We start from the raw sequence: 57671 nt of genomic DNA, 5'->3' as shown, positions 1-57671 counted from the left end.
GGATCCGGCTGCCCGGCTTCTTGCCCTTCACCACGTCGAGAACCTTCTCGGGCAGCTGCTGGCTCTGCTTGCCGACCTGCTCGACGGACTGCCGCCGGGCCGTCGAACCGGCCGCCGCGGCACTCCAGGTGCCCCCGAGCTCCTCGCTGCCGCCCCACTTCTCGACCGTCCAGTCCAGCCGGACGAAGTCGGAGGCCTTGATCGCACTCCCGCTGCCCTCCGAAACCGTCTTGATCACGGTCTTCCCGGCCGGCTCGGCATCCTTGGGCACAGAGATCTCGGGCTTCGCCCCGACCTTCCCCTTGACCTCGGCGACACCGCCCACCACCGCCTCGTCGTCCTTCTTCTTGTCGTCCGCTCCGCACGCGGCGGTGAACAACAGGGCGGGGACGGCCAGCAGCGCGACCATGCGTCGTTTCGTGTTGTAGTTCATCAGTCCAACTGGGATCGGGGGCGAGGACAATGGCCGCCACTCTACGACCTACGCGCTCCCGGGACTGAGCGGCACAGGACACGCCGGTGCCCGGAGGCACGAACACCTCCGGGCACCGGGATCCCGCACGGTTCACACGCCGACCGGCCGGCGGCCGGTCACATTCCGGCGATCAGCTTCTCCACCCGGTCGTCGACACTGCGGAACGGGTCCTTGCACAACACCGTGCGCTGCGCCTGGTCGTTGAGCTTCAGATGCACCCAGTCGACCGTGAAGTCACGGCGCTGCTCCTGCGCCCGCCGGATGAAGTCACCGCGCAACCGCGCACGAGTGGTCTGCGGCGGCACCGACTTGCCCTCGAAGATCTTCAGGTCGTTGCAGATCCGCGCGGCCTGGTTCTTCCTCTCCAGCAGGTAGTAAAGACCCCGCCTGCGGTGAATGTCGTGATAGGCGAGGTCTATCTGAGCGACGCGCGGATGCGACATCGTCATGTTGTGCTTCGCCCGGTAACGCTCGATCAGCTGGTACTTCATCACCCAGTCGATCTCGGTACCGATCCGGTCCAGGTCCTCGGCCTCGATCGAGTCGAGCACCCGGCCCCACAGCTCCAGCACCTGCGCGACCGTGCCCGTGCGGATACCGCGCCGCTCGACGAAGTCCACGGCCTTCTCGTAGTACTCGCGCTGCACATCCAGCGCCGAGGCCTCCCGGCCGCTGGCCAGCCGCACCTTGCGACGGCCCGTGATGTCGTGGCTGACCTCGCGGATCGCCCGGATCGGGTTCTCCAGGGTCAGGTCCCGCATCACCGTGCCCGCCTCGATCATGCGCAGCACGAGGTCGGTGGCACCGACCTTGAGGAGCATCGTCGTCTCGGACATGTTCGAGTCGCCGACGATGACATGCAGCCGGCGGTAACGCTCGGCGTCCGCATGCGGTTCGTCACGCGTGTTGATGATCGGCCGGGACCTGGTCGTCGCCGAGGAGACGCCCTCCCAGATGTGCTCCGCCCGCTGGCTCACGCAGTACACGGCACCGCGCGGCGTCTGCAGCACCTTGCCCGCACCGCACAGCAACTGGCGGGTGACGAGGAACGGAATGAGGATGTCCGCGAGCCGGGAGAACTCCCCGTGCCGGGCCACCAGATAGTTCTCGTGGCAACCGTAAGAGTTGCCCGCCGAGTCCGTGTTGTTCTTGAAGAGGTAGACGTCGCCCGCGATTCCTTCCTCGTGCAGGCGTCGTTCGGCGTCCACCAGGAGTCCTTCGAGGATGCGCTCGCCGGCCTTGTCGTGAGTGACGAGTTCCGTCACGTTGTCACATTCCGGCGTTGCGTATTCCGGATGTGATCCCACGTCAAGATAGAGGCGGGCGCCGTTTCGCAGAAAGACATTGCTGCTGCGGCCCCATGACACGACACGGCGGAAGAGGTACCGAGCCACCTCGTCGGGAGACAGACGCCGCTGTCCCCTGAACGTACACGTGACGCCGTACTCGTTCTCCAGCCCGAAAATGCGGCGGTCCATGACTGAACATTACGCCTGATGCCCCGAGCTGAAACGGGATCCGGCAGCACGGTTTGGATCATTTTCCGATGACACCGCAACCACCGCACCCTCCGCGGGTACCGCCAGCACCCGCCCGGTGACCAGCAGAACCAGCAACGACACCGCCCCCGCACCACCCGGCACGACGAACCCCCACAGCGTTCCGCCCCACTCCACGACCGGCCCCGCCAGGCCCGTCCCCAGCGACGCGCCCACCGTGAACGTCGTCACGAGCCAGGAGAAGGCCTCGGTGACCGTCCCCCGCGGAGCATGCCGGTCCACCAGCACGAACACACACGCGAGAGCCGGCGCCAGGAACACCCCCGCCAGCACCATCAGCAACGTCATCGCCACCGCACCCGGCATCAGCGTCAACGGCAGATAACACACCGCCAGCAGCCCCACCAGCACCGTCAGCCGCCGCTCGGGCGGCCCGCTCCACCGCCGCGCCCCGTACACCGTCCCGCCCAGCAGGGCGCCCAGCCCGACGGCCGCCATCAGCCAGCCGTACACCGTGTCCCCGCCATGATCGTCCGCGTACGACACCGAGGCGACCGTGATCGACCCCAGCGCGATCCCCACGAACAGGAACGCCCCCAGCATCACCAGCAGCCCCGGCGAGCGCAGCGCGCCCAGCCAGTGCGCCTCACGCGGCGCCGAGCGCCACGCGCGCGAGGGCGGCGACAGCACCACCGACAGCGCCCCCAGCACCCCGATCACGTTCAGCACCAGCAGCGCGGCCTGCGCGGACCACAGCGACGCGCACAGCGTCACCAGCAGCGGCCCCACCGTGAACATGACCTCCTGCGCCACCGCGTCCATCGCGTAGGCCGTGTGCACCTGGTCCTCCTTACGGAGGACAGAGGGCCACAGCGCCCGCAGACCGCCCTCCAATGGAGGCGTGAAAAGCCCGGCGACGGCCACCGAGGCATACGCGAGCGGCAGCGGATCGGTGCCCGCGAACGCGAACGCGCCCATCCCGAACGCCGACACGAGCGCGCCCGACAGCTGGATCCGCGGCTGCCCGTACAGGTCCACCAGCCGCCCCAGCAGCGGCTGCCCCACCGCGTTCGCCACCCCGTACGCCGCCGCCAGCCCGCCCGCGAGACTGTAGGTGCCGCCCTCGGCACGCACGAACAGCACGATCGCGATCGCCGCGGTGGCGTTCGGCAAGCGGCCCACCAGGGTGCCCACGAGCAGCCGCACCGCGTGCCGTGCCCGGAGGATCTCCAGGTATCCCGACGCCATGATCCAGCCCTTCCCAGTCAACCGCGACGCCGGAAGTGTTACGTATAACGTCGCCCGTCATACGTACCATGTGCCGAGTCCGCACGTCCATACGAAGGAGCAGCCCGCCGGTGGCCCGAGGCAGCACCAGACCCACCAGCCGCGACGTCGCCCAGGCCGCCGGCGTCTCCCAGGCCGCCGTCTCCCTCGTCCTCGGCGACAAATGGCGCGGCCGGGTCTCCGAGACCACCGCCGAACGCGTCCGCGAAGCCGCCCGCGACCTCGGCTACCGCCCCAACCTCGCCGCCCGCAACCTCCGCCTCGGCCACACCCGCACCGTCCTGCTCGTCGTCCCCGTCCTCACCACCGAGTTCTTCGCCGGCGTCTACACCGGAGCCGCCCGTATCGCCGCCCAGCACGGCTTCGGAGTCGTCCTCTACCCCTCCCCCGAAGGCATCGGCCCCGCCCGCGACCCCTTCCACTCCGCCCAGGCCGCCCTGGACGGCGTCCTCGCCTCCTCCATGGCCGCCGACGCGCTCACCGCCATCCGCGGCGACCAGCTCCCCCTCGTCATGCTCGACAGCGACCCCCAGGGCAGCCTCGGCGCCGCCACCGTCAACCTCGACATCGCCGACGGCGTACGCCAGATCACCGACCACCTCCTCGCCCTCGGCCACCGCCACTTCCTCCACCTCGCCGCCGACATCCCCTCCTGGACCTTCGCCGTACGCGCCCGAGAACTCGCCACACGCCTCGCCACCGTCCCCGGCACCCACGTACGCACCGTCCACGCCCCCATCACCATCGAGGGCGCCCAGCAGGCCACCACAGCCGCCCTCAGCGCCCCCGGCCTCCCCCACCCCACCGCCCTCGTCTGCGACGACGACAAACTCGCCACCGGCGCCTACAAGGCCATCCGCCGCCTCGGCCTGCGCATCCCCGACGACCTCTCCGTCACCGGCCTCGACGACCTCGCCCTCGCCACCGCCATCGACCCCGAGCTGACGACCGTACGACTCGACGCCGAACTCTTCGGCGAACGCGGCATGCAGGCCCTCCTCGCCGTCCTCGACGGCCGCACCCCCACCCAGGGCGACATCCCCGTCCAACTCGTCGTACGAGGCTCCACCGCCCCACCCCCGAACCGCCCCTGACCCACCCTCACCACCAACGCCCGCACCCCGGCCGCCAAAGGCAACCGGGGTGCGAATCAACAACAGCGGAACAGGCGGGCGACTACTCCTCCTCGGCGGACTCCGCCTCCGTGGACGCCCCGTCGGCCTCCAGCAACCGACCCAGCTGCCGACCCACGATCCGCTTGAACTTCCGCTTCTGCGGACGCGTACGATCCAGCACCGCGACCTCCAGCCGCTCCGCCGGAATCTCCCGCTCCGTACCGTTCGTATCCCGCGACAACGCCTGAACCGCCAGCTTCAGCGCCTCGGCCAACGACATGCCGTCCTGATGACGCTGATCCAGATACGTACTGATCTGCTCGGCGTTACCACCGACCGCCACCGAACCGTGCTCATCGACGATCGAACCGTCATGAGGAAGTCGGTAGATCTGATCACCGTCAGACGTCTCACCGACCTCCGCGACGACCAACTCCACCTCGTACGGCTTCTCCGCCGCCGAAGAGAAGATCGTGCCCAACGTCTGCGCGTACACGTTCGCCAGACCACGAGCCGTCACATCGGCACGGTCGTACGTGTACCCGCGCATATCGGCGTACCGCACACCACCGATCCGCAGATTCTCGTACTCGTTGTACTTACCGGCAGCCGCGAAGCCGATCCGGTCATAGATCTCGCTGAACTTGTGCAGCGCACGGGACGGGTTCTCGCCGACGAACACGATGCCGTCGGCATACTGCAGCACAACCAGGCTGCGACCACGCGCGATGCCCTTACGGGCATACTCCGCCCGGTCGGCCATCGCCTGCTGGGGTGAGACATAGAACGGAGTCGACACCGGTTATCCGTCCCTTTCTGTCGAATCTGCCGAAGTCACTGGACCACCTGAACAACGAAAGGCACTACAGCAGCGCGGCACGCGGGCCGTCGGGCTGCTCCAGACGCCGCTCCAGAATCAAACGGGCGATCTCGGCGGACTCCTCGTCATCGAGCCTGCGGAAACCGTCCTCGGTGATCACCGTGACAATCGGGTAGATCCGACGCGCGACATCAGGACCACCGGTCGCCGAATCGTCGTCCGCCGCGTCGTACAACGCCTGCACCACCAGCGTCGTCGCGTCCGACTCGCTCAGATCACGGCGGAACAGCTTCTTCATCGCACCACGCGCGAACAACGACCCCGAACCCGTCGCCGCGTAACCGTGCTCCTCGGAACGGCCACCCGTCACGTCGTACGAGAAAATGCGCCCCTTCCCCCGGTCCACGTCGAACCCGGCGAACAGCGGCACCACGGCGAGACCCTGCATGGCCATACCGAGGTTCGAACGAATCATGGTGGACAGCCGGTTCGCCTTGCCCTCCAGCGAGAGCTGCGCGCCCTCCACCTTCTCGAAGTGCTCCAGCTCAAGCTGGAACAGCTTCACCATCTCGACGGCGAGACCGGCGGTGCCGGCGATCCCGACGGCCGAGTACTCATCCGCCGGGAACACCTTCTCGATGTCCCGCTGCGCGATGACGTTCCCCATGGTCGCCCGCCGGTCACCGGCGAGCACCACACCACCCGGGAAGCTGACGGCGACGATGGTCGTGCCGTGCGGGGCCTCGACCGCACCGTGGGTGGGCGGCAACTGCCGCCTGCCCGGGAGCATCTCCGGCTGATGGTCGGACAGGAAGTCCATGAAGGACGACGACCCAGGCGTCAGGAAGGCAGCCGGTAGACGCCCGGTGCTACGAGTGTTGGCTTCCACGGGGATCCTTCCAAGTAGGCGGCAGCCCGACGAACAGCGTCGGGATCATCTCCCAACTTGCCGATGGCCGAATTGCAGTTGAAGCACAGTACGCCACGGACCCTACCCGTCTCGTGGCAGTGATCCACATGAATGGCAGGAGCTTTCAGGCAGATCACGCAGAGCCCCATTTGAGAGGCGACCATCTCGTCATGCTCGGCCACGGTCATGCCGTAGTGGCGCTTCAGATGACCGGCACGGCCCTTGTTCGCCCGGCAGGCTCTGCAACTCGTGGACAGACCGTCGGACGCTGTTGCATTGCGATGCCACTCGCTGTGCGGCTTGACCTCACCGCAGCTCCGACAGAACTTGTGACCCACAGGTGTCTCCACGCGGGGTCGTACGTTCTTTCCCTTAGCCAACTGCCGGGTCTGGTGATATTGCGCCCAGCACTCCCGGCAGTAAGCCTGCAACCCGTCACGGGCCGCCTTGTTGCCGGCGAAGGCTGCTCGCGGCCTTGATTCCTTGCACCGCGAGCAGCGCTTCAAGCCTTCTTCGCTTGCCAAGCCAAACGCCCCCGCAGCCTTGGAATCGAAGACTATTCGCCGCCCTTCTGGACGAAACTTCGAACGAAGTCCTCCGCATTCTCCTCGAGGACGTCATCAATCTCGTCCAGGACGGAGTCCACGTCGTCGCTCAGCTTCTCCTGGCGTTCCTTGAGGTCCTCCGACACCTGTGCCTCAGGTGCCTCCTCGACCTCCTCGGTGCTGCGCGTCGCCTTCTGCTGTCCGCCGCCGGTGTCCTTGGTCGCCATAACCCTCACCCCGCTCGGTTCGACGTTCTTGATCAGACCCTACAAGCAGGGTCCGACATTGGCCCCGCTGTTGCCACAACGTCCGGGAACCACCTCGATGATTCCCGGACGCGACACTTTCCACCCTGCCCGGACGCCCCGGGCAGAACACCCGCTCAGCCGCCCGACAGGACCCTGACCAGGTCTTCTGCCGTTCGGCAGCGGTCCAGGAGCTCTTTCACGTGATTACGCGTTCCGCGAAGCGGCTCCAGGGTTGGGACACGCTGGAGCGAATCCCGGCCCGGCAGATCGAAGATCACCGAGTCCCAGGAGGCCGCCGCGACGTCGTCCGCGTACTGCTCCAGACAGCGTCCGCGGAAGTACGCGCGGGTGTCCTCCGGGGGCTTCGTGCGGGCCCGCTCGACCTCGTCCTCGTCCAGCAGGCGCTTGATGCGGCCACGGGCCACCAGGCGGTTGTAGAGGCCCTTCTCGGCCCTTACGTCCGCGTACTGGAGGTCGACCAGGTGCAGCCGGGCGGCGTCCCAGTCGAGGTCGTCCCGGCGGCGATAGCCTTCCATCAGTTCCCGCTTGGCGACCCAGTCCAGCTCGCCGGCCAGGCTCATCGGGTCGTTCTCCAGGCGGTTCAGGGTGTCTTCCCAGCGGGCCAGGACATCCACCGTCTGCTCGTCCGCGTCCGCGCCGTAGCGCTCCTCCACGTACTTGCGCGACAGCTCGAAGTACTCCATCTGGAGCTGCACCGCGGTCAGTGTGCGTCCGCTGCGGAGCGTGACCAGGCGCTTGAGTGTCGGGTCGTGGGAGACCTGGTGGAGGGTGCGGACCGGCTGGTCCACGGCCAGGTCGACCGCGATGAAGCCGTCCTCGATCATGGAGAGGACCAACGCGGTCGTGCCCAGCTTCAGGTACGTCGAGATTTCCGACAGGTTCGCGTCGCCGATGATCACGTGGAGGCGGCGGTACTTCTCGGCGTCGGAGTGGGGTTCGTCGCGCGTGTTGATGATCGGGCGCTTCAGCGTCGTCTCCAGGCCTACCTCGACCTCGAAGTAGTCCGCCCGCTGGCTCAGCTGGAAGCCGTGTTCGTGGCCGTCCTGGCCGATGCCGACGCGGCCGGCGCCTGTGACGACCTGGCGGGAGACGAAGAAGGGTGTCAGGTGGCGCACGATGTCCGAGAAGGGGGTTTCCCGCTTCATCAGGTAGTTCTCGTGCGTGCCGTAGGAGGCGCCCTTGTTGTCGGTGTTGTTCTTGTAGAGGTGGATCGGCTGGGCGCCGGGGAGCTGGGCGGCCCGTTCGGCGGCCTCGGCCATGATGCGTTCGCCGGCCTTGTCCCAGAGGACGGCGTCGCGGGGGTTGGTGACTTCGGGTGAGCTGTATTCGGGGTGTGCGTGGTCGACGTAGAGCCGTGCCCCGTTGGTGAGGATGACGTTGGCGAGGCCGATGTCCTCGTCGGTGAGCTGACTGGAGTCGGCGGACTCGCGGGCGAGGTCGAAGCCCCGTGCGTCCCGCAGCGGGTTCTCCTCCTCGAAGTCCCAGCGGGCCCTGCGGGCCCGGTGCATCGCCGCCGCGTAGGCGTTGACGATCTGGGACGAGGTGAGCATGGCATTGGCGTTGGGGTGGCCGGGGACGGAGATCCCGTACTCCGTCTCGATGCCCATTACTCGCCGTACGGTCATGCGGCCCTCCTTGCCCGGCGGTGTCCTCGGTCGGGGACGCCGCTCAAGTACCGCTGGCGCTCCGGTGCGTGTGCGGTGCCCGTCCCCGCACTGCGCGCCTCGGCGGTACGAAAGAGCCTAGAACGCCTTTGCGCTGGTGGGGAGATCATTTGCGTCATTGCCTTGCTCCGGCTGTGGCCTGAAAAACAGTTGGCTGCGGGTACCCGGTGAGGGCACCCGCAGCCACCCCGTTTTTTACAGGTATTGACCGGTGTTGGCCACCGTGTCGATGGAGCGTCCGGTGTCGGCGCCCTGCTTTCCGGTGATGAGCGTACGGATGTAGACGATCCGTTCGCCCTTCTTTCCGGAGATCCGGGCCCAGTCGTCGGGGTTGGTGGTGTTGGGGAGGTCCTCGTTCTCCTTGAACTCGTCCACGCATGCCTGGAGGAGGTGGGAGACTCGGATGCCCTTCTGCTTGTGGTCGAGGAAGTCCTTGATGGCCATCTTCTTGGCGCGGCCGACGATGTTCTCGATCATGGCGCCGGAGTTGAAGTCCTTGAAGTAGAGGACTTCCTTGTCACCGTTGGCGTAGGTGACCTCCAGGAAGCGGTTCTCCTCGGATTCCGTGTACATGTGCTCCACGGCGGTCTGGATCATGCTCTGGACCGTGGCGCCCTTGTCGCCGCCGTGCTCCCCCACGTCCTCGGGGTGCAGCGGGAGGCGGTCGGTGAGGTACTTCTGGAAGATGTCCTTGGCGGATTCGGCGTCCGGACGTTCGATCTTGATCTTCACGTCGAGGCGGCCGGGGCGCAGGATGGCGGGGTCGATCATGTCCTCGCGGTTGGAGGCGCCGATGACGACCACGTTCTGCAGGCCTTCCACGCCGTCGATCTCGGCGAGGAGCTGGGGGACGATGGTGTTCTCCACGTCCGAGCTGACGCCGGATCCGCGGGTGCGGAAGAGGGATTCCATCTCGTCGAAGAAGACGATGACGGGTGTGCCCTCGCTGGCCTTCTCACGAGCGCGCTGGAAGACGAGGCGGATCTGCCGCTCGGTCTCGCCGACGTACTTGTTGAGGAGTTCGGGGCCCTTGATGTTGAGGAAGAAGCTCTTGCCCTGGGCCTGGCCGGTGACTTCGGCGACCTTTTTGGCCAGCGAGTTGGCGACGGCCTTGGCGATGAGTGTCTTGCCGCATCCGGGGGGCCCGTACAGCAGGACGCCCTTGGGCGGCCTGAGTTCGTGCTCCTTGAAGAGGTCGGGGTGGAGATAGGGGAGTTCGACGGCGTCGCGGATCATCTCGATCTGGTTGCCCAGGCCGCCGATCTGCTCGTAGCCGATGTCGGGTACTTCTTCGAGGACGAGTTCCTCGACCTCGCTCTTCGGTACGACTTCGTAGACGTAGCCGGAGCGGGGTTCGAGCAGGAGGGCGTCGCCGGGGCGGATGACGACGTCCAGGAGGGGCTCTGCGAGCCGTACCACCCGTTCCTCGTCGGTGTGCCCCTGTACCAGGGCGCGTTCGCCGTCCTCGAGGATCTCCTTGAGGGTGACGATGTCGCCGACGCTCTCGTATTCCATGGCCTCGACCACGTTGAGAGCTTCGTTGAGCATCACTTCCTGGCCGCGTCGTAGCTCTTCGAGCTCGACGCTGGGGCTGACGTTCACGCGGAGTTTGCGGCCTCCGGTGAAGATGTCGGCCGTGCCGTCCTCGTTGGCGACCAGGAAGACACCGAAGCCGGCCGGGGGCTGTGCGAGCCGGTCGACTTCCTCCTTGAGGGCCACGATCTGGTCGCGGGCCTCGCGGAGTGTGTTGGCGAGCCGCTCGTTCTGTGCGGACACGCCGGCCAGGTTTGTCTGCAGCTCGACGATCCGCTCTTCGAGAATCCTCGTGTGTCGCGGAGAGTCGGCGAGCTTGCGCCGCAGGACGGCGATCTCCTGCTCAAGGTAGGCAATCTGCCCGGACGGGTCGTCGGACCCTCGTCCCGGGCGGATGCCGCGGTTCATGTCGTCGTCGTGGGCTGCCACGGTCCTCACCTCCTCCAAGGGGAGCTGGACGCTTCCAGACCCTACCTGGGTGGGTGTCGATTGAAACCCCTAGATCACAAAGACTGTCGGGGTGTGTCCGATCTTCACCCTTGCGCTCTCCCTCACGCCAGGGGAATACCCACAGAACATGATTGGGAAGCGGCCGGAGGTAGGGTCGAAGTGTTCAACACCCGTCAGAGCTGGGCCGACTTGCCGTCGGATTGTCTTGCTCGGGACAGAAACGGCAGGAGATATGACCGTGCAGGAGGAGGCCGGGACCGGCGGTGAGGCGTTGGAGGTCTGGATCGATCAGGACCTGTGTACGGGTGACGGGATCTGTGTCCAGTACGCGCCTGAGGTGTTCGAGCTGGACATCGACGGGCTCGCGTACGTGAAGAGCCCGGCGGACGAGTTGTTGCAGGCCCCGGGGGCTACGACGCCGGTTCCGCTGCCGTTGCTGACCGATGTGGTGGACTCCGCGAAGGAGTGTCCGGGCGACTGTATTCATGTACGTCGAGTTTCGGACAGGGTCGAGGTTTTCGGACCGGACGCGGAGTGATCGTCCGACCACCGCACGCCACCGTCGGCCGATATGCGTAATGCCCTTGTCTGATTTCTCACACGGTGTTCACCGTACGTTTGTTCCCTTGCGGCCCGTTACGCGCTCTGTGCGCCGGCGGGTGTCGAGCGCAGGAACGCGCCGTTCTTCCACTGCCACTTGGCGCGCTCGGTGACGTCCGGGCAGCACCTGGGTACGTCGAGGGACGAGTAGCCGAGGAGGGTGGCCGTGACGGCGCCGTCGCTCACGGTGAGGTCGGTGACGGTACGGCGGTCCTTGGGGTCGACGAGCGTCGCGACGAGGCGGGGCTCATTGGCGTCGGCGGCCTGGGTGAGGACGTAGACGCCGTTGGGCGGGGTGCCGGAGCCGGCGTCGCAGCGGACGGAGACGACCGTTTCGGGTCTGCCGTCGCCGTCGAGGTCTCCGGTGGCCTTGTTCTGGACGAGGACCGGGAGGGGGCCGCACTGGAGCGGGAAGTCGACGCCGGTGGGGTCGGGGGGTGCGACGGCCGCGGCGGGTTTTCCGGCGGGTCCGGCGGCCTGGGCCGCGGTGGCGGAGTCCGGCTGGAGGGCCGAGGAGAGGGCGACGACTCCGGCGAGGGCGGTGGCCGTGGCGAGCCAGTGGATGGGGCGGGTGTGCGTGTGGGCCAGTTCCGGGACGGCGGAGTGCTGCACTCGGAGTGTCTCCCGTGGAGGGCTGTGCCGGTGGGGTGTCCCGCATAGTGCCACACGTCACAGTGCGGGGGAACGGCGGGGTGTGCGGTGGTCGCTGTCCGTGCCGATGCCCTGGTGACGTCAACCGGGAAGCAGTGTGGCCGAGTTCCCGGTGTGTTGCGGGAACTCGGCCACGGTGGTCGTGCGTTGTGCGGTCAGCGAGCCTGGCCGCCGTCGGCGTTGGGGCCGGTGTAGTCGTCGCCGTAGGAGCCCTTGGAGGGGCGGCGGCGGCGCATGGGGGGCTCGACGCCGTCGGCGAGGCGGCGGGCGGTGAGCAGGAAGCCGGTGTGGCCGATCATGCGGTGGTCGGGGCGGACGGCGAGGCCTTCGATGTGCCAGTTGCGGACCATCGACTCCCAGGCGCTCGGCTCGTTGAAGCAGCCGATCTCGCGGATGGACTCGACGGTCCTGGCGAGCTGGGTGGTGGTCGCGACGTAGCAGCAGACGATGCCACCGGGGACGAGTGCCTTGGAGACGGCCTCCAGGCACTCCCAGGGGGCGAGCATGTCGAGGACGACGCGGTCGACCTCGGTGTCGCTGAGGTTGTCCTGGAGGTCGCCGACGGTGAGCTGCCAGGCGGGGTGCGGGCCGCCGAAGTAGCGCTCCACGTTCTGCTGGGCGATCTCGGCGAAGTCCTCGCGGCGCTCGTAGGAGTGCAGCATGCCCTGGTCGCCGATGGCGCGCAGCAGGAAGCTGCTGAGGGAGCCGGAGCCCACCCCGGCTTCGACGACGCGGGCGCCGGGGAAGATGTCGGCGAAGGCGAGGATCTGCCCCGCGTCCTTGGGGTAGACCACGGCGGCGCCGCGGGGCATGGACAGGACGTAGTCGGGGAGCAGGGGGCGCAGCGCGAGGTAGGCGACGTTTCCGGTGGTGCGGACAACGCTGCCCTCGGGTGCGCCGATCAGCTCGTCGTGCGGGAAGGAACCCTTGTGGGTGTGGAAGTTCTTTCCGGCTTCGAGCGTGAACGTGTAGTGGCGGCCCTTGGGGTCGGTCAGCTGAACCTGGTCCCCGACCTTGAAGGGCCCGCGCCTGCGGGCGGCACCGGTCGGTTCGGACATGTGAACAGCCTACTGGTGTTGGCGGGGGCCGCCGACCACGGGGAGCCGGTTGTACGAGGAGCCCGTTGTCAGGAGGGGCGGGCCATCGCCTTGACGAAGGCGCGCTCCACGTCGGCGGCGGAGAGGACTCCGTAGATCTCGCCGGACTCCTCCACGACCAGGTATTCGGTGGCGGGGGTGGCGCGCAGGGCGTCGAGGAGTTCCTCGCCGGAGAGTTCGGCGGAGACGCGCATGCCGTCGGTGAGGTCCTGGGCGAGGCCGCTGACGGCGACCCAGGGGCGGCGGTGTTCCGGTACGCCGACGATGGCGGCCTCGCGGACCAGGGAGAGGGGTTCTCCGTCGGGGTCGACGACGACCAGGGCGCGGGCGCCTGCGTCGTTGGCGCGGCGCAGGGCCTCGGAGAGGGGGGTGTTGGTCTCGACGGGGACGGCGCGGCGGGTGAGGTTGCGGGCGCGGAGTTCCGGGAGGTGTTCGCGCAGGCGGGCCATGCGGAGGCTGTTGCCCGCGCCGGTCCAGATGATCGCGGCGAGGATGGCGGCGAGCAGGGCGTCGGTGACGGTGTCCATGCCGACGCTGTCCTCGGCGCCGGAGCCGAGGGCGCCGGACTGGGTGAGCAGCGGGAGTCCGATGAGGACGGAGACGGCGAGGGCGCGGCCGACCCAGGCGGCGGCGATCGTACCGCTCATGGGTTTGCCGGTGATCTTCCAGACGACGGCGCGGAGCATGCGTCCGCCGTCGAGGGGCAGGCCGGGCAGGAGGTTGAAGGCGGCGACGATGAGGTTGGAGATCATCAGGCCGGCCAGCAGGACGCCGGGGACGGTGCCGGCTTCGACGGTCTGGAGGGCGAGGTAGAAGACGCCCGCGAGGACCAGGGAGAGGAGCGGGCCGACGAAGGCGAGGACGAATTCGCGGCCGGGGGTCTCGGACTCCTTCTCGATCTCGGAGACGCCGCCGAAGAACTGGAGCTGGATGCGGCGTACCGGGAGTTTGTAGCGGAGGGCGGCGACGGTGTGGGCGAGTTCGTGGACGAGGACGGAGGCGTAGAAGGCGACGGCGAAGAAGAGGGCGACGAGGTAGCGCAGGGCGCCGAGTTCGGGCAGTACGCGGTCGAGCTGGCCGCCGAAGACCCAGGTGATGAGGGCGGCGACGAGGAACCAGCTGGGGGCGACGTAGACGGGTACGCCGAAGGGGCGTCCCATGAGGAGGCCGCCGCCGGGTTCCTTGTCGGGTTTGCGGGGGGCGCGGGACTTGCCCAGGCGGGGGGTGGAGCGGGTGGTTCCGCCGGTTGCGCCGTAGGCGTCCGCGGGCTCGGTGGGGTCCGCGGGCCGGTCGGCCGGTTTCGTGGGCTCGGCGGGCTCCGTCGGCTCGGTCGCCTTCGGCTCTTCGGGGGTGTTCTGTTTCGCGCGTTCCGCCGGTTTCGACGACTCGGGCTGCTTCGGGGGTTCCGGGGTGCGGGGGTTTGCGGTCTCCGCGAGTCGTGTGTCGGTGGTCGCGGGGTCGGTGGCCGGGGTCGTGCTCCCGGTGTGGCGGTCGGTCGACTGGTCGTTGCCGGAGCGCGGCTGCCCGCTCCCGCCGCTCTCGTCCACTGTGTCCCCTTGTCGGATGCGTCTCCCTTTTCCGCTCCGGGGCGGAAGGGCCTCGGGTCGATGGTATGCGGCCGTCGTGGGGTGTTACGCCCCGGCACCCCCTGTGTTCGCCGGGCTGTCGCGGTGGGGCCGTGGCGGCGGGTGGGTCACTGTCAGTGGCGGGCCGTAAGGTCGTCGTCATGGAAATCAGCACCGAGGGCGCCGTCGAGTCCGTCTCGCCGGTCGTGCTGCCCTCCGCGCCGTCGTCGCTGTCGCCGTCCCGGGCGAGCGACTTCATGCAGTGCCCGTTGCTGTACCGGTTCCGGGTGATCGACCGGCTGCCGGAGAAGCCGAGCGAGGCGGCGACGAGAGGCACTTTGGTGCACGCGGTGCTTGAGCGGCTGTTCGACGCCCCGGCTGCGGAGCGGACGGCGCCGCGGGCGAAGTCGCTGATCCCGGGTCAGTGGGACCGGCTGCGGGAGTCGCGGCCGGAGGTGGTGGAGCTGTTCGCGGACGATCCGGAGGGCGAGCGGCTGGCGCGCTGGCTGGGTGAGGCAGAGCAACTGGTGGAGCGCTGGTTCGGGCTGGAGGATCCGACGCGTCTCGAGCCGGCCGAGCGGGAGCTGTTCGTCGAGGCGGAGCTGGATTCGGGGCTGCGGCTGCGCGGGATCATCGACCGGGTCGATGTGGCGCCGTCGGGTGAGGTGCGGATCGTCGACTACAAGACGGGGAAGGCGCCGCGTCCGGAGTACTCGGAGGGGGCGCTGTTCCAGATGAAGTTCTACGCGCTGGTGGTCTGGCGGCTGAAGAACGTGGTGCCTCGGCGGTTGCAGCTGGTGTATCTCGGCAGTGGGGATGTGGTGACGTACGACCCTGTGGTGGCCGATCTTGAGCGGGTGGAGCGGAAGCTGCACGCGTTGTGGGAGGCGATTCGGGAGGCTACGGAGACGGGGGTTTGGCGGCCCCGGCCCACCAAGTTGTGCGGGTGGTGTGATCATCAGGCTGTTTGTCCGGAGTTCGGGGGGACTCCCCCGCCCTATCCGTTGCCGGTGCGGGTGGCTCCGCCGGGCTGAGCGCGCCCCGCGGCGGAGCCGCAAATGGACACAGCCCCGCGCCCCTTTCGGGGCGCGTTGGTGCACAGGGCAGAATAAGGATGGGCTAGCGAAGGAGATCTACGTGGCCGTCCGCGTTCTACTGGTCGACGACCAGCCGCTGCTGCGTACCGGGTTCCGGATGATTCTGGAGGCCGAGCAGGACATCGCGGTCGTCGGCGAGGCCGGAGACGGGCTTCAGGCGATCGATCAGGTGCGGGCACTGCAGCCCGATGTGGTGCTGATGGACATCCGGATGCCGCGGATGGACGGGGTGGAGGCGACCCGGCAGATCACCGGTCCTGGGCGGGACGGGCCGGCGAAGGTGCTGGTGCTGACGACCTTCGATCTCGACGAGTACGTGGTGGAGGCGTTGCGGGCCGGTGCCAGTGGCTTCCTGCTGAAGGACGCGCCGGCGAACGAGCTGGTGCAGGCGATCCGGGTGGTCGCCGCGGGTGAGGCGATGCTCGCGCCGAGCATCACGCGCCGGCTGCTGGACAAGTACGCGGGGCATCTGCCGTCGGGCGACGAGCCCGTGCCGGACACGCTGCACACGCTGACCGAGCGTGAGGTGGAGGTGCTGAAGCTGGTGGCGCGGGGGCTGTCGAACGCGGAGATCGCCGCCGATCTGTTCGTCAGCGAGACGACCGTGAAGACGCATGTCGGGCATGTGCTGACCAAGCTGGGGCTGCGCGACCGGGTGCAGGCGGCGGTGTACGCGTACGAGAGCGGGCTGGTGCGTCCCGGCGCGCAGTGACCGGCCCGACGGGTCCGTACGACGACGAGGGCGCCGCTTCCGATTCAGGAAGCGGCGCCCTCGTCGTCGTATGAAGGACCGATCGGTCAGCCCTTGTTGATCTCCCAGAAGCGGAAGACGGTCGAGGCGTCGAGGCAGTACTCCAGGCCGTAGACGTTGTCGCGGGTCACGGCGTACTGCTTGGCCTGCCAGACGGGGAGGAGGGGGACCTCCTGGGCGACGATGTCCTGGAGTTCGGCGAAGGTCGCGTCGGTGGCGGTGCGGTCGCTCTCGGCGGCGGTGCCGGGGATGAGCGTGCCGGTGATGGTGCTGTTGGTGTAGTTGTTGCCGAGGACGTTGCCCTCGCCGAAGAAGGGGGCGGTGAAGTTGTCGGCGTCGGGGTAGTCCGGCACCCAGCCCTTGACGTAGACGCCGTACTTGCCGGCCTCGATGTCCTTCTCGTACTGGGCGAAGGGGACGGACTTGACGGTCGCCTCGAAGAGGCCGCTGGCGTTGAGCTGCTTGGCGATGGCCGCGAACTCGTCGTCGGTGGCGGGGCCGTAGCGGGACGGGGTCGACCAGAGGGTCAGCTTGACCTTCTCGGTGATGCCGTCGGCCTGGAGGGCCTGCTGGGCCTTGGCCTTGGAGGGGCGGGCGCCGTAGGTGTCGAAGAAGGCGGTGTTGTGGCCGGCTATGCCCGCGGGGACGATCGAGTAGAGGGGGGTCGCGGTGTCGTCGTAGACCTCGTTGACCAGGGCCTCGCGGTCGAGGAGGTAGGCGATGGCCTTGCGGACGCCGAGCTTTCCGGCGATGGGGTCGTTCATGTTGAAGACGAGGTGCTGGACCTCGGCGCTGGTGCCCTCGACGATGTCGATGTCCTTGTCGCCGCTGTTCTCGATGTCGGCGATGTCGCCGGCCTTGAGGCCGCGGTAGGCGATGTCGATGTCGTCGTCGAGGAGGGCGTTCTTCAGTTTGGTCTGGTCGCCGTGGAAGAACTTGAGGGTGACGCCGGAGTTCTTGACGTCGGCGGTGCCCTTGTAGTTCGGGTTGACGGAGAAGACCGCGCTGTCGTCGCCGAACGAGTCGAGCTTGTAGGGGCCGGAGCCGACGGCCTCGCCGTCCTTGCGCAGGCCGTCCTCGTCGTAGCTGCGGTGGTCGACGATCGAGCCGGCGCCGGAGGCGATCTTGCTGGGGAAGGTGGCGTCGGGCACCTTGAGGTTGAAGACGACGGTCTTGTCGTCGGGGGTGTCCACCGATTCGAGCATCGGGAACATGATCGCGGGACCGGCGTCGTCGTTGATCTTCAGCATGCGGTCGAAGGAGAACTTGACGTCCTCCGAGGTGAGCGAGTCGCCGTTGCTGAACTTCAGGCCGTCGCGCAGGGTGCACTTGAACACCTTGGTCTGCGCGTCGCTGAAGGCGCACTCCTTGGCGGCCTCGGGCTGCGGCTCGGTACCTCCGTTGGGGAAGCTGAGCAGCGACTGGAAGACGTTGTTGAACAACAGCCAGGAGCCGGGGTCGTAGCCGGAGGCGGGGTCGGTGGCCAGGACGTCGTCGGACATCCCCATCACCACGGTGGAGCCGTCGGCCCCCGAGTCGCCGTTCTCCGAGCCGCAGCCGGTCAGGAGGCCGGAGGCCAGCCCCGCCACGATGGGCAGGACCGGCCACTGGTTGCGCAGGTTCACGTGGATGTGCCTTGTCGTCGGGTCTTGGGTACCCGGGACCGTCCCAGCCCCGGGTCGGGATTCATGCGTCGGACGGGTGTGCCGGTCAGTTGCTCACACCGCGGCCGAGCTCCCAGAGCTGAAGGGTCGAGGAGGAGTTGAGGGCCCACTCGGCGCCGGTGATGCCGTCGCGCGCGGCGATGTACTGATTGCCCTGCCACAGAGGCAGTACGGGTACGTCGTCGGCGACGATGTCCTGGATGTCCGTGAGGCTGCTGGAGGCGGTGAGGCGGTCTGCCTCGCGGCGGGACTCCGGGATCAGGGTGGTGCGGATCCTGCTGTTGGCGTACGGCAGGTTGAGGAAGTTGTCCTTGTCGAGGAACGGGGCGAGGTAGTTGTCGGCGTCGGGGAAGTCGGGGAACCAGCCCATGCCGTACACGTCGTAGTCGCCCTCCTTCTCGGCCGGGCGGAAGGTGGCCCAGGGGGCGCCCTTGATGCTGACGCTGAACAACCCGCTCGCGTTGAGCTGCCGTTGCAGTTCCTCGAACTCCTGCTTGGTGGCCGAGCCGTAGTGGTCGGTCGTGTAGTGCAGGGTCAGTTTCACCGGGGTGGTGATTCCGGCGTTCTCCATCAGGGTTTTGGCCTTGATGTCGCTGGGTTCGCCGTACTTGTTGAAGAAGGAGTTCGAGTGGCCGGTGATGGTGGCCGGGACCAGTGAGTAGAGCGGCTGGGCCTCGTCGCCGTAGACCTTCGCGACGAGTTCGGCGCGGTTGATGATCTGGGCCATCGCCTGGCGGACGGCTTTGGTCTCCACCGTCGGGGCGTCGGTGTTGAAGGCGAGGTAGCGGATTTCGAGGCCGGGCATCTGTACGAGGTCGATGTCGCCGGTGGAGTCCTCGTCGAGCTTTCTGATCTGCTCGGGGGACATCGAGCGGGTCATCAGGTCGATGTCGCCCTTGGAGAGCGCGCTGCCCATGGTGGCGGCGTCGGGGAAGGAGCGCAGATCGACCTTGTCGTTCTTCGGCTTCAACTGCCCCTGGTAGTGGGGGTTCTTGGTGAAGACGGCGTCGACGAGCTCGTCGTTCTTGACCTCGGCGTGCAGGGTGTACGGGCCGGAGCCGTCGACGTCGAAGCCGTCGCGCAGCTTGTCCTTCTCGTAGTCGTCCGGGTTGACGATGCCGGCGACCGGGGTGGACAGCTTGAACGGGAAGGTGGCGTCGGCGGTCTTGAGGTGGAAGATGACCTCGCGGTCGCCCTGGGTCTCGACGGTGTCGATGGTGGACAGCAGGGCGAACACCCCACTGTCGGCTTGGATCCGCAGGGCGCGGTCGATGGAGAACTTCACATCGGAGGCGGTGACGGTGTCACCGTTGGAGAACTTGAGGTCCTTGCGCAGGGTGCAGGCGTAGCGCTCGTTGCCGGTGTCGGTGAAGCCGCACTTCTCGGCGGCCTCGGGGACCGGGTCGCCGTCGCCGCGCGGCTGGACCATGAGGGTCTGCACGGTCTGGCGCAGGATGTTCCAGGTGCCGACGTCGTAGGCGTACGCCGGATCGATCGGCGCCGGGGCCTCCTTCGTGGCGGTGAACCGGTCCGTGGTGCCGACGACGATCGCGTCGCCGCCGCTGCCCCCGCTGCCGGTCCCGCCGCAGGCGGCGACCAGCGGGGCGAGCAGGCCGGTGAGCACCGGCAGCACCAAAGTCTTGCGGTTCATGCTGGGGTTTCTCCAGGCTGTCGATCCCAGGGGCCCGGCATGCGTGGGGTGGTGCGCGCGGGTTCGGGATTACGGCGATGTTCTCGCAACGAGGTTAGTCCGGACCGCAGAGGGGCCCACAGGCAGCCGGAGTTGGGGGCCCATCACGCTGCGGAACCGGGTGTGGACGCACCGAAAAACCGGCGATGGAAGGATTCCGCGCAGGGTCTCCCCAATCGGGACACATGGGCTTCGCCCAAGGCCCCGAAAGGGGTGCGTGTACACAGCATGTGTGCAGTGTCGAGGGCCTGCCGGGTGGCGAAACTCACACGCTTTCACCAAGAGTGCGCCGGTGAATTCCGCCGCACATTTCTCATGTGATGGCCCGGTTGTTCATCCGCGCGTTTCCCGCTTTTGATCAGGCACGCTCGGTAAACGGTTCAGCGCATTTCCGTCATCAGCCCGCGCAGAAAGGGCAGGTCGACTTCTTCGAGTGAGGTCACGATCGTGCGGCGGGCGCCGGGGGCGATGGGCGCGACCGACGGTACGGCGACGACATGGCAGCCGGCGGCCTCGGCGGCGGCGACGCCGGTCGCGGTGTCCTCGACGACGGCGCATCTGGCGGGGTCGGCGCCGAGTCGGGCGGCGGCGATCAGATAGGGGTCGGGGAACGGCTTCGTACGCTCGACCTCGTCGCCCGCGATGCTCAGGGCGAAGTGCTGCGGGCCGAGCGAGGCCAGGACGCGGTCGATGATGCGGCGGTGCGAGGCGGAGACGAGGGCGGTCGGGATCTCGTGCGCGGAGAGTTCGGCGAGGAGGCGGGCGGCGCCCGGCATCAGGGGCAGGGCGCGGCCGATGCGGTCCTCGAAGCCGTCGTTGAGCAGGACCGACAGTTCGGGGAGGGTGATGTCGGCGCCGGTGGCCTCGATGAGGAAGCCGGCGCTGCGGGTCATGGGGCCGCCGACGACGACGTGCCGCCAGGAGTCGTCGAGGGCGTGGCCGAGACCGGCGAAGATCTCGACCTCGACGTCCCACCAGAAGCCCTCGGTGTCCACCAGGGTGCCGTCCATGTCGAGGAGTACGGCCTGCAGTGCTGAGCCTTCGGCCGTACGGGTTCCGAGCGCGGGGACCGTGCTGGTCATCCTGGCGCACCTCCTTGAGGGACGATCAGGCCGGTTGCCCCTGAGTGCACAGAGGGCAACCGGCCTGCGATGGACCGACCAGTGTACGTCTTGTCCGATCAGCGCGCTGTGTGACCTAGCGCGCGTTGAAGTACTTCGCCTCGGGGTGGTGGATGACGATGGCGTCGGTGGACTGTTCGGGGTGGAGCTGGAACTCCTCGGAGAGGTGGACGCCGATGCGCTCGGGCTGGAGGAGGTCGGCGATCTTGGCGCGGTCCTCCAGGTCGGGGCAGGCGCCGTAGCCGAGGGAGAAGCGGGCGCCCCGGTACTTGAGGGCGAACATGTCCTCGACGTCGGCGGGGTCCTCACCGGCGAAGCCCAGTTCGGAGCGGACGCGGGCGTGCCAGTACTCGGCGAGGGCCTCCGCCAACTGGACGGAGAGGCCGTGCAGTTCGAGGTAGTCGCGGTAGGCGTTCGCCTCGAAGAGCTTGGCGGTCTCCTCGCCGATGCGGTTGCCGACGGTGACGATCTGCAGGCCGACGACGTCGATCTCGCCGGACTCCTCCGGGCGGAAGAAGTCGGCCAGGCAGAGCCTGCGGCCTCGGCGCTGGCGCGGGAAGGTGAAGCGGGTGCGTTCGTTGCCCTGGTCGTCGAGGAGGATCAGGTCGTCGTCCTTGGAGACGCACGGGAAGTAGCCGTAGACGACGGCCGCCTCCAGCAGGGACTCCGTCTGGAGCTTGTCGAGGAGGCCGCGCAGCCGGGGGCGGCCCTCGGTCTCGGCCAGTTCCTCGTAGGTCGGCCCGTCGCCCGCGCGGGCCTGCTTGAGGCCCCACTGGCCCTTGAAGAGGGCGCCCTCGTCGAGCCAGCTCGCGTACTCCTTGAGCTGGATGCCCTTGATGACGCGGGTGCCCTGGAAGGGCGGGGTGGGAATGGGGTTGTCGACGGCGACGTCGGAGCGGACGTGGCCCTCCTCGGGGCGCTCCTCGACCTGTACGGCGGTGGCGGCGGCGCGGACGCGGCGCTGCTTCAGCTCGGGGAGCTTGGCGCCGGGGACGCCCCGCTTGACGCCGATCAGGGCGTCCATCAGGCGCAGGCCCTCGAAGGCGTCGCGCGCGTAGCGGACCTCGCCCTCGTAGATCTCGTGGAGGTCCTGCTCGACGTACGCCCTGGTCAGGGCGGCGCCGCCGAGGATGACCGGGTAGTCGGCGGCCAGCTTGCGCTGGTTCAGCTCCTGGAGGTTCTCCTTCATGATCACGGTCGACTTCACGAGGAGGCCGGACATGCCGATGACGTCGGCCCGGTGCTCCTGCGCGGCTTCGAGGATCGCGGAGACCGGCTGCTTGATGCCGATGTTGACGACGTTGTAGCCGTTGTTGGTGAGGATGATGTCGACGAGGTTCTTGCCGATGTCGTGGACGTCGCCGCGGACGGTGGCGAGGACGATCGTGCCCTTGCCCTCGTCGTCGGTCTTCTCCATGTGCGGTTCGAGGAAGGCGACGGCCGTCTTCATGACCTCGGCGGACTGGAGGACGAACGGCAGCTGCATCTGGCCGGAGCCGAAGAGTTCGCCGACGACCTTCATGCCCTCCAGGAGGGTGTCGTTGACGATGTCGAGGGCGGGGCGGGTCTCGAGGGCCTCGTCGAGGTCGGCCTCCAGGCCGTTCTTCTCACCGTCGATGATGCGGCGCTGGAGCCGCTCGTCCAGGGGCAGCGCGGCCAGTTCCTCGGCCTTGCCCGCCTTGAGGGACTTGGTGGTGGCGCCCTCGAACAGGGCCATCAGCTTCTGCAGCGGGTCGTAGCCCTCGGCTCGCCGGTCGTAGACCAGGTCGAGGGCGGTGGTGACCTCCTCCTCGCTGAAGCGGGCGATGGGCAGGATCTTCGAGGCGTGCACGATCGCCGAGTCGAGGCCGGCCTTGACGCACTCGTCGAGGAAGACCGAGTTGAGCAGCATGCGGGCGGCCGGGTTGAGGCCGAAGGAGATGTTGGAGAGGCCGAGGGTGGTCTGGACGTCCGGGTGGCGGCGCTTCAGCTCGCGGATCGCCTCGATCGTCGCGATGCCGTCCTTGCGGGACTCCTCCTGACCGGTGCAGATGGTGAAGGTCAGGGTGTCGATGAGGATGTCCGACTCGTGGATGCCCCAGTTGCCGGTGAGGTCGTCGATCAGCCGTTCGGCGATGGCGACCTTGTGCTCCGGGGTACGGGCCTGGCCCTCCTCGTCGATGGTCAGCGCGATCAGCGCGGCGCCGTGCTCCTGCGCCAGCTTGGTGACCTTGGCGAAGCGGGACTCGGGGCCGTCGCCGTCCTCGTAGTTGACCGAGTTGATGACCGCGCGCCCGCCGAGCTTCTCCAGGCCCGCCTGGAGGACCTCGACCTCGGTGGAGTCCAGGACGAGGGGCAGCGTGGACGCGGTGGCGAAGCGGCCGGCCAGCTCCTGCATGTCGGCGACGCCGTCGCGGCCGACGTAGTCCACGCAGAGGTCTAGCATGTGCGCGCCCTCGCGGATCTGGTCGCGGGCCATCTCGACACAGTCGTCCCAGCGGGCCTCCAGCATGGCCTCGCGGAACTTCTTCGACCCGTTGGCGTTGGTGCGCTCGCCGATCGCCATGTAGGCGGTGTCCTGGCGGAACGGGACGGTCTGGTAGAGGGAGGCGGCGCCGGGTTCGGGCTGCGGGTCACGCTCGACGGGGGTCGCGCCCCGCACCTGCTCCACGAGCTTCCGCAGGTGCTCCGGGGTCGTCCCGCAGCAGCCGCCGACCAGGTTCAGGCCGTAGTCCCGTACGAAGGTGTCCTGGGCGTCGGCCAGGCCCTCGGGGTCGAGCGGGAAGTGGGCGCCGTCCTTGGTGAGGATGGGCAGACCGGCGTTGGGCATGCAGAGCAGCGGGGTGCGGGAGTGCCGGGAGAGGTAGCGCAGGTGTTCGCTCATCTCGGCGGGGCCGGTCGAGCAGTTCAGGCCGATCATGTCGATGCCGAGCGGTTCGAGCGCGGTCAGCGCGGCGCCGATCTCCGAGCCGAGGAGCATCGTGCCGGTGGTCTCGAAGGCCATCGAGACCAGCAGAGGCACGTCGTGGCCGGTGGCCTCCATGGCGCGGCGGGCGCCCAGGATCGACGACTTCGTCTGGAGGAGGTCCTGCGTGGTCTCCACGATCAGGGCGTCGGCGCCGCCCGCGAGCAGGCCCTCGGCGTTCGCCTGGAAGCCGTCGCGGAGGGTGCCGTAGTCGATGTGGCCGAGGGACGGCAGCTTGGTGCCGGGGCCGATCGAGCCGAGGACCCAGCGCTGGCGGCCGTCGCGGGCACCGAACTCGTCGGCGGTCTCGCGGGCGATCCGGGCACCGGACTCGGAGAGTTCGTAGACGCGGTCGGCGATGTCGTACTCGGACGCCGCCGTGTGGTTGGCACCGAAGGTGTTCGTCTCGACGCAGTCGACGCCCACGGCGAAGTACGCCTCGTGGACGGAGCGGACGATGTCGGGGCGGGTGACGTTCAGAATCTCGTTGCAGCCCTCGAGATTCTCGAAGTCCTCCAGCGTCGGGTCCTGCGCCTGCAGCATGGTGCCCATGGCACCGTCGGCCACCACCACGCGGGTGGCGAGTGCGTCCCTGAGGGCGGACACACGGGTCCTGATGTCGGCGGAAGGGTCGGGCGACGAGGCCATGAAAGGGCTCCCTGGAGTGCGACGGCTGTCGGCTTTGCGTCTTCCCTGGGAAGGCGCACGCCGCAAGGGTAGCCCGGTGCGGGGCCGTATGGTCAGGGCGTCCACGGGACGGACGTACGTGGCGGGCGTGTCGTTGACGCGGGCGGCGGATCGTATACGCGGCAACCACCCGGATGTACGCGGGATGTAACAGGTGATGACCGGGCATTGGCGGACGGTCGACATCGACCGGTAGTGTTCGACATTGCCGAACGGCGGCAGCGAACGCCGGTTGCTGGCGGTCGAAGGGGACGGAGGCAGGACGGCGATGGCACGGAACATCCAGTCGCTCGAACGGGCGGCGGCGATGCTGCGGCTCCTCGGGGGCGGCGAGCGTCGGCTCGGCCTCTCGGACATCGCCTCGTCCCTCGGCCTCGCCAAGGGCACCGCCCACGGCATCCTGCGCACCCTCCAGCAGGAGGGCTTCGTCGAGCAGGAGCCCGCCTCCGGGCGCTATCAGCTGGGCGCCGAACTGCTGCGCCTGGGGACCACCTATCTGGACGTCCACGAGCTGCGCGCGCGTGCCCTGGTGTGGACCGACGACCTGGCCCGCTCCAGCGGCGAGAGCGTCCATCTGGGCGTGCTGCACCAGCGCGGCGTGCTGATCGTGCACCACGTGTTCCGCCCCGACGACAGCAGGCAGGTGCTGGAGGTCGGGGCCATGCAGCCGCTGCACTCCACGGCCCTGGGCAAGGTCCTGTCGGCCTTCGACCCGGTCGCGCACAGCGAGGTCCTGGAGGCCGAGCGCAAGTCGTTCACCGACCGGACGATCAGCGACCTGGAGGGCTTCGAGGGCGTCCTGGACCTGACCCGCGCGCGCGGGTACGCGGCCGACGTCGAGGAGACCTGGGAAGGCGTCGCGTCGATCGCCGCCCCCATCCACGACCGGCGGCGGATGCCGGTCGGCGCGGTCGGTGTCACCGGTGCCGTGGAACGGCTGTGCCGGGACGGTGAGCTGCGCCCGGAGCTGATCGCGGCGGTGCGGGACTGCGCCCGCGCCGTGTCCCGGGATCTGGGAGCCGCGCGCTTCTGATTTTTCGGTGAGGAAGTCGGTGCGGCGGAGGGGCCGGGACGCGTGCAGCGTCCCGGCCCCTCCGCCGTTTCCGCTGCTCCCGCCCAAGATCGATAGCTCACAGCAATCAATAACGATCGTGTTTTCGATAACAGAGCCCTTGACGTGCACGTAACCCCGGAGCAAGACTCCCGTCCATCGGTCGACATTGTCGAACACCGACCGGCAATAGGCGTTAGAGTGTGACAACGCCAAGGGCCGGCAGCTCTTCCCCTGGAACGAAGGACAAAGGAGTCGCGGGTGTCCAGCTCCGACATCTTCATCGGCGAGACCATCGGTACCGCCATACTCATCCTGCTCGGCGGCGGCGTCTGTGCCGCCGTCACGCTGAAGGCCTCCAAGGCACGCAACGCCGGCTGGCTCGCCATCACCTTCGGGTGGGGTTTCGCCGTACTGACGGCCGTCTACACCTCGGCGCCCCTCTCCGGCGCCCACCTCAACCCGGCCGTGACCCTCGCGCTCGCGCTCAAGAAGGACGGCATCCCCTGGAGCGACGTCCCGATCTACTGGGGCGGGCAGCTGCTCGGCGCCATGATCGGTGCGGCGCTGGTCTGGGTGGCCTACTACGGCCAGTTCCTCGCCCACCTGACCGACAAGGAAATCGTCGGCACTCCGGCCAAGAAGGCCGTCGAGGCACAGGAGAAGGGCGCCGGGCCGGTCCTGGGCATCTTCTCCACCGGCCCCGAGATCCGCGTCCCCTGGCAGAACATCGCCACGGAGGTCATCGGCACGGTCGTACTGGTGCTCGCCGTCCTCACCCAGGGCCTCAACGGCGACGGCAAGGGTCTCGGCACCCTCGGCGCCCTGATCACCGCCCTCGTCGTCGTCTCCATCGGTCTGTCCCTCGGTGGTCCGACCGGCTACGCGATCAACCCGGCCCGTGACCTCGGTCCGCGTATCGTGCACGCCCTCCTGCCCCTGCCCAACAAGGGCGGCTCCGACTGGGGCTACGCCTGGATCCCGGTGGCCGGTCCGCTGATCGGCGGCGCCATCGCTGCGGGCATCTACAACGTCGCCTTTGCTTAGAGCAGTCTTGGATCGGTCCCGGACCAGTCCCGGACCGACCAGAACAGCCTTGAGCGACAACGCCGTAAGCCAGCCCCTTACCCACGGACCTCTCAGGAGCACACAGTGACCGACGACGCGCACACCGCCGGACCGTTCATCGCCGCGATCGACCAGGGCACCACCTCCAGCCGCTGTATCGTCTTCGACCGCGACGGACGCATCGTCTCCGTCGACCAGAAGGAGCACGAGCAGATCTTCCCGAAGCCGGGCTGGGTCGAGCACGACGCCAACGAGATCTGGACCAACGTCCAGGAAGTCGTCGCCGGAGCCATCCAGAAGGCCGGCATCACCCGGGACGACATCAAGGCCATCGGCATCACCAACCAGCGTGAGACCACGCTGCTGTGGGACAAGAACACCGGTGAGCCCGTCCACAACGCCATCGTCTGGCAGGACACCCGTACCGACACGCTCTGCAAGGAGCTGGGCCGCAATGTCGGGCAGGATCGTTTCCGCCGCGAGACCGGCCTGCCGCTGGCCTCGTACTTCGCCGGCCCCAAGGCCCGCTGGCTGCTCGACAACGTCGAGGGGCTGCGCGAGCGCGCCGAGGCCGGGGACATCCTCTTCGGCACCATGGACACCTGGGTCATCTGGAACCTGACGGGCGGTGTCGACGGCGGCAAGCACTACACCGACGTCACCAACGCCTCCCGCACCATGCTGATGAACCTGCACACGCTGGAGTGGGACCCGAAGATCGCCGAGTCGATCGGCGTCCCGCTGTCGATGCTCCCGGAGATCCGCTCCTCCGCCGAGGTCTACGGCGAGGTCACGGGTGGCCCGCTGGGCGAGCTGCTCGGCGGCATCCCGGTCGCCTCCGCGCTCGGCGACCAGCAGGCGGCCCTGTTCGGCCAGACCTGTTTCGCCGAGGGCGAGGCCAAGTCGACGTACGGCACCGGCACGTTCATGCTGATGAACACCGGCGACAAAATCATCAACTCGTACTCCGGCCTGCTCACCACGGTCGGCTACCGCATCGGGAACGACGCCCCGGTCTACGCCCTGGAGGGCTCGATCGCGGTCACCGGTTCGCTGGTGCAGTGGATGCGCGACCAGATGGGCCTCATCTCCACCGCCGCCGAGATCGAGACGCTCGCCTCCTCGGTCGAGGACAACGGCGGCGCCTACTTCGTACCGGCCTTCTCCGGCCTCTTCGCCCCGTACTGGCGCTCCGACGCCCGCGGTGTGATCGCCGGCCTCACCCGGTACGTCACCAAGGCGCACCTCGCGCGCGCCGTCCTGGAGGCGACCGCCTGGCAGACCCGTGAGATCACGGACGCCATGACCAAGGACTCCGGCGTCGAGCTGGCGGCCCTCAAGGTCGACGGCGGCATGACCTCCAACAACCTGCTGATGCAGACCCTCTCGGACTTCCTGGACGCCCCCGTGGTCCGTCCCATGGTCGCCGAGACGACCTGCCTCGGTGCCGCCTACGCCGCCGGTCTCGCCGTCGGCTTCTGGACCAACACCGACGACCTGCGCGCCAACTGGCGCCGGGCCGCCGAATGGACCCCCAACATGGACGCGGAGAAGCGCGACCGTGAGTACAAGAGCTGGCTCAAGGCCGTCGAGCGGTCCATGGGCTGGCTCGAAGACAGCTCTGTCGAGGAGTAAGAACCCCACATGACCAGTCAGTCCACCCTGCAGTCCGTGCCTGCCCTCGGTACGCACCCGGCCTCCGGCACGAACCCGAGCCGCGCCGAGACCCGGGAGCAGCTCTCCAAGGCGACGTACGACCTTCTCGTGATCGGCGGTGGCATCCTCGGCATCTCGACGGCCTGGCATGCCGCGCAGTCCGGGCTGCGGGTGGCCCTGGTCGACGCCGGCGACTTCGCCGGCGCCACCTCCTCCGCCTCCTCCAAGCTGCTCCACGGCGGTCTGCGCTATCTGCAGACCGGCGCGGTGAAGCTGGTGGCGGAGAACCACTTCGAGCGCCGCGCGGTGTCCAAGCAGGTGGCCCCCCACCTGGCGAACCCGCTCACCTTCTACCTCCCCGTGTACAAGGGCGGGCCGCACGGCGCGGCGAAGCTCGGGGCGGGCGTCTTCGCCTACTCCATGCTGTCGGCGTTCGGTGACGGCGTCGGCCACCTCCTGTCCCCGGCGAAGGCCGCGCAGGACGTGCCCGAGCTGCGCACCGAGAACCTCAAGGCCGTGGCCGTGTACGGCGACGGCCAGATGAACGACGCGCGGATGGCGCTGATGACGGTCCGGGCGGCCGTCGAGGCGGGCGCGGTCGTCCTCAACCACGCCGAGGTGTCCGGCCTGCGCTTCACCAAGGGCCGGGTCACCGGCGCCGACCTGCGCGACCGGCTCTCCGGCGACGACTTCGGCGTCAACGCGCGGCTCGTGCTCAACGCGACCGGCCCCTGGGTCGACCACCTCCGCCGCATGGAGGACGCCGGCGCGGCGCCCTCGATCCGGCTGTCGAAGGGCGCGCACCTGGTCCTGAAGCGGACCTCTCCGTGGAAGGCCGCGCTGGCCACCCCGATCGACAAGTACCGCATCACGTTCGCCCTGCCGTGGGAGGACATGCTCCTGCTCGGTACGACCGACGAGGAGTTCGAGGGCGACCCGGCGGATGTCGCGGTCACCGAGAAGGACACGGCGCAGATCCTCGACGAGGCCGCGTTCTCCGTACGCGACCAGCAGCTGTCCCGTGACAACATCACGTACTCCTTCGCGGGCCTGCGGGTGCTGCCGGGTGGCCCCGGTGACACGGCGAAGGCCAAGCGGGAGACGGTCGTGACCGAGGGCAGGGGCGGGATGCTGTCCGTCTCGGGCGGCAAGTGGACGACGTTCCGGCACATCGGCCGTACGGTGATGCAGAAGCTGGAGACGTTGCCGGGCCGTCCGCTGGGCGACGACTTCGAGCCCATCTCCGAGCTGCCGAAGCGGATGCCGTTGCCGGGGGTCGCCAACCCCCGTGCGGTCGCTCACCGGTTGCTGGTGGACGGGCCCGCGCCCGGGCCGCGGATGGCCGCGGACACGGCTCGGCATCTTGCCACGCACTACGGGTCGTTGGCGTTCGACATCGCTCGGCTCGCCAATGAGAACCCGGAGTTGGGTGAGCGGGTGCATGCGGATGCGCCGGAGATCTGGGCGCAGGTTGTTTATGCGCGGGACAATGAGTGGGCTGAGACTGTGGACGACGTGCTGCGTCGTCGGACCACGCTGACCATTCGGGGCTTGGCCACGGACGAGGTCCGGGGCAAGGTGCAGGACTTGCTTGACAAGAAGTAGGTGTACGGCGTTTTAGGGGCGGCTCCTTGTTTTGGGGAGCCGCCCCTTTGCGTTTGTGTTTGGCTGCGGGTGGGTGGGGCTTCTCGCGCAGTTCCCCGCGCCCCTAAAAGCTCTCCCCTACCGTCCCTACCTCGCTCGGGTTCTTCAACTCCTCGCGGTGGAGGATCAGTTGCCGTCCGATCAGCAGTGCTCGGCGGGATGCCGGGGCCGGGTTCGGCAAGGTGGTCAGGTCTGTCAGGTGGGCGAAGCCGATGATTCTGCGGATGATCTCTGTGCCCGCGTAGCCCACCGACTCCGTCCAGATCCTGCGGAGGAAGCGGTCGAGGTAGGCGTCGTCGAAGAAGGTGTCGGTCCTTGTCGGCCACAGGCGGCGGAATTCTGTCTCGAATGCCTGCCAGGAGAGGGACAGTTGGTCGGCGTGGTCGGTCAAGGTGCCCAATTCGCGGGCTCGTTGCTCCGAGACCAGGGCGTTGGCCCAGTAGAGGCCCAGGTCGTAGCCGATCGGGCCCACGAAGGAGAACTCGGGGTCGAAGACCCTTACCACCGGGGCGCCTTCGCGGTCGCCGACCATGACGCTGCCCGTGTGGAGGTCGCCGTGGAGGAGGGCCTGGGCGCTGGTCATGAAAGTGTGGCGCAGGTCGGCGACCTCTGTGCGGAGTGCGGTGTCCGCGCGGAACTCCGCCGCCAGGTCGGTCAAATCCGCGTGCCAGTGGTTGTGTTCGTGCTCGATGTACGGCTCGGCGAGGACCACGTCCTCGGTGATCTTGCACAGCTCCGGGCTGACCGAGGTGGCGATGAGCGCCTTGCGGTCTGCCGACGCCATGCCGAAGTCGCTGGTCGCGAAGGTCAGTTGGGCCACGAACTCGCCGATACGGGCCGAGGTGTGCGGGCCGTACGAGGCGCCCTCGTTGAGGAGGGTGCGCAGGACCTCCAGGTCCGACATGTCCTCCATGACGAGGGCGTAGTTCTCGGGGTCGTAGCCGTGGATCGCCGGGATCTTGTCCGGCGCCACCTTCGCGACCTGTTCGTACGCTCGCGCTTCGGCGTCCGCTCGTTCCGGGCTCATCGGCCAGGACGGGCCCGCCACCCGGACCCAGGGCAGTGCCTGCTTCACGGCCAGGCTGCGGGTGCCGTCGGCGGACCTGGCGAGGAACACGCGGTTCATGTTGCCGTCGGAGACCTCGCGGACCTGGATGTCCGCCAGGTCGGGCCAGTGGCCGCGCCCGTGCAGGTACGCGGGGATGTCGGCCGGCTCCAGGATGCGGTAGCCCATCGTGAACTTCCTTATGCGGTGCGGCGCTTGGACAGGGTGAAGCTGAAGATCAGGGCGAGGATCAGGACGGCGCCCTCGACCACGTCCTGCGTGTAGTACGGCAGACCCTTGATCGTCAGGCCCGTGGTGATGATGCCGATCAGGACCGCGCCCAGGGCGGTGCCCCAGACGTTCGGGCGGCCCCGGCCGAGGACGGACGTGCCGACCAGGGCGACGGCGACCGCTTCGAGGAGTTGGGAGGTGCCTGCGGATACGTCTCCCTGGCCGATGCGTGCGGCCAGGATGAGGCCGCCGATGGAGGCGAGGACGCCGGAGAGGACGTATGCCAGGGCCCGGTACGCGCCCACGCGGATGCCCGCCAGGCGGGAGGCCTCGGGGTTGGCGCCGATCGCGTACAGCACGCGGCCCCAGCGGGTGCGGGCCAGGAAGACCCAGGCGACGACCGTGAGCGCGCCGAAGATCACCACGGAGACGGGGATGCCGAGGATCGTGCCCCGGTCTATGCGCAGGAACCCCTCGGTGAACCTGCCGGGGGCCGTCGTGCCGTCGGACTGGGTCATGCCCGGGGTGATCGACTGGCCGTCGACCAGGATGAGTTTGGTGCCCTGGATGACGAACATGGTGCCCAGCGTGGCCAGCATGTCGGGGATCTTCAGCACCACGATGAGCAGGGCGTTGAGTAGGCCCGCGAGCGCGCCCGCCACGATCACCGCGATGATCGCGACGACTCCGACCTGGTTGTACGTGACCATCGTCTTCGCGGCGACGGTCACCCCGAGCCCGGCCACCGCGCCGACCGACATGTCCATCCCGCCCACGGCCATGGTGAGCGTGACCCCGAGGCCGAGGATCGCGGCGACGGAGACATAGCGCAGGGTGTCCAGGAGGGTCGCCGAGTCACGGAACGACGGCTCGCTCAGCGCGAAGTACGTGAACAGCGTGACGGTGACGAAGATGAACCCGTACTTGATGACCGCGTTCTGGATACGGGGACCTGCGGCGGCGAGCGTGGACGGGGTCGCTGTCTTCGCCGGGGCGGCGCTCTGGGTGGTGGTCATGAGGTGCTTCCTGGTGTGGCGGGGGCGGTGGGGCCGGCGTGGGGGTGAGCAGCGGGTTGGGCGGTTGTTCGGCTGCGGGCCGGTGGTGGCTGGTTGCGCAGTTCCCCGCGCCCACCAGCTACGCCGGGCAACGTCACCCCGCTACCCGCCACCCGCGGAGCGCCCCTCATCAAACCGACGCCGAGATCGTCTGGATGACCCGGTCGCGCTCCGCGTCCTCGCCGTACGCGTCGAGGTGGATCTCGCCGGCCGCCAGGACGACGACCCGGTCGGCGACCTCCAGGACCTCGTCGACGTCGGCGGACAGGACCAGGACCGCCGCCCCCTCCGCCGCCAGCGCACGCGCACGACGTCCGATGTCCCGCCGCGCACCGATGTCCACCCCTCGGAACGGCTCGTCCAGGATCAGGACACGCGGGCGCTCGGCGAGCCAGCGGCCGACGACGACCTTCTGCTGGTTGCCGCCGGACAGCTCCTCGACGGTGGAGTGCTCGTCGCGGGCCACGACACCCAGCGCCTCGATCGTCTCGCGGCCGAGGGCGTCCTCCTTCGAGCGGTTCACCAGCCCGGCCGTCGAGAGGGACTTGAGGAACGGGAGCGAGATGTTCTGGGCCAGCGACCAGCCGGGGACCAGGGCGTCCGCGTGCCGGTCCTCGGGGACCAGGTGGACGCCGGCCCGGATCGCGTCGGCGGGGCGGCGGGGCTCGTACGCCTTGCCGCCGAGTTCCACGGCTCCGGTGGTGAAGGGCTCCGCGCCGAAGAGGCCTCGGGCCAGCTCGGTCTTGCCCGCGCCCAACAGGCCTACGACGCCGGTGACTTCGCCCGCTCGCAGGTCCAGATCCTGAGGGGTACGGCCCTCCAGGAGCCGTACGCCACGAAGCGAGAGCAGGATCTCGCCCTGCGAGCCCTGCGCCCCCTGCTCTCCCGCGCGCTGCGGACGTGCCGTGGTCGCCTCCTGGGCCTGGGCGAGCATCGCGCGCAGGGCGCTGTCCCAGTCGAAGGGCTTGATCTGGTCCTCGGTGAGACGGCCGTCTCGCAGGACGACCAGGCGGTCGGCCAGCGCGTCGATCTCGCCGAGGCGGTGGGAGACGTAGAGGACCGCGATGCCGTCGTCGCGCATCTTCTCCACCAGCGCGAAGAGGCGTTCCGCCTCGGCGGCGGAGAGGGCCGAGGTCGGCTCGTCGAGGATGAGGAGCCGGGGGCGGGTGGCCAGGGCGCGGGCCAGGATCAGCAACTGGCGGTCGGAGATGCCGAGTTCGGTGACGTCCCGCTTGAGCAGGGCGTCGCTCCAGCCGAGGTCGAGGGCCGACTGGATCTCGCGGGCGCGCGCGAGCACGCGGCGCCCGTTGAGGAACGGGTTGCCGCGTGCCTGGGCCAGCTCCTCGAAGACCAGGTTCTCGGCGACCGTGAGGCCGGGCACGATGCCCTCGCCGATCCGCTGGTGCACTGTCTGGATGCCCAACTGCCGGGCGGCAAGGGGGGATTGGAGGGCGGCCGGGGAGCCGTTCACCGTCACCTCGCCGCCGTGGTCCGTGTGGACGCCTGACAGGATCTTGATGAGCGTGGACTTGCCGGCCCCGTTCGCACCGAGCAGCGCGACGACGCTGCCCGGTGCGATGTCCAGCGAGACGGACTCCAGGACCGTCTTGCCGCCGAAGGCCATGCTGACGTCCCGCAGACTCACCGCGGGTTCAACAGGCGCCTCAGTGGGCGACATTGGCGATCCAGTCCGCCGTGCTGACCTGGGAGAGGTTCAGCGCGGGCAGCGCGGCGCGCAGCTGGTCCATGTTCTGGATGTTCTTGCTCTTCAGGAAGTCCTGGGTGATGGCGACGGCCGGGAACTCGACCGAGGTCTTGTTCAGCTGACCGGCCAGCTCCAGGGCCGTCGTACGGACGACGGCCGCGCCGACGGCGGACGGGTCGGTGCCCGCGGTGGCGACCCAGGGGCTGTCGGCGGCCGTCATGTTCTGGATGTCGGCGTTGGAGACGTCCGCGCCGAACACCTTCACCTTGTCCTGGAGCTTCTTGTTCTGCACGGCGAGGACGGTGCCCTTGGCCAGCTCGTCGTAGGGGGCGAAGATGCCCGTCACGTCCGAGTGCTGGGTGAGCGCGGCGGAGACCAGGGGAACGTTGTCAGTGGCCGTGGAGTCGGTGACCTTGCCGACCTTGAAGGCCTGCTTCCAGCCGTTGGCGTCGACCGTCGACTTCCAGACACTGTCGCGCTTGTCGAGGGCCGCGTAGCCGGCGACGTTGACGTAGCCGACCTTGGCGTCCTTGCCGAGTTCCTTGCCCATCACGTCGAGGACGGCCTGGGCCATGCTCGCGTCGTCCTGCTTGGTGCTGATGACGCCCTTGGTCGTGGTCTCGACGTCGTAGACGACGACCTTGATGCCCTTCTTCACCGCCTTGTCGATCTCCGGCTGGATCGTCGAGGGGAAGCCGTGGTCGACGATGATCGCCTGCGCGCCGGAGTTGATCGCTGAGGACAGGTCGGTGGCCTGCTTGGCGTTGTCGGCCTGGGCGTCGTACACCGTCAGGTCGATGCCGAGGGCCTTGGCCTGCGCCTTCGCGCCGTTGCCCCACTGCTCGAAGTAGTCGCCGGCGCCGCTCTGGCGGACCAGCGCGACCTTGACCGCGCCCTTGCCGAAGGGGGCGGGCTTCGTGCCGGTGGCGGCGGACGCGGAGGCGGCGGTGTCACCCGCGGTGTCCGTGGAGGCGTTCGTCGACTGCGAGCAGCCCGCGAGGAACAGCGCCGAGACGGAGGCCAGCGAGAGCGCGGCGAGGGGCAGACGGGTGCGGGACATGCGGGACTCCAGGGGCAGGGGCAGTACGGGGTGTGGGTGTGCGGGGGGGAATGAGGATGAAGGGGGTGATGGCCGACGGGCGCCAAGGGGAGGCGACGTGGGGCGGAACGCGCGCCACGGCCGAGGGCGTCTCGGGTACTCCGGGTCAGGTCAGCGACAGCGGGCTGTGGTCGACCGGAGCAAGTCCACGTACAGCCGCCGCACGAGCAGCAGCGTCTTCATAGGGAGATCATGAGAACGTTTCCAGCCATTCGTCAAAGCCCTGGACAATTGATCTCACTATCTGGAACGCCGGATTCGTCACACTCTGCCGACCCGCCGGCGGGAGTTACCATCACGGAACCGGCACCCGACCCGGGACAGTGAGGCTCCGATGATGACGACACCCTGCGCGACAGCGGTACGACGCTGTACCGGCGCGCTGTGTCGCGGCTGTCGCGACTGACGACCGGCCCCGGCCCGCCTCCTTTCCCGTCCTGCGCCGCTCACCCCGGTTCTCGTTTCGCCGCCCTCCCCCCCCTCCGAGCCATCTGGAGTTGCTCCCATGACCCTGCTGACGACCTGGCCCGAGTCCGGCCCGGAGACCGTCGTTCGCCGTACGTCCGACCCGGCGGAGATCGCCGCCGCGCTGGCCCCGATCGGGGTGCGCTACGAGCAGTGGCCGATTCGCGAGGACGTCCCCGCGGACGCCGACAGCGACACCGTGTTCGCCGCGTACGGCCCGGAGATCGACAAGCTGAACGCCGAGGAGGGCTTCACCACGGTCGACGTCCTCGGGCTGCACCCGAGCGACGACCCGGGGTTCCCTGCAAAGGCGAAGGCGGCCCGCGAGAAGTTCCTCCAGGAGCACACTCACGACGACGATGACGAGGTCCGCTTCTTCGTCTCCGGGTCCGGCATCTTCTATCTGCACGTGAACGGCGAGGTCCACGCCGTGTACTGCGAGAAGGGCGACCTGCTGGGCGTGCCGCGCGGCACCACGCACTGGTTCGACATGGGCACCAGCCCGGCCTTCACCGCGATCCGCTTCTTCCACGAGGAGGACGGCTGGATCGGCAGCTTCACCGGCTCGACGATCGCCTCGCAGTTCCCGGACTACGACACGATCGACGCCGGGTACCAGCAGGACAGGGCCGCCGCGTGACCCTGCGGGACACGGAGAACAGCACGTACGACGTGGACGCCGTGGTGCTCGACATCGAGGGCACCACGAGCGCCACGGGCTTCGTCGTCGACGTGCTGTACCCGTACTCGCGCTCTCGTTTCGGAGCACTGCTCTCGGAGCGGAGCGGTGATCCGGAGGTGGCGCGTGCGGTGGCGCAGGTGCGCGAGCTGATCGGCGACCCGGACGCAGACGCCGTACTCGTCGAGAAGACCCTCAACACCTGGCTCGACGAGGACCGCAAGGCCACGCCCCTCAAGACCCTCCAGGGCGTCATCTGGTCCGAGGGCTTCGCCCGCGGCGACCTCGTCTCGCACTTCTACGACGACGTCCTGCCGCGGTTGCGCAGCTGGCACGCGGCGGGCCTCGCGTTGTACGTCTACTCCTCGGGGTCGGTGGCCGCGCAGCGCGCGTGGTTCGCCAGCACCCCGGAGGGCGACCTCACCTCGCTGGTCTCCGGTTTCTACGACACCGAGAACGCCGGCGCCAAGCAGGAGCCGGAGTCGTACGGCCGTATCGCCGCCGCGACCGGTCGTGAACCGTCCCGTCTCCTCTTCCTCTCCGACCGCCCCGGCGAACTGGACGCGGCCCTCGCGGCAGGCTGGCACGCCGTCGGGATCCGGCGACCCGGGGAGCCGTACTTCGAGCAGGGCGTCGGCGACCACGCGCAGGCGGGGACGTTCGACGGGATCAGCATCACCAGCACTACCGGTACCAGCAGTTCGAGGAGCACCACGTGACCGCCGACATCAGCACGCTCGACCTCGATGAGGCCGGGGCGGTACTCGCCGCCGAGTCCGCCCGGTTCGCCTCCTTCGGCTGGATGCGGGGCACCTCCGGGAACCTGTCCGTGGTCCTGACCCGCGATCCGCTGCTCCTCGCGGTCACCGCGAGCGGTCACGACAAGGGTGAACTGACGCCCGCCGATGTCGTGTTGGTCGACGCGCGGGGCGCGGCCGTGAACGGCGGCAAGCCGTCCGCCGAGGCCGAGCTGCACGCCCGGGTCGCCGCGCTGACCGGCGCCGGTGCGGTGGTGCACGTACACACCGTGGCGTCCGTGGCGATGGGCCGGCGTGAGCCGGGCGGGATCGTGTTCAAGGACATCGAGATGCTCAAGGGTGTCGGCCAGCCCGCGCACGACGTCGAGGTGACCCTGCCGGTCATCGCCAACAGCCAGGACATGAAGGTGCTCGGGGACCGCCTGGAGGCGGCTCGTGACCCCCGGATGCCGGCCGTGGTGGTCGCGGGGCACGGGCTGTATGTGTGGGGGGAGAATCCCCGCCAGGCCCGGCACCACACCGAAGTCGTCGAGTGGCTCCTGGAGTTGGAACTCTCGCCGCGCTGACGGCGCTCGCGGAGCAGCAGTGAGGGGTCCCCGGGAAACCGGGGACCCCTCACTGCTGCTCATTCGTCTACTTCAAGCGGTCGCCCGGGAGTTCGCCCGCCGAGACCTCCAACACGCCCCGCTCGGTGACCAGTCCGGTCACCAGCCGACCCGGTGTCACGTCGAACGCGGGATTGTGGCCACGCGACTCGGCGGGAGCCGTCCGTACGCCCGCCCACTCCAACACCTCGGCCTCGCCCCGGAGTTCGATGTGGATGTCGTCTCCGGTGGCCGTCGCCAGGTCGACCGTGGTCGTCGGTGCCGCCACCAGGAACGGGATTCCGGCGTCCGCGCAGGCCAGTGCGACCCCGACCGTGCCGACCTTGTTGGCGGTGTCGCCGTTGGCGGCGATCCGGTCGGCGCCGACGATCGCCGCGTCGACCTCGCCGCGCAGGATGGTGCCGGCGGCGGCCCCGTCCGCCTGGACGTAGTGCGGGATGCCCTCCTGGACCAACTCCCAGGCGGTCAGGCGTGATCCCTGGAGCAGCGGGCGCGTCTCGTCGGCGTACACGACCTCCAGCCGCCCGCGCGCGTGCAGTTCACGGATGACGCCGAGTGCCGTACCCCATCCGGCCGTTGCGAGTGCGCCGGTGTTGCAGTGGGTGAGGATGCGCAGCGGGCGATCACCGGCGCTGGCGGCAAGCTTCTTGAGCAGCCAGTCGGCGCCGTGCGCGCCCATCGCCCGGTTGGCCTCGACGTCTTCTCGCTGGACGGCGGCGGCCTCGTCGAGCACCGCCGCCAGGCCCTCCTCGAAGCGGGTCATGACCCGGTCCACGCACACCATCAGGTTGACGGCCGTCGGCCGGGCCTCGCGGATGCGGGCCACTGCCGCGCGCACCTGCTCCTCGGTCCAGCCCTCGCGCTCCCCTTCGATCAGCGCCAGCGCGACCCCGTACGCGCCCGCCGCGCCGATCGCGGGGGCGCCGCGTACGACGAGCCGCTGGATCGCGTCCACCAGGGTGTCCACATCGCGGACATCCACGGTCTCGTTGCGGTGCGGGAGCAGGGTCTGGTCGATGAGCGCGAGGCTGTTTCCGGTCCAGCCGACGGCGCACAGTTCCTGGGACATGGCGGGACGCTCCTGAAGTTCCGACGGTGCGCGACACCGTACATGACCTCGGAGAACCTCGAAGAACCACAGTTCGAGACAGCTGGACGGGTGGCCGAATTCCGGTGTTAGAGTCCAGGACCCGCATGCGTAAGGCCCAGGTGAAGGAGGACACGTGCTGCTCACGACGCGCCGTTTCCTCGACCACGGCCGGTGTGCGAGCGACGGCTGTCGACGCTGACCCGTCCCCCTCGGCGTCCCCGGTTCCGTCCCGCTTCCCCCCTCTCCCTCCTCTCCCCCACGCCCTCCCCACGCCTCCCCCGCTTTCCCTCCCGTGCTCAGCGCCGAGCGCGGGCTGTGCCTTACGTTCCTCCGGAAGGTCCCCGATGTCTCGCAGATCCCGTCGTACGCTCCCGCTCGCCGCCATGTCCGTGCTGCTCGTCGCCGGTGCGACCGCCTGCAACGCCGCCGCGAAGGACGACGCGTCCGCCGACAGCAGTGCTTCGGCCGGGGGCAAGTCGTTCACGCTGGTCACGCCGGACGCCGTCGGGCAGAACGAGTTCCTCAAGCTGGCTGTCACCGGTGTCGAGGCCGCCGCGAAGGCGCACGACGGGACCTCGAAGGTGTTCCAGTCCACGGACACCGCGTCTCAGCAGCAGAACGTGCAGGCGGCCGTGGACGCGGCGCCGGACGTCGTCGTACTGGTCGGCTTCGAGTTCGCGGACCTGGTCGCGCAGCAGGCCGCCGCGCACCCCAAGCAGCAGTTCCTGATGATCGACGCGTGCACCACGAAGGCGTTCGACAACGTCAGCTGCGAGGTCTTCCGTGAGCACGAGGGTGTCTTCCTCGCGGGCGCCGAGGCCGGGCTGCTGACCAAGAGCGGCAAGGTCGGCGCGGTGGACGTGCTGGACACGCCCGTGTTCCGGCGCTTCAGCGACCCGTTCGCGGCCGGTGCCCAGCATGTGGCCCCGAAGACCAAGACCGGTACGCGCTTCGTCGGCGGCCAGTCCCCGTTCGACGACTCGGCGCGCGCCAAGGAACAGGCGAACGACCTGCTGTCCGACGGCTACGACCAGCTGATGGCGGCTGCGGCGGCCGGCAACTACGGCGTGTTCGAGGCGGCCAAGGCCAAGGGCGCGTTCGCGTACGGCGTGGACGTCAACCAGTGCCCCTCGGCGCCCGGCACGGTCGTCGACAATGTGATCAAGCGCACGGACGTCGCCGTGGAGAAGGGCATCGAGCAGGTCCTCGGCGGCCAGACGGGCACGACCACCTCGTACGGACTGAAGGAGAGCGGCATCAGCCTCACCGGGCTGGAGAAGGGCGTCGACTCGTCCCAGTGCGTGATCGCGAAGCACCCCGACGTCCTGAAGAAGGTCACGGCGCTGCGCGACCAGATCGTGTCCGGAGAGCTGACGGTCGATGACCCCGCCGCCGCCAGCTGACATGCGGGAGGCTGCGGTCGAGCTGCGGGGAATCACCAAGCGGTTCCCCGGCACGCTCGCCAACGACGCCGTCGACCTCACCGTCTCACGGGGTGAGATCCACGCGCTGATGGGCGAGAACGGCGCCGGCAAGTCGACGCTGATGTCCGTCCTGTACGGAATGGAGCGTCCGGATGCCGGGACGGTCCACGTCGACGGCCGCGAGGTCACCTTCTCCGACCCCGGCGACGCGATGGCCGCCGGGCTCGGCATGGTCCACCAGAGCTTCAAGCTGTTCGACTCGCTGACGGTCGCCGAAAATGTGGTGTACGCCGCCGAGCCGCGCCGTTTCGGTCTGGTGGACCGGGGCGCGGCCCGCCGCCGGGTCCGAGAGCTGGCCGAGGAGCACGGGCTGGCGGTCGATCCGGACGCCCTGGTCGGCGACCTGCCCGTGGGGCTGCGCCAACGCGTCGAGATCCTCAAGCTGCTGCACCGGGGCGCCCGGACGCTGATCCTCGACGAACCGACCGCCGTCCTCACCCCGGCCGAGGCGGACGCCCTGTTCGCGGTCCTCAAGTCCCTTGCCGCACAAGGCCGTACGGTCATCCTGGTCACGCACAAGCTCCGCGAGGTCCTCGAAGGCAGCGACAACGTCACGGTGTTGCGGGACGGCCGGGTCGTCGCCCGGCTGGTCACCGCAGAGACGTCCGCCGCCGACATCGCCGCCGCGATGACCGGCCGCGCGGTGGAGCTGGACCGCGTCCACGCCTCCGGCACCCCGGGCGCCACCGTCCTCGACGTCACCGACCTTGCCACGGACGGCGTACGGGGAGTCCAACTCGCCGTCCGCGCAGGGGAGATCGTCGGTATCGCGGGCGTCGCGGGCAACGGCCAGAGCGAGCTGGTGGAGGCCCTGGCCGGGCTCCGTCCGGTGACCGCCGGCCGGGTCGCGCTGCTCGGCGACGACATCACCCACGCCTCGGCGACCGAACGCCGCGCCCGGGGCCTCGCGTACGTCCCCGAGGACCGGCACGCCGTCGGTACGGCGCCTGCCGCGTCGGTCGCGGACAACCTCGCGATGGGCCACCACCGTACGTCGCTGTCCTCGCGCGGGTTGCTGCCGCCGACGGCCGTACGGGGTCACGCGCAACGCCTGATCGAACGCTTCGGCATCAAGGCGTCCTCCCCGGAGGTGCCCGCGTCCTCGCTGTCCGGCGGCAATCTCCAGAAGCTGCTCATCGGGCGCGAACTCGCCCACGACGCACCCCTGTTGCTCGTCGAGCAGCCGACGCGCGGCGTCGACATCGGCGCCGTCCAGAACATCCACGACCAGCTGATCGCCTACCGCGACGCGGGCCACGCCGTGCTGCTCGTCTCGGCCGAGCTGAGCGAGATCCGGGGGCTCGCGGACCGGGTCCTGGTGATGTACGAGGGCCGCGTGACGGCGTCGTACGACAAGGCCGAGGCGGACGAGCGGACGCTGGGGCTCGCGATGGCGGGCGGGCCCGCGCCGACGGAGGTCAGGGACTGACATGCATCGAATAAAGGCAGTTGTCGCCTCCCCCGTCGCCTTCTCCGTGCTCGCCGGGGTCGTCATCGGCGCCCTGTTCCTCGTCGGGACCGGCGCCGATCCGGTCGCCGCGTACGAGGCGGTCATCACCGGTTCGCTGGGGGCCGACGGGATCGGGTCGACGCTGACCACCCTGACGAGCGTGCTGGGACTGGCCCTCGCGCTGGCCGTTCCGCTGCGCGCCGGGCTCATCAACCTGGGCGGGGACGGGCAGTTGGTGCTCGGCGGGATGGCGGCGGCCGTGACGGGGCTGTACTCGCCGCTGCCCGCGCCGCTCACCGTCGTCCTCTCGCTGCTCGCGGGCATGGCCGCCGGTGCCGGGTACGCGGCCCTGGCCGCCGTGTGCGAGAACCGGTTCGGCGTACCGCTGCTGGTGAGCAGCCTGCTGCTGAGCTATCCGGCGGCGTCCTTCGCCTCCTACCTGGCCCGCTATCCGCTGAAGGAGCCCGGCTCCAGCCTCCCCCAGACCCGGCAACTCCCGGACGGGGTAGCGCTGGCCACCTTCGGTTCGTCGACCGTGACGGTCGGACTGCTGCTGGTGGTCGTGGCCGCTGCCGCCTACTGGTTCACCGACCGACGCACCGCGTTCGGCTACGAGATGCGGATGACCGGCCTCAACGCCCGCTTCTCCGCGTACGCGGGTGTCGAGCGCAAGGGCCTGACGCTGCGGCTGATGGCGGTGTCGGGCGCGCTGGCCGGACTCGTGGGCGCCATAGGGGTGTTGAGCTTCCCGTACCGCTTCCTGGACGGTTCGCTCACCGCCTCCGGCTACACCTGGACGGGACTGACGGCGGCCCTGCTCGCGGCTGCCTCCCCCGTCGGGACGGTCCTGGCCTCCTTCTTCTTCGCCGTGCTGCAAGTGGGCGGCCTGTCGATGGAGCGGACGACCGAGGTGCCGCGCGAGCTGACGCAGGTGCTCCAGGCGATCGTGATCGTGTTCCTGGCGGCGCGACTGCGCTTCCCCCAGTGGTGGTTCAACCGTCGCAAGGAGGCGGTGTGATGTTCTTCGACTCCGATCTCCTCATGTCGGCGCTGCGCGCGCTGACGCCCATCCTGCTGGCCGCGCTCGGCGGGGCCGTCTGCGAGCGTGCGGGCGTCTTCAACATCGGCCTCGAAGGCATGATGCTGATGGGCTGCTTCACCGCCGTGGCCACGAGCTGGTTCACCGGCAGCCCCTGGCTCGGCGTCCTGGCGGCGGCCCTCGCCTCCGCCGCGTACTCGCTCATCCTGGCCGTGGGCGCGGTCACCCTGCGCGGGGACGCGGTGGTGCTCGGAATCGCCCTGAATCTGCTGGCGGTTGGCCTCACCAGCTTCCTCCTCCGTACCGTCTTCGGTGTGCAGGGCACTTTTGACGATCCGTCACTGGCCGGGCTGCCGTTGGTCGGTGGCTTCTCGCCGCTCGCCTATCTGGCGTGGGCGTCGGTCGGCGTGGCCGCGCTGATGCTGTCCCGGCATGTGTGGGGGCTCCGGCTGCGCGGGGTCGGCGAGGCACCGGACGCGGCGGCCACGCTCGGGGTGAGCCCGGTCAAGTACCAGTACGCGGCCGTGCTCGTCTCGGGTGTGCTGTGCGGGCTCGCGGGGGCCCAACTCGCCCTCGGCAACGTCACCTTGTTCTCGGAGAACATGACGGCGGGGCGCGGCTGGATCGCCGTCGTCGCGGTGATGCTGGGCCGTGCGCTGCCGTTCGGGGTGCTGCTGGCGGCGCTGCTGTTCGGTGTCGCGGAGGCGGCCGGCTTCCGGCTCCAGGGCCTCGGTCTGCCGCAGCAGGCGACCGACGCGGCGCCGTACGTCGTCACGCTCGGCGCCCTCTTCCTGACGACGGCCCGCCGCCGTCGCCGTACCCCTGCCACGTCCACCACCGCCGACCCAACTCCCACCGGAGCCGTTTCATGACGCAGGACCTGTTGCCCGTCACCCGGATACCCCGCACGGGGCTGCCGCCGCGCGCGCTGGTCGTCGGCGACCCGCAGCGTGCCGCTCTCGTCGGCGCGAAGCTGGAGGGCGCGCGGGAGGTGTCGTACCACCGCGAATACCGGGTGTTCAGCGGGAGTTGGAAGGGCGTGCCGGTGCTGGTCGCCTCGCACGGGGTGGGCGGCCCGGGGGCGATCCTGCTGTTCCAGGAGCTGGCGGACGCCGGTGTGCGGACCTTCCTGCGGTTCGGTACGGCCGGTGCGATGCGGCCGGGGATCGGCGACGGCGACCTCGTGATCGCGGAGGCGGCCGTCCGGGACGACGGTGTCACCCAGCAGTTGCTGCCCCCGGAGTACCCGGCGGTGTCCTCCCCGGAGGCGGTGCTCGCGCTCCAGCGGGCGGCGCGCGAGGCGGGCGCCCCGCACCACCGGGGCATCGTGTGGACGCGGGCCGCCTTCCAGCCCGGTCTGCTCCCCCTCTTCTCCTACGAGGGCGCCGGACTCGCCGCCATCGAGATGGAGTTGAGCGCGCTGCTGGTGACCGCATCGCTGCGCGGACTGGTCGCGGGCGGAGTGGTCGTCGTCGACGGGGCGAACGCCGATGAACTGGTCGACGAGACCGTCACCGGCGGCTACAACCCGCACCGGGAGGTCGTCGCGGAGGGTGTGGAGCGCGGCGCGGTGGTGTCGCTGGAGGCGCTGCGGCTGCTGGCGGAGGCCGAGGCCGAGAACGAGTCCGGGGAGCCCCTCGTATGAGTGAGTCTCAGCGTGAACCGATCGACCTGCTCGTCCACGGCGGCGACGTGCTCACAGTCGACGAGGCCGGAACCGTTGTTCACACCGGGGCCGTCGCCGTGCGCGACGGCGAGATCGTCGCCGTAGGACCGGCTTCCGAGCTGACAACTCGGTTCACAGCCACCGAGTCCCTTGACGCCTCGAACTGCCTGATCCTGCCCGGCCTCGTCAACACGCACACCCACCTCGCGATGACGCTCCTGCGCGGCCGGGCCGACGACGTCACCCTTCAGGGCTTCCTGGAGCGCGTGCTCAAGTGGGAGGCGCAGCTGCTCTCGCCGGAGAACGTGGCGGCGGCCGTCCGGCTCGCGGTCGCCGAGAGCGTGCGCGCCGGGGTGACCTCGGCCCTCGACATGTACTGGTTCCACGAGGCGGCCGAACAGGCGGCCCGTGAGGCGGGCTGGCGGCTGCACACCGGCCCCACCTTCATGGACGTACCGCAGCCGCCCGACGGCATCGCCTACGAGGACCGGCTGGCCTGGGCTCGCCAGGACCTGGAGTCGCGCGGCAGCCCGCGCCCCGGGTTCCGCCCGATCCTCTTCGCGCACTCCACCTACACCCTCTCCCCCGACCAGTTGGTCGAGATCGCCGCCCTGGCACGGGAGTTCGGCGCGCTGCTGCACATCCACGCCGCCGAGAACGCGACCGAGGTCGCCACCGTCGAGGTCAAGTACGGCAAGCGCCCTGTCGAGTTGCTCGACTCGATCGGGCTGCTCGGCCCCGACCTGCTGCTGGCCCACGCCGTGGACCTGACCGGGCCGGAGATCGCGGCGCTGGCCCGCACCGGCACGGCCGTCGCCCACTGTCCGGTCTCCAATCTGAAGCTCGGCTGCGGTATCGCGCCCGTGCCCCGGCTGCTCAGCGCGGGCGTCACGGTCGGCCTCGGCACGGACGGGGCCGTCAGCTCCAACACCCTGGACGTGCTGGGGGCGGTCCGCCAGGCGGCCCTGGTGCACAAGGCGGGCGGCGACCCCACGGCCGTCGGCGCCGAGCAGGCCGTACGCATGGCGACCGTCGAGGGCGCTAAGGCGCTGGGCCTGGGCGACCGGCTGGGCTCGCTGGAGGTGGGCAAGCGGGCCGACCTGATCGTGCTCGACCTGAACGCCCCGCATCTGCGGCCCCGGCACGACCCCTGGTCGACGCTCGCGTACGCGGCGCACTCGGCGGACGTCCGGGACACCGTCGTGGACGGCAGGGTGCTGATGCGGAACCGGACCCTCACCACGATCGACGAGGCCGCCGCCCTCGCCGACCTGGAAGCACTCGCCTGAAAACCGAACCGGCAGCGCGCGGGTACCGTTTCCGCCACCCTTGGGGGACCCTCGTACGGGCTGACATCGCACTTTGCGTCCCGTTCAGCCCACTGAACCCCCATAATGGCCTGAGACATCGGATGTCTGAACGACAGGTCTGCACGACAGGTCAGAACGGCAGGGAGGCCCGCCATGGCAGTCACCGACGAGGCGATCGAGAAGATCAAGGGAATGATCGTCTCCGGGTCGCTGCGCCCCGGCGACCGGCTGCCCAAGGAGAGCGAGCTGGCGGCCGAACTCGGCCTGTCCCGCAACTCCTTGCGGGAGGCGGTGCGCGCCCTGTCGCTCATCCGGATCCTCGACGTGCGGCAGGGCGACGGCACCTATGTCACCAGTCTCGATCCCCAACTCCTCCTCGAAGCACTGAGTTTCGTCGTCGACTTCCACCGCGACGACACGGTCCTGGAGTTCCTGGCCGTGCGCCGCATCCTGGAACCGGCCGCGACCGCGATGGCGGCGGCGCGCATCAGCGAGCAGCAACTGGACGCGCTCTCCGCCCAGTTGGACCGGCTCGGCGGAGCGCCGTCGGTGGAGGAACTGGTCGCCGCCGACCTGGAGTTCCACCGGGGCATCGTGCAGAGCTCCGGCAACTCGGTGCTCTGTTCGCTGCTCGACGGTCTGTCCGGGCCCACCACCCGGGCCCGGATCTGGCGCGGGCTGACCCAGGAGGACGCGGTCAGCCGTACGCTGCACGAGCACCGGGCGATCCTGGGCGCCCTGCGCGACCGGGACGCGGAGGCGGCGCGGTCGTGGGCGACGGTGCACATCGCGAGCGTGGAGCAGTGGCTCAGGTCGACCCTCTGACCCCCTCACTTGTGAGGGGGGTGGTGCGGGGTGGCTCAAGGGTGGTGTTTACGGGCGTCCATCGGGGCAGTGATCCGTTCACTCCCCCGTGCAAGGGGGCTGCGGGCGCCCCCGCCACACGCCGTAAGGTTGGGTGGTCAAACGAGGGCACGTCGGAAGGAGGCGCTGGGTGATCGAGCTGGAGGGGGTTCCCGAGCTGATCGACCCAGTCATGGTGGCCGCGTTCGAGGGTTGGAACGACGCAGGCGACGCCGCTTCCAGCGCGGTCGCGCATCTGGACCGGGAGTGGAAGGGCGAGGTGTTCGCGGCGCTCGACGCCGAGGACTACTACGACTTCCAGGTCAACCGCCCCACCGTGTGGCTGGATGCCGGTGTGCGCAAGATCACCTGGCCGACGACAAGGTTGTCGGTGGTCCGGGTGGGCGGCGACAAGCCCCGTGACCTGGTCCTGGTCCGGGGCATCGAGCCGTCGATGCGCTGGCGCTCGTTCTGCAACGAGCTGCTTGGCTTCGCGCACGAACTGGGTGTGGAGCTGGTGGTGATCCTGGGCGCCCTGCTCGGTGACACCCCGCACACCCGTCCGGTTCCGGTCAGCGGGGTCACCTCCGACCCGGATCTGGCCCAGCGGATGGACCTGGAGGAGACCAAGTACGAGGGCCCCACGGGCATCGTCGGCATCCTCCAGGAGGCGTGCACGCACGCGGGCGTACCGGCGGTGTCGCTGTGGGCGGCGGTCCCGCACTACGTCTCGCAGCCGCCCAACCCGAAGGCCACGCTGTCCCTCCTGAACCGTCTGGAGGACCTGATCGACGTCCGCATCCCGCTGGGCGAGCTGCCCGAGGACGCGCGCGCCTGGCAGGTGGGCGTGGACCAGCTGGCCGCCGAGGACAGCGAGGTCGCGGAGTACGTGCAGACGCTGGAGGAGGCCAGGGACACCGCCGAGCTGCCCGAGGCGACGGGCGAGGCGATCGCACGCGAGTTCGAACGCTATCTGCGCCGCCGTGACGGCGGCGGCCCCGGGGGCCCCGGTCCGGTCCCCGGCGGCCACGCCACGGCGGACGGCACGGACAGCGCGTCGTACCTCCGCGACAACCCGGCCGCACCCCGCCCGAAGCCGCAGCCGCCGAAACCGCCCCAGCTCCCGAGCACGGACGACGAGGACCCGCCGGCGGAGGACTGACCCGGTCGGACCGGACGGCGGGAAGGGCCGGTGCGCACCACGCGCACCGGCCCTTCCCCCGTGTACGGAATCCGTCAGCGGTCGACGGCGACCACGGCGTACGTCGTGTCGGGCGTCGGCGTCGTGGTGAAGCGGGCGTTGGGCAGATACAGCCGGTTGCGGTACGCGGCCACGGTCGTCGGCACATCGAAGTCCGGGTCGGTGACGCGCCGCCGGAAGACCCCGCTGCTGCCGTCCGGGGAGAGCGTGAACACGTCGATCGCGTTCTGCCGGTTCTGTACGACGTACAGCGTGCGCCCGATCAGCAGCAGACCGTCGCCGTTGGTGAGCGGCGCCGCGTCCCCGAGCCCGACAAGCCGGGTGACCCCGGTGCGCGGGTCCACCCGGTGCAGTCCGCCGACCCCGGACTGGACGACGAGCAGCGCCTTTCCGTCGGGGGTGGCGGTGATGCCGTTGGCGTTGACGACCTCGCCGGGCACCTGGCTCCAGTCACCGCTCAGGGTGATCCGTACGACGTCGGAGGCGTCCGGCAGCGCGCCGCCCCGGCCGAGCGGGAGGACGTACAGAGCGGGCTGGAACGAGTCGGTGAAGACCGCCGCGCGCTTGGTCAGGAACACGTCGTTGGCGAAGGTGGGGGTCGCCGTGGTGAGGGCGTAGGAGGCGAGGACCGCGCCGGTACGGGTGTCCACGACGCGGGCGCCCTGGGCGCGGGCTGCGACGAACAGCCGTCCCTGGGCGTCGAGTTTGAGCCCGACGGAGGGGGTGCCGGGTCCGGCCGAGATGATCTCGCCGGCGCCGGTGCGCAGATCGGCGCGGTAGATCGAGCCGTCACCGAGCGAGCCCAGATAGGCGTAGGGGCCGGCTCCGGTGGCTATGCCTTCGGGGCGGAAACCGTTCGGCAGGGGTATCAGGGTCGGCAGGTTCTTCGGGGAGGCGGCGGCCGGTGAGGCGACCAGGGCGGCGGACACGGTGGCGGCTCCCGCGACGAGGAGTCCGCGGCGGCTGACTTGGCGTGCGAAGGAACCGTGTGTGGGTGCCACGGGGTTTCCTTCCAGGAAGGGACCGGCAGTTGGCCGGTCCTGCGGGTCAACTGACCCCGCCACCACATCACATGTCCACTCGCACCACACCCTGCCACAGTGAGTCGACAGCACCTCGACAGCAAGGACGCACCGAAGAGCCCTGTTTGGCACCCGCACGGACCGAAGGGAGCGGTTTGCGATGACCGACCAGGTACAGCCGGGAATCACCTGTCGTGCGGCCGGGCAGGAACTGATCGTCGTCGCCCGCCCCGAGGTCCGGCTCCGGGCCAGGCCCGACGGTGTGCGCTCGGCGGCCGGTGCGGACGTGTCGGCGCTCGGCCGGTTCCTCGGTGCCGAACGACTCGTCCTGGAACCGCTGTTCGGCGGCGAGGAGCGACTCCGGCCGACCACGACCGACGGCCTGCCCGACCTCGCGTTGTTCTACCGGGTGCGCGGCGGCGAGGCGCGGGTCCGTGAACTGCGGTCGGGGATCGCCGAGTTGCCGGGCATCGACACGGCGTACGTCAAACCGGGCGCCCTGCCCGCCACTTCGCGGGCGACGGGAGCGAGCGCGGCGGAGGAGGGTGCGGCGGACGCGGGCGCCACAGCGACCCCCGACCTCACCGGCCGGCAGGGCTTTCTGCGGCCCGCGCCCGAGGGGGTGGACGCCCGGTGGGCGTGGGAGCGGCCGGGCGGTTCGGGGCGGGGCGTCACGGTGATCGACGTCGGAGGTGCCTGGGAGTTCGGCCACGAGGCGCTCGCCGCCGGGCTCGCGGGGGTGGTGGCCGGGACGCCGGTGGCCGACCTGGCCTGGCGCAACCACGGCACGTCCGTGCTGGGCGTGCTCGGCGGCGCCCGTGACGGGCGCGGGGTCACCGGGATCGTCCCGGACGCGGTGACGGCCGCCGTGTCCGTCCAGGGGCTCGGGACTGCCGCCGCGATCCACACCGCCGCCGGCCGGCTCGGTCCCGGAGACCTCGTCCTGGTCGGGCTGCACCGGCCGGGGCCGCGCTTCGACTTCGCGCTCCGGGAGGACCGGCGGGGCTGTATCGCCCTCGAATGGTGGCCGGACGACCACGCGGCCGTCCGGCACGCCACCGCCCGGGGCGTCCTCGTGGTGGCCGCCGCGGGCGACGGCCGCGAATCGCTCGACGACGGTGTGTACGAGCGCCGCCCGGACGGGTTCCCCGACTGGTGGCGCAACCCCTTCCACCCCGAACACCCCTCCTCCGGCGCGGTCCTGGTCGGCGCGGGCGCCCCGCCGCCCGGCACGCACGGGCGCGAGCACGGCCCCGACCGGTCCCGGCTCGCGTTCTCCAACCACGGGGCCCGGGTGGACGCGCAGGGCTGGGGCCACGAGGTCACGACGGCGGGCGGCTGCCTGGACCGGCCCGGTGATCTCCGGGGCGGCCCCGAGGAGATCGCCTGGTACACAGACACGTTCCGCGGGACCTCCGCCGCCGCGGCGACGGTGGCGGGCGCCCTGGCCGCGCTGCAGGGCATGCTCAAGGCGGCGGCCCGGCCGCCGATGAGCCCCGGAACGGCCCGTACGGTGCTGCGGGACACCGGTTCCCCGCAGCGGGACGCACCAGGCCGGCCTACCGCCGAGCGGATCGGGGGCCGGCCGGACATCAGGGCGGCGGTGACCCGGCTGCTGCCGGAGGCGGTCGGTTCGGGCCGCGCCGAGCGCTACTGGGACGAGCTGCTCCCTTACCCGCGCGAACTCCCGCCCAGACTCCGGCTGTTCGTGTCCGGCGCGTGGCGCAACCTCGACCGGCCGTCCCCCGAGATCCGGCAGGCGGTGCACAGGGCATTCGCGGGTGGCAGTCCGGACGTACGGGTGTGGTTCTCGGACGACGAGGTGGTGGGGCTGGTGATCGCCGGGTGAACGGCGGCGGGGCGCCGGGTGGTCGACCCACCCGGCGCCCCGCTTCCTGTACGGGTGTTTCTCGTTACAGCGCCACGCCCAGCAGGGCGTCCACGGCGCGGGACACGACGCCGGGTGCGCCCTCGTCCGTACCGCCCTGCTCGGTCTGGAGGGCCGCCCAGCGGTCCACGGCGGCCAGGGCCGTCGGGGCGTCCAGGTCGTTCGCCAGGGCCTCGCGCAGTTCCTCGACGAGCGCGTCGGCGGACGGGCCGTCCGGACGGGACACGGCGGCCCGCCAGCGTCCGAGGCGCTCGACGGCGTCCTCCAGCACCTGGTCGGTCCACTCCCAGTTGGCCCGGTAGTGGTGGGCGAGGAGCGCGAGCCTTATGGCGGCCGGGTCGACGCCCTCGCGGCGCAGCGCGGACACGAAGACGAGGTTGCCTCTGGACTTGGACATCTTCTCGCCGTCGAGCGCGACCATGCCGGCGTGGACGTACGCCTTGGCCATGGGGAACTCGCCGGTCAGCACCTGGGCGTGCGAGGCGCCCATCTCGTGGTGCGGGAAGGCGAGGTCGGAGCCGCCGCCCTGGACGTCGAAGCCCATCCCGAGGTGGTTGAGGGCGATGGCGACGCACTCGATGTGCCAGCCGGGGCGCCCTCGGCCGAGCGAGCCGCCGTCCCAGCTGGGCTCGCCCTCGCGGGCGGCCAGCCACAGCATCGGGTCGAGCGGGTTCTTCTTGCCGGGGCGGTCGGGGTCGCCGCCGCGCTCGGCGGACAGCAGGCGCATCGCGGCGGCGTCCAGGTTGGACACCCTGCCGAAGTCGGGGTCGGACTCGACGGAGAAGTAGACGTCCCCTTCGAGTTCGTAGGCGGCGCCGGCGTCCCGGAGGCGCTCGACGAGGGGCACGATGCCGGGTATCGCCTCGACGGCGCCGATGTAGTGCTCCGGGGGGAGCATCCGCAGGGCGGTCATGTCCTCGCGGAAGAGGGCGGTCTCCTTCTCGGCGAGGCCGGCCCAGTCGATGCCGTCGCGCTGCGCTCGCTCCAGCAGGGGGTCGTCGATGTCGGTGACGTTCTGGACGTAGTGAACCTGCCGCTTGGTGTCGAGCCACACGCGTTGGACGAGGTCGAACGCGTTGTAGGTCGCCGCGTGACCCATGTGGGTCGCGTCGTACGGGGTGATGCCGCAGACGTAGATACGGGCGACGGGACCGGGGTCGAGGGTGACGAGACCGCCGGTCGCGGTGTCGTGGATCCTCAGGTCGCGGCCCTGACCAGTCAGGGCGGGGACCTCGGAAGCGGGCCAGGCATGCATGTCATGAGCGTAACCGGACGGATGTTCCGTATACGAGCTGGACGGGGGTGAGATGGCCTGGAAGGCGGTCTTGCGAGATTCGTCTCAGTGTCGTAGGTGGGGGGTGGTGTCCCAATTCGTTTGCCTGCGGGCCGGTGGGGGCTTGTCGCGCAGTTCCCCGCGCCCCTAAAAGCGCCGGCTGGCCCTCTTCGTTTGGCCGCGGGCTCGGTGGGGGCTGGGCGCGCAGTTCCTCGCGCCCCTGACGGTCCCCCGCGTCCTCACACCGGGGGCCAGGGGATCGACGGCCACTCTCCGCTCGGTTCCGGGTGTTTGCCGGTCGACAGGAGTTGGTTCACCCTTGTGCGCGTCGCGGACACCTCCGCCGTGGTGATCAGGGCCTCCAGGCGGGTGCTCAGGGGGGCGCCCGGGGTCAGGGACGTGTGCAGGGATGTGAGAACCGACACTGCCTCCGCGGGGAGCGGGTCGCCTGCCCAGCCCCATAGCAGGGTGCGCAGCTTGTTCTCTGTGTTGAAGGTGACTCCGTGGTCGATGCCGTACAGGCGGCCCTCCTCGCCCGGCAGCAGATGGCCGCCCTTGCGGTCCGCGTTGTTGATCACCGCGTCCAGGACGGCCAGGCGGCGCAGGCGTTCGTCGTCCGCGTGGACGAGAAGTGCCGTCCTGCCCTCCCCCACCTCCGCGAAGGCGATCGCCTTCCAGCCGGGGCCGGGCTCCTCGGCGTCCAGCAGGGCCAGCAGCTGGGCCCCCTCCGCCGCCGCGTCGATCCACAGCTGGCACATGCCCTCGCCGTACGGGCCCTCTCGCAGCACCGTCGGCGGGATCAGACCCCAGCCGGTCGCCTCCGAGACCTCGTACGCCGCCAGCTCGCGCCCGGCGAGGGTGCCGTCGGGGAAGTCCCACAGGGGGCGTTCACCGGCCACCGGCTTGTAGATGCAGGCGGCCTCCTCGCCCTCGTACGAGACCGTGCAGTACAACGCCGCGTTCGACGCCTCGCTGATGCGCCCGCGTACGGTCAGCTCGCCCTTGGTGAGCAGTTCCGTGGGCGTGGGCGTGGGCGTGGGGGTGGCTTTCACGCTCCGCGGCGGTATCCGTTCTGGCGCGGACATACGTGTCCTTCCGGGTCGAGCGGGAGGCTGCACAGGGGGCACGGCGGCCGGCCGGCGTTGACGACGTCCAGGGCGCGCTTGGCGAAGGCGCGGGCCTGCGCGCCGGTGAGGCGGACGCGCAGCATCGGGGGGCCGTTCTCTTCGTCCTGGAGGAGCCGTTCCTCGGCCTCGGCGAGGTCCTCCTCGGAGTCGGCGTCCAGTTCCACCAGTGCCTGCGCCTCGACGATCATGCGCTGCTCGTCGCCGTCCCAGGCGAGCGCCATGGTGCCGACCCGGAACTCCTCCTCGACGGGGGTGTCGAGGGGCCGGGTGTCGGACACCTCGCCGGGGGCCACGGCCGGGACGGAGGCGTTGCCCCCGCTACGGCGTACGACCTCGTCGAGGAGTTCGTCCATGCGTTCGGCGAGCGCGGCGACCTGGGTCTTCTCCAGGGCCACGCTGGTCACCCGGGGACCCGCGGTGGCCTGGAGGAAGAACGTACGGCGCCCGGGCAGTCCGACCGTACCGGCCACGAAGCGGTCCGGGGGGTCGTAGAGGAACACCTGACGGGACACGTCCTGTCTCCATTGAATCGAATGAACCGGGATCGGAAGAATCTTGATCGGATGAATCTGGATCGACTGATTTTCGGCATTCGCGGTGCTGCCGCGACCGCTTCACCCTACTGCTGCCGACGATCACGGTGCGCCCGCACCACCCCCGACCGCGGCCTCCTCGCCCGGGGGCTCCTCGCGGGGCGCCAGGGAGGCGAAATCGCCGGTGTCGCCGAGGCGAACGAGAAATGGCCGGAGCCGGGTGTAGCGGATCGCGGTGACGGAGCACGGGTCGACGGACACCCGCTGGAAGAGGTCGAGATGGAGCCCGAGGGCGTCGGCGACCAGGGACTTGATGATGTCGCCGTGCGAGCACATGACGTAGACGGCGTCGGCGCCGTGCTCGGCCTCCACGCGCGCGTTCCACTCGCGTACGGCCTCCGCGGCGCGCGTCTGCATGGCCCGCATGGACTCGCCACCGGGGAAGGCGGCGGCGGTCGGGTGGCTCTGGACGACCTGCATCAGGGGCTCGTCCATCAGCTCGGCGAGCTTGCGCCCGGACCAGTCGCCGTAGTCGCACTCCGAGATCCGTTCCTCGGTGTGCGCGCGCAGCTCCGGGCGGGCGTCGAGCAGCGGCCGGACCGTCTCCTGGCAGCGCTGCAGCGGGCTGGTGACGACCTCCGAGATCGGCAGCCCGGCGAGCCGCCCGGGCAGTGCGGCGGCCTGCGCGGCTCCTCGTTCGTCGAGGGCGACGCCGGGGGTGCGGCCGGCGAGCACTCCGGAGGTGTTGGCGGTGGAACGTCCGTGCCGGACGAGGATCAGCGTGGGCATGCGGCCCAGGGTAGGCGTACGGATCGCCGTGGTACGCGGGGGTGCGTTTCCGGCCGTACGGCGGGAGAATTCGCACCGTGATCGTCGACTGCGCCATCTACCGCGACGGACGGCGGACGGAGGGCCCCGCGGACTTCTCCGCCGCCCTCGACACGTGCCGCACGCACCGGTCCGGGGACGCGTTCGTCTGGATCGGGCTGTACGAGCCCACGGAGAAGGAGTTCGACCGGGTCACGCAGGAGTTCGGACTGCATCCCCTGGCCGTGGAGGACGCCCTCAACGCGCATCAGCGGCCGAAGCTGGAGGTGTACGACGACTCGCTGTTCATGGTGCTCAAGCCGGTCGGCTACGAGCCGAAGGCGGACATCGTCTCCTCCGGCGAGATCATGGTCTTCATCGGCGACTCCTTCGTGGTGACCGTCCGGCACGGCGTGGAGGCGCCCCTGGCGGCCGTACGGCACCGGCTGGAGGCCGAGCCCGAGATGCTCCGGCACGGCCCCACCGCGGTGCTGTACTCGATCGCCGACGCGATCGTCGACCACTACGTGGAGGTGGCGGACGAGCTGGGCACCGACCTGGAGGAGCTGGAGGCGGAGGTGTTCTCGCCGTCCGGCGGCGGCTCGCGGAACACTGCGTCGCGGATCTACACCTTCAAGCGCCAGATCCTGGAGTTCCGCCGCGCCACCGGCCCCCTGGCGGCACCCCTGGGCAGGCTCTCGGGCACGGGCCTGTTCGGCGCGCGCGTGCCGTTCGTCCACGAGAAGGCGGAGCCCTTCTTCCGGGACGTCAGCGACCACCTCACGCGCGTGAACGAGTCCGTGGAGGGCCTGGACCGCCTGGTCTCCGACGTGCTGTCGGCCCACCTCGCGCAGATGAGCGTCCGGCAGAACGACGACATGCGGAAGATCTCCGCGTTCGCCGCCATGGCCGCGATCCCCACGATGGTCGCGGGGATCTACGGCATGAACTTCGACCACATGCCGGAGCTGCGCTGGGCGTGGTCGTATCCGGTGCTGATCGCGGGGATGGCGGTGGTGGAGGTCCTGCTCTACCGGATGTTCAAGCGCAGGGGCTGGTTGTAGTAACGCGGTACCGCGGTGGTGCGTTCACGCGAACTCGGGTGCCGCGGTCGCAGGGCCGCCCAGGGCGTCGCGCCGTTCGGGCATCCGCAGGGAGACCATGCGGCGCCAGCCGACGGCGCGCTCGTAGACGTACACCGCGCGGATGCCCGCCGCGAGGACGGCCGCCTTGGGACGCGGCCAGTCCAGTACGCGTCCCATGTGGGCCATGACCGCGAGGCTGACGTCCCGGTAGACGCGGATCTCGGCGAGGGCGCACTCGCGCAGGGTGCGCTGGATGGCGCGGCCGTGGCCGGCGGCGGCGAAGCGCAGCAGCTCCTCGTGGCAGTAGGCGAGGTGGTTGTCCTCGTCGTTGGAGATCATCCGTACCGCGCGGCCGAGGTCGGGGTGGTCGCCGAAGTACTTGCGCAGCAGCTCCATCTCCTCGGAGGCGCGCTGCTCGGTGACACGGCTGTGGGCGAGGTAAGTGACGATGTCCTGGACGGTCAGCGGCTCCTCGCCCTTGAGCTTCTCGTGCGCGAGACCGATGCCCTGCCGCTCCAGCAGCATCGTGTAGTCGGTGTCGGCCGGGACGTCGACGGGCCGCAGGCCGCGCTTCTTCAGCAGGGCGTTGAAGATCCGCCCGTGCTTGTCCTCGTCCGCGCCATGACGGGTGATCTTGGGAGCGAGGGCGCGTTCGTCCGCCGGGACGAGCGCGGCGATACGGGCGTTCTCCCAGCCGCCCTGGGACTCACCGCTGGCCGCGATGGAGCAGAAGAGACGGAAGGAATCGTCGTTGTCGAGGATCTCCTGGAACAGACTCCTGGCCGAAAGCATCAGAGGCACCTCTCGCAGTTCCGCGTTCCGCGGGGTTCCGCAAAGAACGAGTCAAAGAACCGGTCAGGGAACGAGTCAAATGCGGTGCCAGGGGCGCTGCAACAGCTGTGTCGGACAACTCCGCCAAAAGGAGGACGTGAGGGGGCGCGGGTGGACGTAAGTACGAGGGTGCGGAGGGGGCCGGAGGCGCGCGGAGGGCGTAACCGCGGGGCCGTCGGCGCGTTGTGCTCCGTGACGGCCGTGGCGGGGAAGACCCCCGAGCCCCCACCACGGCCGCGGAACTTCTCAAGCCTTCGGCTACGCCAGTCCGGCGCGCTCCAGGGCGTCGGTGCCGGCCCGCAGCGAGGCGATCCGCTCGTCGAGCGTGAAGCCGGCCGGAGCGAGCGTGAGGGTGGTGACACCGGCGGCGGCGTAGGCCCGCATCCGGTCGGCGATCCGGTCCACCGAGCCGAGCAGCGTCGTCTGGTCGATCAGGTCGTGCGGAATGGCCGCGGCGGCGCCGTTCTTGTCGCCGGACAGGTACTTGTCCTGGATCTCGGCGGCTTCCTTCTCGTAGCCCATGCGCTGGGCGAGCTGGTTGTAGAAGTTCTGCTTACGGCTGCCCATGCCGCCCACGTACAGCGCGGTGTACGGCCGGAAGGTGTCCGCGAGCTTCGCCACGTCCTTGTCGTCCCCGACGGCGAGCGGGAGCGTCGGGCAGACGTCGAACCCTTCGAGGGTCTTCCCGGCCTTCTCGCGCCCGGCGCGCAGGTACTGGATGGCGGTGTCCTCGATGTGCGCGGCGGACGGGAAGATCAGCAGCGCGCCGTCGGCGATCTCGCCGGTCTGTTCGAGGTTCTTGGGGCCGATCGCGGCGATGTAGAGCGGGATGTGCTCGCGCTCGGGGTGCACGGTCAGCTTGATGGGCTTGCCCGGGCCGCCGGGCAGCGGCAGCGTCCAGTGCTCGCCGTCGTGGGAGAGCCGCTCGCGGCTCATGGCCTTGCGTACGATCTCCACGTACTCGCGGGTGCGGGAGAGCGGCTTGTCGAACTTGACGCCGTACCAGCCCTCGGAGACCTGGGGTCCTGAGACGCCGAGGCCGAGGCGGAAACGGCCGCCGGAGAGCGAGTCGAGGGTCGCGGCGGTCATCGCGGTCATCGCGGGCTGGCGGGCCGGGATCTGGAAGATGGCCGAGCCGACGTCGATGCGTTCGGTCTGGGCGGCGACCCAGGTGAGTACGGTGGCGGCGTCCGAGCCGTAGGCCTCGGCGGCCCAGCAGACGGCGTATCCGAGCCGGTCGGCCTCCTGGGCGACGGCCAGATTGTCCGCGTCCATTCCGGCGCCCCAGTAGCCAAGGTTGATCCCGAGCTGCATGGCCGATTCCCCTTACCGATCAGTAACGTCCCTTGTCGGTCCGACACTAGCGTGTGGGGGCGGGGGTGGCGGTGGGGCGTTGATCTCACCTGGCTTCCTCGCCCCCGCCGCCCCTACCCGTCCCATCCCTGGGGGCTGCCGCCCCCGGACCCCCGCTTTGTCCTCAATCGCCGGACGGGCTGGAGGGTGGGACGGGCCTGGGGTGGGTGGGTT

General features: G+C 69.7%; 49 protein-coding genes (1 of these 49 running past the window's edge). 21 read left to right on the top strand and 28 right to left on the bottom strand.

Going from position 1 to position 57671, the window contains the following annotated elements:
• From CW359_RS37295 to CW359_RS37285, 3 genes are all read right to left on the bottom strand, one after another.
• On the bottom strand, positions 1-433 hold the 5' portion of the coding sequence (locus tag CW359_RS37295) for an FKBP-type peptidyl-prolyl cis-trans isomerase (RefSeq protein ID WP_198655527.1). The gene continues 551 nt to the left of window position 1, outside the view; the window shows 433 of its 984 coding nt (coding positions 1-433); the start codon lies at positions 431-433; its stop codon lies off the left edge, out of view.
• Positions 434-591: 158 nt separating this feature from the next.
• Positions 592-1953: a Pup--protein ligase gene (gene pafA / locus CW359_RS37290; protein ID WP_105974654.1), complete on the bottom strand. Its 1362-nt coding sequence runs from the start codon at positions 1951-1953 to the stop codon at positions 592-594.
• A 9-nt stretch (positions 1954-1962) separates the two neighbouring features.
• Positions 1963-3222: an MFS transporter gene (locus CW359_RS37285; RefSeq protein WP_105974653.1), complete on the bottom strand. Its 1260-nt coding sequence runs from the start codon at positions 3220-3222 to the stop codon at positions 1963-1965.
• A 110-nt stretch (positions 3223-3332) separates the two neighbouring features.
• Between CW359_RS37285 and CW359_RS37280 the strand changes: the two genes are divergently transcribed.
• Positions 3333-4355, top strand: coding sequence for a LacI family DNA-binding transcriptional regulator (locus tag CW359_RS37280; RefSeq protein ID WP_198655526.1), 1023 nt, complete (start codon positions 3333-3335; stop codon positions 4353-4355).
• A gap of 82 nt (positions 4356-4437) precedes the next feature.
• Here the strand turns inward: CW359_RS37280 and prcA are convergent, their stop codons facing one another.
• The 6 genes from prcA to arc form a co-directional block, all read right to left on the bottom strand.
• Complete coding sequence (gene prcA / locus CW359_RS37275; RefSeq protein WP_105974651.1) at positions 4438-5175, bottom strand: proteasome subunit alpha; 738 nt, start codon at positions 5173-5175, stop codon at positions 4438-4440.
• A 64-nt stretch (positions 5176-5239) separates the two neighbouring features.
• Positions 5240-6085 carry a proteasome subunit beta gene (gene prcB / locus CW359_RS37270; protein ID WP_105974650.1) on the bottom strand — a complete coding sequence of 282 codons (846 nt, stop codon included), beginning with the start codon at positions 6083-6085 and terminating at the stop codon, positions 5240-5242.
• Complete coding sequence (locus CW359_RS37265; protein ID WP_105974667.1) at positions 6037-6630, bottom strand: endonuclease VII domain-containing protein; 594 nt, start codon at positions 6628-6630, stop codon at positions 6037-6039. The genes prcB and CW359_RS37265 overlap by 49 nt, the downstream gene beginning before the upstream one ends.
• A gap of 32 nt (positions 6631-6662) precedes the next feature.
• Complete coding sequence (locus CW359_RS37260) at positions 6663-6878, bottom strand: ubiquitin-like protein Pup (protein WP_006379817.1); 216 nt, start codon at positions 6876-6878, stop codon at positions 6663-6665.
• Between the two features lie 155 nt (positions 6879-7033).
• Positions 7034-8545, bottom strand: a complete 1512-nt coding sequence (gene dop, locus CW359_RS37255) for a depupylase/deamidase Dop (RefSeq protein WP_408647567.1) — start codon at positions 8543-8545, stop codon at positions 7034-7036.
• Positions 8546-8779: 234 nt separating this feature from the next.
• A complete protein-coding gene (arc, locus tag CW359_RS37250) occupies positions 8780-10546 on the bottom strand; it encodes a proteasome ATPase (RefSeq protein WP_105974648.1) in 1767 nt (588 codons plus the stop codon).
• A gap of 253 nt (positions 10547-10799) precedes the next feature.
• On the opposite strand from arc, the gene CW359_RS37240 reads away from it, so the two are divergent.
• Positions 10800-11105 carry a ferredoxin gene (locus CW359_RS37240; RefSeq protein WP_105974647.1) on the top strand — a complete coding sequence of 102 codons (306 nt, stop codon included), beginning with the start codon at positions 10800-10802 and terminating at the stop codon, positions 11103-11105.
• Between the two features lie 98 nt (positions 11106-11203).
• Here CW359_RS37240 and CW359_RS37235 read toward each other — a convergent pair whose 3' ends face one another.
• The 3 genes from CW359_RS37235 to CW359_RS37225 all read right to left on the bottom strand — a co-directional run bounded on the left by CW359_RS37235 (position 11204) and on the right by CW359_RS37225 (position 14462).
• Positions 11204-11779: a hypothetical protein gene (locus CW359_RS37235; protein ID WP_105974646.1), complete on the bottom strand. Its 576-nt coding sequence runs from the start codon at positions 11777-11779 to the stop codon at positions 11204-11206.
• Positions 11780-11973: 194 nt separating this feature from the next.
• Complete coding sequence (locus CW359_RS37230) at positions 11974-12876, bottom strand: tRNA (adenine-N1)-methyltransferase (RefSeq protein WP_105974645.1); 903 nt, start codon at positions 12874-12876, stop codon at positions 11974-11976.
• Positions 12877-12944: 68 nt separating this feature from the next.
• Positions 12945-14462 carry a site-2 protease family protein gene (locus CW359_RS37225; protein ID WP_105974644.1) on the bottom strand — a complete coding sequence of 506 codons (1518 nt, stop codon included), beginning with the start codon at positions 14460-14462 and terminating at the stop codon, positions 12945-12947.
• 179 nt (positions 14463-14641) lie between these two features.
• Between CW359_RS37225 and CW359_RS37220 the strand changes: the two genes are divergently transcribed.
• Positions 14642-15514, top strand: coding sequence for a RecB family exonuclease (locus tag CW359_RS37220; protein WP_232838771.1), 873 nt, complete (start codon positions 14642-14644; stop codon positions 15512-15514).
• 103 nt (positions 15515-15617) lie between these two features.
• On the top strand, positions 15618-16289 hold the full coding sequence (locus CW359_RS37215; RefSeq protein ID WP_105974642.1) for a response regulator: 672 nt from the start codon (positions 15618-15620) through the stop codon (positions 16287-16289).
• 86 nt (positions 16290-16375) lie between these two features.
• Here CW359_RS37215 and CW359_RS37210 read toward each other — a convergent pair whose 3' ends face one another.
• The 4 genes from CW359_RS37210 to metH form a co-directional block, all read right to left on the bottom strand.
• Positions 16376-17953 carry an ABC transporter substrate-binding protein gene (locus tag CW359_RS37210; RefSeq protein ID WP_105974641.1) on the bottom strand — a complete coding sequence of 526 codons (1578 nt, stop codon included), beginning with the start codon at positions 17951-17953 and terminating at the stop codon, positions 16376-16378.
• 85 nt (positions 17954-18038) lie between these two features.
• The gene (locus tag CW359_RS37205) at positions 18039-19643 is read right to left on the bottom strand and encodes an ABC transporter substrate-binding protein (protein ID WP_105974640.1); all 1605 of its coding nucleotides are present in this window, start codon (positions 19641-19643) and stop codon (positions 18039-18041) included.
• A gap of 419 nt (positions 19644-20062) precedes the next feature.
• Positions 20063-20764: an HAD family hydrolase gene (locus CW359_RS37200; protein WP_105974639.1), complete on the bottom strand. Its 702-nt coding sequence runs from the start codon at positions 20762-20764 to the stop codon at positions 20063-20065.
• A gap of 115 nt (positions 20765-20879) precedes the next feature.
• Entirely contained in the window at positions 20880-24395 is a 3516-nt protein-coding gene (metH, locus tag CW359_RS37195; RefSeq protein WP_105974638.1) for a methionine synthase, read from the bottom strand.
• A gap of 307 nt (positions 24396-24702) precedes the next feature.
• On the opposite strand from metH, the gene CW359_RS37190 reads away from it, so the two are divergent.
• The 4 genes from CW359_RS37190 (at position 24703) to CW359_RS37175 (ending at position 29814) form a co-directional block, all read left to right on the top strand.
• Positions 24703-25467 carry an IclR family transcriptional regulator gene (locus CW359_RS37190; protein WP_105974637.1) on the top strand — a complete coding sequence of 255 codons (765 nt, stop codon included), beginning with the start codon at positions 24703-24705 and terminating at the stop codon, positions 25465-25467.
• 279 nt (positions 25468-25746) lie between these two features.
• Positions 25747-26532, top strand: coding sequence for an MIP/aquaporin family protein (locus CW359_RS37185; RefSeq protein ID WP_105974636.1), 786 nt, complete (start codon positions 25747-25749; stop codon positions 26530-26532).
• 105 nt (positions 26533-26637) lie between these two features.
• Positions 26638-28188: a glycerol kinase GlpK gene (glpK, locus tag CW359_RS37180; RefSeq protein ID WP_105974635.1), complete on the top strand. Its 1551-nt coding sequence runs from the start codon at positions 26638-26640 to the stop codon at positions 28186-28188.
• A gap of 9 nt (positions 28189-28197) precedes the next feature.
• A complete protein-coding gene (locus tag CW359_RS37175) occupies positions 28198-29814 on the top strand; it encodes a glycerol-3-phosphate dehydrogenase/oxidase (RefSeq protein WP_105974634.1) in 1617 nt (538 codons plus the stop codon).
• Positions 29815-29917: 103 nt separating this feature from the next.
• On the opposite strand, the gene mtnK is transcribed toward CW359_RS37175, so the two are convergent.
• The 4 genes from mtnK to CW359_RS37155 all read right to left on the bottom strand — a co-directional run bounded on the left by mtnK (position 29918) and on the right by CW359_RS37155 (position 34949).
• Positions 29918-31087 carry an S-methyl-5-thioribose kinase gene (mtnK, locus tag CW359_RS37170; RefSeq protein WP_105974633.1) on the bottom strand — a complete coding sequence of 390 codons (1170 nt, stop codon included), beginning with the start codon at positions 31085-31087 and terminating at the stop codon, positions 29918-29920.
• Positions 31088-31098: 11 nt separating this feature from the next.
• Positions 31099-32145, bottom strand: coding sequence for an ABC transporter permease (locus tag CW359_RS37165; protein ID WP_105974632.1), 1047 nt, complete (start codon positions 32143-32145; stop codon positions 31099-31101).
• Positions 32146-32314: 169 nt separating this feature from the next.
• Complete coding sequence (locus CW359_RS37160; RefSeq protein ID WP_105974631.1) at positions 32315-33862, bottom strand: sugar ABC transporter ATP-binding protein; 1548 nt, start codon at positions 33860-33862, stop codon at positions 32315-32317.
• Positions 33849-34949 carry a substrate-binding domain-containing protein gene (locus tag CW359_RS37155; RefSeq protein ID WP_105974630.1) on the bottom strand — a complete coding sequence of 367 codons (1101 nt, stop codon included), beginning with the start codon at positions 34947-34949 and terminating at the stop codon, positions 33849-33851. The genes CW359_RS37160 and CW359_RS37155 overlap by 14 nt, the downstream gene beginning before the upstream one ends.
• Before the next feature lie 544 nt (positions 34950-35493).
• Between CW359_RS37155 and CW359_RS37150 the strand changes: the two genes are divergently transcribed.
• The 3 genes from CW359_RS37150 to mtnB are packed head-to-tail and all read left to right on the top strand — an operon-like array spanning position 35494 to position 37456.
• Entirely contained in the window at positions 35494-36093 is a 600-nt protein-coding gene (locus tag CW359_RS37150) for a 1,2-dihydroxy-3-keto-5-methylthiopentene dioxygenase (RefSeq protein WP_105974629.1), read from the top strand.
• Positions 36090-36851 carry an acireductone synthase gene (gene mtnC / locus CW359_RS37145; RefSeq protein WP_198655525.1) on the top strand — a complete coding sequence of 254 codons (762 nt, stop codon included), beginning with the start codon at positions 36090-36092 and terminating at the stop codon, positions 36849-36851. Before CW359_RS37150 ends, mtnC begins: the two co-directional genes overlap by 4 nt.
• On the top strand, positions 36848-37456 hold the full coding sequence (gene mtnB, locus CW359_RS37140; protein ID WP_105974628.1) for a methylthioribulose 1-phosphate dehydratase: 609 nt from the start codon (positions 36848-36850) through the stop codon (positions 37454-37456). The genes mtnC and mtnB overlap by 4 nt, the downstream gene beginning before the upstream one ends.
• A gap of 67 nt (positions 37457-37523) precedes the next feature.
• Here the strand turns inward: mtnB and mtnA are convergent, their stop codons facing one another.
• Positions 37524-38564, bottom strand: a complete 1041-nt coding sequence (gene mtnA, locus CW359_RS37135; RefSeq protein ID WP_105974627.1) for an S-methyl-5-thioribose-1-phosphate isomerase — start codon at positions 38562-38564, stop codon at positions 37524-37526.
• Between the two features lie 365 nt (positions 38565-38929).
• Between mtnA and CW359_RS37125 the strand changes: the two genes are divergently transcribed.
• The 8 genes from CW359_RS37125 to CW359_RS37090 all read left to right on the top strand — a co-directional run bounded on the left by CW359_RS37125 (position 38930) and on the right by CW359_RS37090 (position 47539).
• On the top strand, positions 38930-39988 hold the full coding sequence (locus CW359_RS37125) for a BMP family ABC transporter substrate-binding protein (protein WP_105974626.1): 1059 nt from the start codon (positions 38930-38932) through the stop codon (positions 39986-39988).
• Positions 39966-41498: an ABC transporter ATP-binding protein gene (locus CW359_RS37120; RefSeq protein ID WP_105974625.1), complete on the top strand. Its 1533-nt coding sequence runs from the start codon at positions 39966-39968 to the stop codon at positions 41496-41498. Before CW359_RS37125 ends, CW359_RS37120 begins: the two co-directional genes overlap by 23 nt.
• A gap of 1 nt (position 41499) precedes the next feature.
• On the top strand, positions 41500-42537 hold the full coding sequence (locus tag CW359_RS37115; protein ID WP_105974624.1) for an ABC transporter permease: 1038 nt from the start codon (positions 41500-41502) through the stop codon (positions 42535-42537).
• Positions 42537-43430, top strand: a complete 894-nt coding sequence (locus tag CW359_RS37110) for an ABC transporter permease (protein ID WP_105974623.1) — start codon at positions 42537-42539, stop codon at positions 43428-43430. The genes CW359_RS37115 and CW359_RS37110 overlap by 1 nt, the downstream gene beginning before the upstream one ends.
• The gene (locus tag CW359_RS37105; RefSeq protein WP_105974622.1) at positions 43427-44203 is read left to right on the top strand and encodes a nucleoside phosphorylase; all 777 of its coding nucleotides are present in this window, start codon (positions 43427-43429) and stop codon (positions 44201-44203) included. The genes CW359_RS37110 and CW359_RS37105 overlap by 4 nt, the downstream gene beginning before the upstream one ends.
• Entirely contained in the window at positions 44200-45513 is a 1314-nt protein-coding gene (locus CW359_RS37100; protein ID WP_105974621.1) for an amidohydrolase, read from the top strand. The genes CW359_RS37105 and CW359_RS37100 overlap by 4 nt, the downstream gene beginning before the upstream one ends.
• 174 nt (positions 45514-45687) lie before the next feature.
• Positions 45688-46359 (top strand): FadR/GntR family transcriptional regulator, encoded by a 672-nt coding sequence (locus CW359_RS37095; protein ID WP_105974620.1) that lies wholly within the window; start codon positions 45688-45690, stop codon positions 46357-46359.
• Positions 46360-46528: 169 nt separating this feature from the next.
• Positions 46529-47539 (top strand): PAC2 family protein, encoded by a 1011-nt coding sequence (locus CW359_RS37090; protein ID WP_105974619.1) that lies wholly within the window; start codon positions 46529-46531, stop codon positions 47537-47539.
• Between the two features lie 74 nt (positions 47540-47613).
• On the opposite strand, the gene CW359_RS37085 is transcribed toward CW359_RS37090, so the two are convergent.
• Complete coding sequence (locus tag CW359_RS37085) at positions 47614-48579, bottom strand: SMP-30/gluconolactonase/LRE family protein (protein ID WP_105974618.1); 966 nt, start codon at positions 48577-48579, stop codon at positions 47614-47616.
• Between the two features lie 181 nt (positions 48580-48760).
• On the opposite strand from CW359_RS37085, the gene CW359_RS37080 reads away from it, so the two are divergent.
• Positions 48761-50449 carry a S8 family serine peptidase gene (locus tag CW359_RS37080; RefSeq protein WP_105974617.1) on the top strand — a complete coding sequence of 563 codons (1689 nt, stop codon included), beginning with the start codon at positions 48761-48763 and terminating at the stop codon, positions 50447-50449.
• 64 nt (positions 50450-50513) lie between these two features.
• On the opposite strand, the gene mshC is transcribed toward CW359_RS37080, so the two are convergent.
• The 4 genes from mshC to CW359_RS37060 all read right to left on the bottom strand — a co-directional run bounded on the left by mshC (position 50514) and on the right by CW359_RS37060 (position 54210).
• Positions 50514-51743, bottom strand: coding sequence for a cysteine--1-D-myo-inosityl 2-amino-2-deoxy-alpha-D-glucopyranoside ligase (gene mshC, locus CW359_RS37075; protein ID WP_105974616.1), 1230 nt, complete (start codon positions 51741-51743; stop codon positions 50514-50516).
• Positions 51744-52000: 257 nt separating this feature from the next.
• A complete protein-coding gene (locus tag CW359_RS37070; protein ID WP_105974615.1) occupies positions 52001-52846 on the bottom strand; it encodes an SCO1664 family protein in 846 nt (281 codons plus the stop codon).
• A complete protein-coding gene (locus CW359_RS37065) occupies positions 52810-53400 on the bottom strand; it encodes a DUF3090 domain-containing protein (protein WP_105974614.1) in 591 nt (196 codons plus the stop codon). Before CW359_RS37065 ends, CW359_RS37070 begins: the two co-directional genes overlap by 37 nt.
• A 123-nt stretch (positions 53401-53523) precedes the next feature.
• On the bottom strand, positions 53524-54210 hold the full coding sequence (locus tag CW359_RS37060; protein WP_105974613.1) for a histidine phosphatase family protein: 687 nt from the start codon (positions 54208-54210) through the stop codon (positions 53524-53526).
• A 77-nt stretch (positions 54211-54287) separates the two neighbouring features.
• Between CW359_RS37060 and corA the strand changes: the two genes are divergently transcribed.
• Positions 54288-55292, top strand: a complete 1005-nt coding sequence (corA, locus tag CW359_RS37055) for a magnesium/cobalt transporter CorA (RefSeq protein WP_105974612.1) — start codon at positions 54288-54290, stop codon at positions 55290-55292.
• Positions 55293-55316: 24 nt separating this feature from the next.
• On the opposite strand, the gene CW359_RS37050 is transcribed toward corA, so the two are convergent.
• Positions 55317-56105, bottom strand: a complete 789-nt coding sequence (locus CW359_RS37050; RefSeq protein WP_105974611.1) for a ferritin-like domain-containing protein — start codon at positions 56103-56105, stop codon at positions 55317-55319.
• 297 nt (positions 56106-56402) lie between these two features.
• Positions 56403-57458, bottom strand: a complete 1056-nt coding sequence (locus CW359_RS37045) for an LLM class F420-dependent oxidoreductase (protein ID WP_105974610.1) — start codon at positions 57456-57458, stop codon at positions 56403-56405.
• Positions 57459-57671 lie beyond the last annotated feature (213 nt).

The sequence above is a fragment of the Streptomyces geranii genome, assembly GCF_002954775.1.
Classification (GTDB): domain Bacteria; phylum Actinomycetota; class Actinomycetes; order Streptomycetales; family Streptomycetaceae; genus Streptomyces; species Streptomyces geranii.
Note: the sequence above shows the minus strand (reverse complement) of the source record. Positions and strands in the feature narration are given on the sequence as shown.

Excerpts from the sequence above, each read along its gene's own strand:
- pafA (WP_105974654.1), bottom strand. The coding sequence starts at position 1,953 with ATGGACCGCCGCATTTTCGGGCTGGAGAACGAGTACGGCGTCACGTGT.
- CW359_RS37285 (WP_105974653.1), bottom strand. The coding sequence starts at position 3,222 with ATGGCGTCGGGATACCTGGAGATCCTCCGGGCACGGCACGCGGTGCGG.
- CW359_RS37260 (WP_006379817.1), bottom strand. The coding sequence starts at position 6,878 with ATGGCGACCAAGGACACCGGCGGCGGACAGCAGAAGGCGACGCGCAGC.
- dop (WP_408647567.1), bottom strand. The coding sequence starts at position 8,545 with ATGACCGTACGGCGAGTAATGGGCATCGAGACGGAGTACGGGATCTCC.
- CW359_RS37240 (WP_105974647.1), top strand. The coding sequence starts at position 10,800 with ATGACCGTGCAGGAGGAGGCCGGGACCGGCGGTGAGGCGTTGGAGGTC.
- CW359_RS37230 (WP_105974645.1), bottom strand. The coding sequence starts at position 12,876 with ATGTCCGAACCGACCGGTGCCGCCCGCAGGCGCGGGCCCTTCAAGGTC.
- CW359_RS37220 (WP_232838771.1), top strand. The coding sequence starts at position 14,642 with ATGGAAATCAGCACCGAGGGCGCCGTCGAGTCCGTCTCGCCGGTCGTG.
- CW359_RS37205 (WP_105974640.1), bottom strand. The coding sequence starts at position 19,643 with ATGAACCGCAAGACTTTGGTGCTGCCGGTGCTCACCGGCCTGCTCGCC.
- CW359_RS37200 (WP_105974639.1), bottom strand. The coding sequence starts at position 20,764 with ATGACCAGCACGGTCCCCGCGCTCGGAACCCGTACGGCCGAAGGCTCA.
- metH (WP_105974638.1), bottom strand. The coding sequence starts at position 24,395 with ATGGCCTCGTCGCCCGACCCTTCCGCCGACATCAGGACCCGTGTGTCC.
- CW359_RS37190 (WP_105974637.1), top strand. The coding sequence starts at position 24,703 with ATGGCACGGAACATCCAGTCGCTCGAACGGGCGGCGGCGATGCTGCGG.
- CW359_RS37175 (WP_105974634.1), top strand. The coding sequence starts at position 28,198 with ATGACCAGTCAGTCCACCCTGCAGTCCGTGCCTGCCCTCGGTACGCAC.
- mtnK (WP_105974633.1), bottom strand. The coding sequence starts at position 31,087 with ATGGGCTACCGCATCCTGGAGCCGGCCGACATCCCCGCGTACCTGCAC.
- CW359_RS37165 (WP_105974632.1), bottom strand. The coding sequence starts at position 32,145 with ATGACCACCACCCAGAGCGCCGCCCCGGCGAAGACAGCGACCCCGTCC.
- CW359_RS37160 (WP_105974631.1), bottom strand. The coding sequence starts at position 33,862 with ATGTCGCCCACTGAGGCGCCTGTTGAACCCGCGGTGAGTCTGCGGGAC.
- CW359_RS37155 (WP_105974630.1), bottom strand. The coding sequence starts at position 34,949 with ATGTCCCGCACCCGTCTGCCCCTCGCCGCGCTCTCGCTGGCCTCCGTC.
- CW359_RS37150 (WP_105974629.1), top strand. The coding sequence starts at position 35,494 with ATGACCCTGCTGACGACCTGGCCCGAGTCCGGCCCGGAGACCGTCGTT.
- mtnA (WP_105974627.1), bottom strand. The coding sequence starts at position 38,564 with ATGTCCCAGGAACTGTGCGCCGTCGGCTGGACCGGAAACAGCCTCGCG.
- CW359_RS37125 (WP_105974626.1), top strand. The coding sequence starts at position 38,930 with ATGTCTCGCAGATCCCGTCGTACGCTCCCGCTCGCCGCCATGTCCGTG.
- CW359_RS37120 (WP_105974625.1), top strand. The coding sequence starts at position 39,966 with ATGACCCCGCCGCCGCCAGCTGACATGCGGGAGGCTGCGGTCGAGCTG.
- CW359_RS37115 (WP_105974624.1), top strand. The coding sequence starts at position 41,500 with ATGCATCGAATAAAGGCAGTTGTCGCCTCCCCCGTCGCCTTCTCCGTG.
- CW359_RS37110 (WP_105974623.1), top strand. The coding sequence starts at position 42,537 with ATGTTCTTCGACTCCGATCTCCTCATGTCGGCGCTGCGCGCGCTGACG.
- CW359_RS37105 (WP_105974622.1), top strand. The coding sequence starts at position 43,427 with ATGACGCAGGACCTGTTGCCCGTCACCCGGATACCCCGCACGGGGCTG.
- CW359_RS37100 (WP_105974621.1), top strand. The coding sequence starts at position 44,200 with ATGAGTGAGTCTCAGCGTGAACCGATCGACCTGCTCGTCCACGGCGGC.
- CW359_RS37095 (WP_105974620.1), top strand. The coding sequence starts at position 45,688 with ATGGCAGTCACCGACGAGGCGATCGAGAAGATCAAGGGAATGATCGTC.
- CW359_RS37080 (WP_105974617.1), top strand. The coding sequence starts at position 48,761 with ATGACCGACCAGGTACAGCCGGGAATCACCTGTCGTGCGGCCGGGCAG.
- mshC (WP_105974616.1), bottom strand. The coding sequence starts at position 51,743 with ATGCATGCCTGGCCCGCTTCCGAGGTCCCCGCCCTGACTGGTCAGGGC.
- CW359_RS37070 (WP_105974615.1), bottom strand. The coding sequence starts at position 52,846 with ATGTCCGCGCCAGAACGGATACCGCCGCGGAGCGTGAAAGCCACCCCC.
- CW359_RS37060 (WP_105974613.1), bottom strand. The coding sequence starts at position 54,210 with ATGCCCACGCTGATCCTCGTCCGGCACGGACGTTCCACCGCCAACACC.
- CW359_RS37050 (WP_105974611.1), bottom strand. The coding sequence starts at position 56,105 with ATGCTTTCGGCCAGGAGTCTGTTCCAGGAGATCCTCGACAACGACGAT.
- CW359_RS37045 (WP_105974610.1), bottom strand. The coding sequence starts at position 57,458 with ATGCAGCTCGGGATCAACCTTGGCTACTGGGGCGCCGGAATGGACGCG.